The sequence below is a fragment of the Maribacter vaceletii genome (assembly GCF_003634105.1).
Taxonomy (GTDB): domain Bacteria; phylum Bacteroidota; class Bacteroidia; order Flavobacteriales; family Flavobacteriaceae; genus Maribacter_B; species Maribacter_B vaceletii.
The window spans coordinates 115,343-173,013 of record NZ_RBIQ01000009.1 but is presented as its reverse complement, the minus strand read 5'-3'; the positions used below and the strand labels follow the sequence as shown (position 1 = coordinate 173,013).

Here is a 57,671-nt window from a genome sequence, read left to right as displayed (position 1 = left end):
TTCGCCTTTGCCTTTTTTAGGGTTCTTAATTACTTTAGCATCTGCTTATAGGTTGGCAAAATTTAATGTTGATGAAAATCAAGTTACTTCCTTTACAGGGCTCCCAACACCGGCAAATGCTTTATTAATATTGTCTTTGCCTTTAATACTTTTGCACCATAATAATGACTTCTTAAATAGTATAATTTTAAATCAATGGTTTTTAGTTAGCATCACTATACTTAGTACCTATCTTTTAAATGCTAATATTTCTCTATTTGCTCTTAAATTTAAAAATTGGAGTTTTAAGGATAACGCTTTACGCTATATATTCATAATTATAAGTTTGGTTTTAATACTAACATTACAGTTTTTAGCAATACCATTTGTTATTATTTTTTATGTTGCTAGTTCTTTTATTTCAAATTTAAGTTCCAATAAATAAATTTAATTTGTAGGTGATTATGAGAGTATTAATAAATGATTTGTTATTTATGAAAGAAGTAATTAAACGTAAGTTTCAATTTGTAATTACCTTGCTTTTTTGTTTTGTATTTAGCTTTGTTTTTTCTCAAAAAGATTCATTAGCAATAGAGACTTCTATAGATGTTGTAAAAGATATTAGGTATGCAACTTATAAAAATGATACATTGTTATTAGATTTATATAAACCAAAAGTTTTTGATGGGAAATTAAGAACTATTGTAATAATTAGAGGTGGCGGTTTTAAAGTTGGAGACAAAGATGGGTTTGCAAAAATAGCTAAGGAAATAGCAAAAAGAGGATTTGCAGCAGCATGTATAGAGTATAGAACCACAAAAGAAGCGCTTTTTCCAGGAGCTGTTATAGATGCTAAAGCAGCTGTGCAATGGGTAAAAGAAAACGCCAAAGAATATAAATTAAATGCTAATGCAGTTGGTGTTTTAGGAGGATCGGCGGGAGCGCATTTGGCAATGATGCTTGCAACAACAAATGAAATATCCCCGCTAAATCCTGTTGGTAATCCTAATGATTTTAAAGTTAATGCTGCAGTAATTTTGGCGGCAGATGCAGATTTTTCTTTAGTTCCAGAAAGTGGACCTTTAACAGAATGGTTAGGAGTTTCATATACGGAGAATAAAGATATTTGGAAATTAGCTTCCCCATATTTTCATATTAGTAAAACATCTTCACCAATGTTATTTATACATAGTAGTGCAGATAAGATTGTTCCTTTTAAGCAATCTGTAAACAGTGTGGCTAAGTTATCTGAATATGATGTGTATTGTGAGTTGGTTTCTTTACCAAGAGCACCACATGGATTTTGGCACAATAAAGAATTAATGAAGCTAACTTTAGATAAAGCTGTTTTATTTTTCGAGGAACAAATGAAGAGGAATTAATGGGAGGAGTAAAAAGAAAGCACCCCAAAGAAAAAGCTACGCTGCATATTAGAAGTAAGCACAGAAATCGTTATGATTTTGAAGCTCTAATTATAAGTTTTCCAGATTTAAAACCTTTTGTGCAACCTAATGCATATAACGACTTATCTATTAATTTTTTTGACCCACAAGCGGTAAAGATGTTAAATACTGCTTTGTTAATGCATTATTACAAGATTAGTTTTTGGGAGATTCCATCTAACTTTTTATGTCCGCCTATTCCTGGAAGGGCAGATTACATACATAATGTGGCAGATGTATTATACAGAGATATTCCGGAAATGTTAGAGGGAGATGTTAAGAAAAATAGCAAAATTAAATGTTTAGATATAGGAGTAGGAGCTAATTGTATTTACCCTATTATTGGAGAAGCAGAATATGGTTGGAATTTTATTGGTTCTGATATTGATAAAAATGCAATAGAAGTTGCAGAGAATATTATTGCAAAAAATGCGCATTTAAGTGGAAAAGTAGAATTGCGAAAGCAAAGTAGTTCTAGAGATTTTTTTAAAGGAATTATTAAAGAAGGGGAGTTGTTTGATTTAACTGTATGTAACCCTCCTTTTCATGGTTCTATAGAAGAAGCGCAAAAAGGAACAAGAAGAAAATTAAAAAATTTACGAGGAGATAAAAAAGCGAAACCTACTCTTAATTTTGGTGGACAAGCAAACGAGTTATGGTGTGATGGAGGTGAAATGAAATTTGTAAAAGATATGATTTACCAAAGTAGGCAATTTGCAAATTCATGTTTGTGGTTTTCTACCTTAGTATCTAAAGAATCTAACCTGCCAATAGTACATAAGTTGCTAGAAAAAGTAGAAGCAAAAGAAGTTGGTACTTTACCTATGGGACAAGGTAATAAAATAAGTAGGGTAGTAATTTGGACTTTCTTATCTAAAGAAAAACAAAAAGATTGGCGTTTAAAAAGATGGGGGTAGATTTAAATATTGATTTAGGAGCAAATGTTATTTTTTATGAAAATACCACCAGTTCATTTCTCTAGTTAATGTATATCCTAGTTTTTCATAAAGTTTAATTGCCCCATTACCTTTTGTAGTATGTAAAATTGCTTTTTTTCTTGTTTTTAAAATTTCTTTTGTAGTATATGCTACCAGTTGTTTAGCAAGACCACGTCTTGTGTAATCAGGATGCGTAACTACACCACTAACCTCAATAAAGCTATTAGTTTGTATGCGTTGCCCTGTTACAGCAACTAATTTATTGTCTATAAAAATACCAAAATAAGAACCCATATCAAAGCTTCTTTTTTTGTAATACCCAGGCATAACTAGCCATATTAAATCGTAAATTTTGTCTACATGTTTTTCCGTGAGAGGTACAATTTCTTCGGTAATGTTGCAATCTTCTAAAGCACCTTTTAAAACCATTTGTACGCCTTCAATTTTACGTTCTAAAACCACAAAATCTTCATCAAATTTAGGGTCTGTGTTTTCTGAAACCAGAAAAAAATAATTCGTAAGTTTAGCATATTCGTTTAATGCTTTACTAGTTTTTTCTGGGTCCTCAAAAGCCCCAAAAGAACAGATTTTTGGATTGTAAAATCTAACTCCATTTAAAGTTATTACAAATTTTTTATGGGCTTCATTTAATGCATGCCAAACAGGATTTTTTAATGTTTGTTCAAAATTATCCATGAAATTTATTCTTTTCAGCTAGAAAATTTAAGCCTTTAAAAATCTAACTTCTTTTTACGTAATTCAAAGTTTTGTCCAAGGTATACTTTACGTACCATTTCATCTGCAGCTAAATCTTCAGGAATTCCAGACTTTAATATTCCACCTTCAAACATAAGGTAAGACCGTTCTGTAATAGCAAGTGTTTCCTGTACGTTGTGGTCTGTAATTAAAATACCTATATTTTTATCTTTTAAATGTGCTACAATACGTTGTATGTCTTCTACGGCAACAGGGTCCACACCTGCAAAAGGCTCATCTAGTAATATAAATTTAGGGTCGGTTGCTAAAGCTCTTGCAATCTCGGTACGTCTACGTTCTCCACCAGAAAGTAAGTCGCCACGGTTTTTACGAATGTGTCCAAGGCTAAACTCTTCAATAAGCGACTCCATTTTCATGTGCTGCTCTTTTTTGCTTAGTTTGGTAAGTTGCAAAACGCTAAGAATATTTTTTTCAATACTTAGTTTTCTAAAAACAGATGCTTCTTGTGCTAAATAACCAATACCATTTTGCGCTCTTTTGTACATAGGAAAATTGGTAATTTCCATATCGTCCAAGTAGATTTTACCGCTATTTGGCTTAACAAGGCCAACAATCATATAAAAAGAAGTGGTTTTTCCTGCGCCATTTGGACCAAGTAGACCAACAATTTCTCCTTGGTTTACTTCTAAAGAAATACCTTTAACAACTTGGCGCCCACGATAGGCTTTCATGATATTATCTGCTCTTAGCTTCATAGTTTCAAATCTAATTCTATTTGGTTAGCATCAAAAGAATTTATGTAATTTTTAACCTATTCCTTAGTATAGGCTTAATTTGTTTTTAAGTTTTTCTTTGCCTTCTTAGCTTCTTTTTTTAATACATAAGAAGAAATATAAATACTTACCTGATATAAAATTAAAACTGGTACCGCAACAATAATTTGGCTAGCAACATCTGGAGGTGTAATAACAGCAGAAAGTATAAGGACAACAACCAAAGCTATTTTTCTATATTTTTTCATAATCTCTGGAGTAACTATACCTATTTTAGTTAAAAAATAAATGATAATTGGTAATTCAAAAAGAATACCACATGCTATAACAGAGGATCGTACTGTAGCAATAAAGGAGCTTAAATCAAACTCATTTAGTACTTCTTCACTTACTTGGTAGGTTCCTAAAAAATTAATAGATAACGGGGCTACAATATAGTATCCAAATAAAACTCCTAGAAAAAATAAAAAGGAGGCTATAAAAATAAATCCTTTAGAGTTTCTACGTTCTTTCTCATATAACCCTGGGCTAATAAATTTCCACATTTCATATAAAATATATGGAAAGCCAACTATAAAACCAGCCCAGATAGAGGTCCAAATATGTGCGGAGAATTGCCCAGACATTAACCTACTTTGTATGGTAAAAGGTAATTTATCGGCACAAAAATCAGAATCAAAGCCTAAATATGTAGCTATTTCACAAAACAGCCTATAGGTAGGGAAGTCCATTTTCTTAGGGCCAAAGATAACCGTATCAAAAACAAATCCTCTAAATAAGAAAGCAAGACTCCCTATAATTACTACTGCTAAAGTACTTCGTATTAGGTGCCATCGTAACTCTTCTAAATGGTCTAAAAAAGACATTTCTGCAGGAGTTTCTTTTTTTTTGTTACTCATTATAATATGCCTTCGTTTATTAAATTATGTAAATGAACAACGCCTTGGTATGTGTTGTCTTTAATAGCTAGTAATTGAGAAATACCACTATTTTGCATAGTCTCTAAAGCTTTAATTGCAAGCACACTTGTTTCTATTGTTTTTGGAGAAGTGGTCATTATGTCTTTTGCAGTGAGCCCTTTAATAGAGTCATGTTTATTAAGCATTCTTCTAATATCTCCATCCGTTACAATGCCAATAATTTTATTTTCCTTTAAAACAGCAGTGGCTCCAAGCATTTTTTTAGATATTTCTACAATAACCTCTTTTATATCGGCATCAATATCAACCTGTGGTTTTTCATTGTTATTTACAATGTCAGCTACACGTAAATATAGTTTTTTTCCTAATGCGCCACCTGGATGGTATTTTGCAAAATCAGTACTACTAAATCCTTTTAATTCTAAAAGGCATATTGCTAAAGCATCACCCATTACTAATTGTGTGGTAGTGCTAGTTGTTGGTGCTAAATTATTTGGACAAGCTTCTTTTTCTACAAAAGTATTTAGAACAAAATTAGCTTGTTGCGCCAAAAAAGATTCTGTATTACCAGTAATTCCTATTAGTTTATTGTTACCTCTTTTTATTAAAGGTACTAACACTTTTATTTCTGGTGTATTACCGCTTTTAGAAATACAAATAACAACGTCATTATCTTGTACTGTTCCTAAATCGCCATGAATAGCATCTGCGGCATGCATAAAAATAGCAGGAGTTCCAGTAGAATTAAAAGTAGCTACAATTTTACTTGCAATAATGGCACTTTTTCCTATTCCTGTAACAATTACTCTGCCTTTGGCTTCCATAATTGCATTTACAGCATCTGCAAAATTTGCATCTAGTAAACTAGTAATGTTGCCTATAGCTTTACTCTGCAGGTCTATTGTTTTTTTTGCTAAATCTAGTATAGCTTTTGTATTGTTCAATGTAATGTGTAATTAAAAGGATTGTATTCCTAAAAGAATGTATTATCTTTAAGAACTGCAAAATTAAGCAAACTTAATTTTATACAATATTTTATAAAATAGAAATTAGCTTTGTTTTATTTAGTAGCTAGGTTTTAAAAGTATAATTTATTAAATTCCTGTGATAATATTCACAGGATTAAGTGAAAAATGACAATAGATAATTATGAGTCGTAATGTTGATGATATACATGCTGCACTAAAAAAGCATTTTGGATTTAATCAGTTTAAAGGCTTACAAGAAGAAGTAATAAGAAAAATTCTGGATGGCAAAAATGCTTTTGTAATTATGCCAACGGGTGGTGGTAAATCTTTATGTTACCAACTACCAGCATTAATGAAAGAAGGTACAGCCATTGTAGTTTCTCCTTTAATTGCTTTGATGAAAAACCAAGTAGATGCTATAAGAGGTGTCTCTTCGGAACATGGTATAGCGCATGTATTAAATTCTTCTTTAAATAAAACAGAAATAAAACAAGTAAAAGAAGATGTAACTAATGGTGTTACAAAACTTTTATATGTTGCCCCAGAGTCTTTAACAAAGGAAGAATATGTGGAGTTCCTTAATTCCGTAACCATTTCTTTTGTTGCTGTAGATGAAGCACATTGTATTTCGGAATGGGGACATGACTTTAGACCAGAATACAGAAATTTACGAAATATTGTTGGGAGATTAGGTGATAATATTCCCATTGTTGGACTTACAGCTACAGCCACCCCAAAAGTACAAGAAGATATTATTAAAAATTTAGGCATTACAGATGCGCAATTATTTAAAGCATCTTTTAATAGGCCAAATTTATTTTATGAAATACGTACAAAAACAGAAAATGTAGATGCCGATATTATTCGTTTTGTAAAACAAAATGAAGGTAAATCTGGAGTTATTTATTGTTTAAGTAGAAAACGAGTAGAAGCATTAGCGCAAGTATTACAAGTAAATGGTGTGAGCGCAGTACCGTATCATGCAGGCTTTGATGCAAAAACAAGGTCTAAATACCAAGATATGTTCCTTATGGAAGATGTGGATGTGGTTGTGGCAACAATAGCCTTTGGTATGGGTATAGATAAACCAGATGTTCGTTTTGTAATACATAATGATATTCCTAAAAGTATAGAGAGTTATTACCAAGAAACAGGACGGGCAGGAAGAGATGGTGGAGAAGGACATTGCCTTGCTTTTTATTCCTATAAAGATGTAGAGAAACTAGAGAAATTTATGTCTGGTAAGCCTGTTGCAGAACAAGAGATAGGAAATGCACTTTTGCAAGAGGTTGTTGCCTATGCAGAAACGTCTATGTCTAGGCGTAAATTTATGTTGCATTATTTTGGAGAATCTTTTGATGAGGTAAATGGCGAAGGAGCAGATATGGATGATAATGCTCGTAATCCTAAAGATAAAAAAGAAGCAAAATCGAATGTAGTAAAACTCCTTAGTGTAGTTCAAGGCACAAGTGAAAAGTTTAAGGCCAAAGAAATTGTTAAAACAATAATAGGAGAGGTTAATGCATTAATATCTTCCCATAAAACAAATGAAAAACCTTTTTTTGGTATAGGGAAAGATAAAGATACAAGTTATTGGATGGCACTTATTCGTCAAGTACTTGTGGCAGGGTATCTTAAAAAAGAAATAGAACAGTATGGGGTTTTAAGAGTAACTCCAAAAGGGAAAGACTATCTAGATACGCCAGAGTCTTTTATGATGACTATGGATCATGTGTATAATGAAGAGAGCGATGCTGCAATTGTTAGTGCATCTAAAGCCGCAGGTGTAGCAGATGAGAAGTTATTAAAGCAATTAAAAGATTTACGTAAAGCACAAGCAGATAAATTAAATGTACCCCCTTTTGTTGTTTTTCAAGACCCTTCTTTGGCCGACATGGCTTTAAAATATCCTATCTCTATGGAAGAGATGTTAAATATTCATGGTGTAGGAGAAGGGAAGGCAAAAAAATACGGAAAACCATTTATAGAGCTAATATCTAGTTATGTAGAAGATAATGATATTATTCGCCCAGATGATTTGGTGGTAAAAAGTACAGGTGCAAATTCTGCTTTAAAGCTATATATAATACAAAATGTGGATCGTAAGTTGTCTTTAGATGATATTGCTTCTGCCAAAGGGTTAGAGCTTCCAGACTTAATAAAAGAAATGGAGCAAATTGTTTTTAGTGGTACTAAATTAAATTTAGGCTATTGGATTGATGAAATTTTAGATGATGACCAGCAAGAAGAAATACACGATTACTTTTTAGAGGCTGAAACCGATGATTTAGAGGAGGCTAGTAAAGAGTTTGATGGGGATTATGAGGACGAGGAATTGCGTTTATATAGATTAAAATTTATTAGCGAAGTAGCGAATTAGTGTAAACATAAAATTAAAAAGGAGAGCCAAAGCATATTATTATGTTTTGGCTCTCCTTTTTTTTAGTTATGGTTTAGATGTTCCTTCATTAGTATTAATACGTTTTAACTGGCGTTTAATTTTTCTAATAGCAGACTCTATAGATTTCTCTGGTTCTATTATGTTGTATTCCCCCCAAAAATCTGGGTCAGAAAAACCTACTGCCGCATCACTTAAAATAATAGAAGATTTAATGCGCTCTTTTGGTTTTGGTAATAGCTCTTTAGTGCTTTTCTCCCAATCAGTAACTGCCATTTCGCAGGTCATGCTATATACAGAGTTAAATAATCTCTTATCCCAATCAATTTTAAATTCTAAAAATACATTACTGTAACCGTAATACCATTTGCCATCTTTTTCTCTGTAATCTACTCTATATGCAACTTCTGTAGGCCATACGTTTGCGTTTTTTGGTTTTCTACGAACAAACATTCTAGATGCAGCCTCTTTATTTGTGACATTTAATTTATAGGTGGCATTGGTAAGTATTTTATTTTCAATATCTATAAAAAGTTTTCCTTTGTATAAGGGAGAGTACACATGGGGCTTTTGTTTAAAATTAATAACATAGATTAATTTATCATTTACTCGTGTAGAACTATCAAAGCTAAAAGTATAATGGTCTAAAGATTCTTCACTAAAAATATATTCAGGATATTTTATAATATCAATATAAAGAGCATTAAAAGGCCCCCCTTGTAGTTTTAAAGCAACAGTATCTAATTTATTATAATCTGTGCTTTTTCTTGCTTTATATAGCTGTACTGCATCATTCCTGTATGAGGTGTATGGGGTTTTGTATATATTAACTACAGCTTCAGACAAGGAAACATTTTTTCTCCTCTTCTTTATGGTTTCCCTATAAAAAGCAGTCATTAAAGTTGGGTCATCAAAATAGTTTTCTCCTTTACTTTTTAATGTTTCCCTTACTAGTGCTTCTGCATTTTTTGGAATACTTAAATTAACTTCGGTTAGTTCTGTTACAGAAACGGTTAAATATATTTTTGTTTTATTTTTTTTGAATTCACTTAAAGGAATAATTTTTGTTTTGTATCCTAAAAAAGAAACGATTACATTTTTACTTTCTGTGGAGTTTGGAATCTTTAAAGAAAATTCTCCTTCTGTATTTGTTACGGTACTAATGTTTGATTTTTCTATAGCTAGAGTTGCAAAAATCAATGGTTTTTTTGAAGATTTATCTAATACTTCTCCTTTATATTCGGCATAATTATTTTCTGGTTCTTGAAAAGCAAAAGCAATTGTACTATTAAAGCTTAATAGAATAAAAGTGGTAAATAAAAATAGGAATACTTTTTTGTTTGCTGCCATGGTAATTTTGGTTTTAGAAAACTAGTTGCCCTCAAGAGAAAAAGAGATTAACTACAAGGTACTAATTTTTAAATAAATAGATGTTAAATTTCACTATTTTTAAAAGAAGTAACTTGTTAAAAATCAGTATCATGAGTTTTTGTAGAGGTAGATACTAGTCTGTTAATTTCAGCAAGTTCTTTTTCGGTAATATACCGCCACTTTCCAACGGGTACATCTAAAGAGATATTCATAATACGTTCTCTTTTTAGCTTTTTTACCTCATAAGTTAAATACTCGCACATACGTCTAATTTGACGATTTAATCCTTGGGTTAAAATAATTTTAAATTGGTATTTACTTATTTCTTCCACTTCACATTTACGAGTTACGGTATCTAGAATTGGAATTCCGTTTCGCATTTGGTGTAAAAAATTGGGGGTTATTGGTTTGTCTACGGTAACAATATATTCTTTTTCATGATGGTTTCTTGCGCGTAATATTTTGTTAACAATATCACCGTCATTGGTTAAAAAAATAAGTCCTTCACTGGGTTTGTCTAATCTGCCAATTGGAAAAATTCTTTTAGGGTAATTTATATAGTCAATTATATTATCTTTTTCTACTCTTGTATCTGTAGTGCATACAATCCCAATAGGTTTGTTAAAAGCAATATATACGGGTTTTTCTTTAGGTTGGGTAACGCGCTCACCATCTACCTTTACAATATCTCCTTCCATAATTTTAGTACCCATTTCAGGAACTTTATCATTAATGGTAACTCTGCCTTGTTCTATAAGTTTATCCGCAGCTCTTCTAGAGCAAAAGCCAACTTCACTTAGGAACTTATTAATTCTTGTTTTTTTAGGCTCTGTCATAAAATAGTATCTGTGAAGAATAGTAGTTTTTAATTTGTATAGTAAGGGTATATAATGGTTCTATGCCTTATTTTCAACATAAATTTCTCCTCTATGTGGTTTTAAAGCATCTCTTAATGGTATCATATTAGATTCCTCTACAACCATATAAGCAATACTATGCATATCATTAAGCATAGAAAAACCAGTAATGTTTATAGAAAGTCCCTCCATACTAATATATTCTTTTAAATGTATTTCATGGTGTTCTGCGGTTTTTAATGCTGCAGGACCACGAAAATCCCAAATAAATTTTATTTTTTTATCCATTTAAAGTTTTTAAATCAAAAATATTAGGCATCTAAATTAGTAATTCTATATAATATGAGTATAAAATGTAATTAGTAAAAACATAAAATATTGCAAAACACCATCTTATTACTATTTTTGCGGAATGTGTTTATTTAAAGGGAATATGAAGTTAAAAATTGCAACCCAATTTATTTTGTGTTTGTTACTTGTTTTTAGTGTCTTTTCTTGTGGCTCTTTTATTAAGAAAGAGCAAGAGAAAAAACCTTTGGCAAGAGTAGGGGAGTCTTATTTATATATGAGTACTGTGGCTCCTTTTTTAAGAAAAGGAATTTCTTCTAATGATAGTGCGGCAATAATTTCTAATTATGTTAATAATTGGGCTTCTAAGCAGTTGTTGTTAAAGAAAGCAAAGATTAATTTACCAGAAGAAAAGCTGGCAGAATTTGACACTCTAGTAGCAAATTATAAAACGGATTTATATACCAGAGCTTATAAAGAGGCTTTAGTGCAACAAGGAAGCGATTCTTTAGTAACTACTGCACAATTAGAAAGTTTTTATGACCGTGAAAAAGAAAATTTTAAACTCAAAGAGAGAATAGTTAAACTGCGTTTTGTAGAGTTGCCTAAACAATTTTTAAATAAAGAGGAGGTAATAAAAAAACTAAAGAGCTTTAAAAGTGACGATTTAAAATTTTTAGACTCTATTGGTGTTCAGTTTAAAAAATTAAATTTTAATGATTCTATTTGGGTGTCTGCCTCTAGAGTTATACAAGAAATACCTCCATTAACTATTGAGAATCAGGATAAGTACTTAAAAAAATCACAATTTTTTGAATTGGAGGATGCATTAGGGGTATATTTGGGAAAAATTGTAGAAGTAAAAGAAGTAAATGACGTAGCTCCTTTGTCTTTTGTAAAACCAAATATTAAACAAGTTCTGCTAAGTAGAAGAAAGTTAGATTTTGTTAGAAAATTGGAAACAGAAATTATAGACGAAGCAGTTAAAGAAAAAGAATTTGAAGTATATGTTGAAAATGAGTAAAACAAAAGCATTATTTATATGTAGTATGTTTTCTGTAGTTGCTTTTGCACAGGAAGCCGAACAAGAAGTTCCAGATACGCAAATAGAACCTAAAGAAATAGTTTTAGAAGAAGCAGCTATAGAACCTGTAAAAGATTCTGTTACTTTTAAGAGAATTAAGTTAGATGGTATTGCTGCAGTAGTTGGGGATTATGTTATTCTAGAGTCAGACATAGAAAAAACATTGATAGATTTAAAAAGTCAGGGAGCCTCTACAGAAGATATTACTCGTTGTAGTTTGTTGGGGAAATTAATGGAGGATCGTTTGTATGCCCACCAAGCAGTACAAGATAGTATCTTAGTTTCTGATGATGAGGTAAATGCTACAGGAGATAGACAATTACAATCTTTAGTGCAGCAAATAGGATCTATGGATAAGGTCTTAAAGTATTATAAAAAAGAAGACGAGGCTAGTTTTAGAGAGGAATTATTTAAGATTAATAAATTACGTATGTTATCAGAAAAAATGCAGGGTAGCATTGTATCTGAAATAGAAATTACGCCAGAAGAGGTAAGACAGTTTTTTAATAAAATTCCAGAAGCCGAGAGACCAGTTTTTGGTGCAGAAATGGAAATAGCACAGATTGTAAAATCTCCAAAACCTTCTGAAAAAGAAATACAAAAAGTATTAGATAGGCTTAATGAAATTAAAGCCGATGTTGAGGATAATGATTCTAGTTTTAGTGTAAAGGCAATTCTTTATTCTCAGGACCCAGGGTCTAAGCCAAAAGGAGGTTTTTATAGTATTACAAAAGAAACTGGGTTTGATAAAACGTTTAAAGACGTAGCATTTAGTTTGCAAGAAGGAGAAATTTCGGAGCCTTTTGAAACACAATTTGGATACCATATTATTTTTATTGAAAAAATTAGGGGCCAAGAATTAGATTTAAGACATATCTTAATTCAACCAGAAATTTCAGATGATGCATTACTTGAAGCTAAAACAGAACTAGATAGTATCCGAGCTAAAATAAACGAAGGGAAGTTTACTTTTGCAGAAGCCGCACTTAATTTCTCGGATGAAAAAGAAACAAAATTTGATGGTGGTTTGTTAAGAAACCCAACAAATTTTGATTCTCGTTTTGAGTTAACAAAAATGGATCCTTCGTTATATAACCAAGTAAGAAACTTAAAAGACAATGAAGTTTCTTACCCTATTAGAGAAGATGACCCAAGAGGAGGGCCTCCAAAATATAAGCTATTAAAAGTTACTAATAGATATGATGAGCATGTAGCAGATTTTGCAAAAGACTATATAAAAATTCAAAAATTAGCCTTAACAGAAAAGCAGTTCAATGCCATTAAAGAGTGGATGGATGATCATATAGAAGATACTTATATTAGTGTTAATGACTCTAAGAAAGACTGCGATTTTACCAATAATTGGGTAAAGGAATAAATACATGTCAGACGTTACTGCAATAGAAAATTTAGTAAAAAAACACAAAGCTTTAAAGCAAGAAATTGCTAAAGTTATAGTTGGGCAGGACCAAGTAATAGATCAAATATTACTTTCAATCTATACAGGTGGGCATTCTTTGTTAATAGGTGTTCCTGGTTTGGCAAAAACCTTAATGGTGAATACAATAGCTCAAACCTTAGGATTAAATTTTAAGCGTATTCAGTTTACGCCAGATTTAATGCCTAGTGATATTTTAGGTAGCGAAGTTTTAGACCAAAGCAGAAATTTTAAATTTATAAAAGGCCCAATATTTTCTAATATTATATTGGCAGATGAGATAAATAGAACGCCTCCTAAAACGCAAGCAGCTTTATTAGAAGCAATGCAAGAAAGAGCCGTTACTATTGCAGGAACACAGCATAAATTAGATTTGCCATACTTTGTACTAGCAACACAAAACCCTATAGAACAAGAAGGTACGTATCCTTTGCCAGAAGCACAATTAGACCGTTTTATGTTTGCTATAGAGTTAAAATACCCATCTATAGAAGAAGAAATACAAGTAGTTAAAAATACTACGTCAGATACTAATGTGGTAATAAACACCTTATTTAGTGCCGAAGAAATTATTGCGGTTCAAAAATTAATTAGAAGAATACCGGTTCCTGATAACGTAGTAGAATATGCTGTTACCTTGGTAAATAAAACAAGACCAAATTTAGATACTGCAGAAGATTTTGTAAAACAATATATAGATTGGGGAGCAGGTCCAAGAGCATCTCAGAACTTAGTTTTAGCAGCAAAAGCACATGCAGCAATCAACGGTAAATTTTCTCCAGACATAGAAAATATTAAGGCAGTTTCTTTAGGAATTTTAAGACATAGAATTATAAAAAACTATAAAGCAGAGGCCGAAAACATCTCCGAAGAGGCTATTATTAAACATTTGTGGTAGTGTCAACACTGCATTTCAAACGTTTTCGTTAAAGGTATTGCTAAAAAAAGTACTTAAAAAATACAAAATTCGTTTTTTCATACGCATTTTTTTTGTTTTTCTATAAAACAATAGTAATCCAGTTAGAATTTTTTCCAAAAACTTGTAGATTTTAGTAATTTTACGAGATTGCATTTCCCTAAAATAATTTTGTTGGGAAGAGCTTTTTATGTTGATAGGGCTATTTAGCGAATAGCTTGATAAAATCACTTATCAAAATACAATACTAAAATAATTTCTTTTATGACGATTTATAAGGATTACATTGCGGAGATTGAAGAACGAAAAGGACAGGGACTTCATCCAAAACCAATTGATGGCGCAGATTTATTAAGCGCAATTATTGAACAAATTAAAGATGTAGATAATGCGAATAGAGAAGATTCTCTTAACTTTTTTATCTATAATGTTTTACCTGGAACCACAAGTGCTGCAGGTGTAAAAGCTACCTTTTTAAAAGAAATTATTTTAGGAGAAGAAGTTGTAAAAGAAATTACACCCGATTTTGCTTTAGAGCAATTATCTCATATGAAGGGTGGGCCTTCTGTAAAGGTGTTGTTAGATTTAGTTCTAGACCAAAAGGATATAGATATTGCTAAGAAATCTGCAGAAGTATTAAAAACCCAGGTTTTCTTATATGAAGCAGACACAGAAAGATTGGCAGATGCTATGAAGAAAGGCTGCCCAATTTCAAAGGATATTATAGAAAGTTATGCGCAAGCAGAATTCTTTACTAAACTTCCAGATGTAGATGAGGAAATAGAAATTGTAACCTATGTAGCAGGAGTAGGTGATATTTCAACAGATTTATTATCTCCAGGTGCAGATGCACATTCAAGATCAGATCGTGAGTTACACGGTCAGTGTATGTTTGAGCATAATAAAGAAATGCAAAATGAAGTATTAGCTTTAAAGGAGCAACATCCAGATAAGCGTGTAATGCTAATTGCGGAGAAAGGAACTATGGGAGTAGGGTCTTCAAGAATGTCAGGGGTAAATAATGTTGCGTTATGGACAGGAGTTCCTTTTAGTAAATATGTGCCATTTATTAATTATGCTCCAGTAATAGCAGGTACAAATGGTATTGCTCCAATCTTCTTAACTACTGTTGGTGTAACTGGTGGTATTGGTATAGATCTTAAGAATTGGGTTACTAAAAAAAATGCAGACGGTAATACTGTTTATGTTGCAGATGGGGAGCCAGTTCTAGAGCAAACCTATTCTGTAGATACAGGTACGGTACTTACTATCAATACCAAAGAGAAAAAATTATATAAAAACGGGGAAGCTGTTAAAGATATTTCTACAGCTTTAACACCTCCAAAAATGGAGTTTATAAAAGCAGGAGGTTCTTACGCTGTTGTTTTTGGTAAAAAATTACAAACTTTTGCTTGTAAAGTCTTAGGAATAGATGTTCCGCAAGTATACGCTGCAGCAAAAGAAGTTTCTGTAGAAGGACAAGGGCTTACTGCTGTAGAGAAAATATTTAATAAGAATGCAGTTGGTACTACACCAGGTAAAACATTACATGCAGGTTCTAATGTTCGTGTAGAGGTAAACATTGTAGGGTCTCAGGATACTACAGGTTTAATGACTTCTCAGGAATTAGAAATGATGGCAGCAACCGTTATTTCTCCAATTGTAGATGCAGGATACCAATCGGGTTGTCATACCGCATCCGTTTGGGATGATAAGTCTAAAGCAAATATTCCAAGGTTAATGTCTTTTATGAATGACTTTGGATTAATTACAGGACGTGATCCTAAAGGGAAATACTTTCCAATGACCGATGTTATTCATAAAGTATTAAATGATATTGCAGTAGATGATTGGGATGTTATTATTGGAGGAGATTCGCATACACGTATGGCAAAAGGAGTTGCTTTTGGAGCCGATTCTGGAACTGTAGCTTTAGCATTAGCAACAGGAGAAGCAACAATGCCAATTCCACAGTCTGTAAAAGTGACGTTTAAAGGAAATATGAAATCGTACATGGACTTCCGTGATGTGGTACATGCTACGCAAGAACAGATGTTAAATCAGTTTGGCGGTGAGAATGTATTCCAAGGAAGAATCATTGAGGTGCATATTGGAACCTTAACTTCAGATGAAGCCTTTACATTTACAGATTGGACGGCAGAGATGAAGGCAAAAGCATCGATCTGTATCTCGGAAGACGATACATTAGCAGAGTCCTTAGCAATTTCAAGAGACCGTATCCAAATCATGCTAGATAAGGGTATGGATAACGATAAGAAAGTATTACAAGGATTGGTAGATAAAGCAAACAAGCGTATAGCGGAGTTAAAATCTGGAGAAAGACCAGCGTTAAAGCCAGATGCAGATGCGGAGTACCATGCCGAAGTAGTGATTGACTTAGATAAGATTGTGGAGCCAATGATTGCGGATCCAGATGTAAATAATGAAGACGTATCTAAGCGTTATACGCACGATAACATTCAGCCATTATCTTTCTACGGAGGTACTAAAAAAGTAGATTTAGGATTTGTTGGGTCTTGTATGATCCACAAAGGAGATATGAAGATTTTAGCACAAATGCTAAAGAATGTAGAAGCACAACAAGGAAAAGTAGAGTTTAAAGCTCCTTTAGTAGTTGCACCGCCAACCTACAATATTGTAGATGAGTTAAAAGAAGAAGGCGACTGGGAAATATTAGAAAAATACTCCGGTTTTGTATTCGATGATAGTGCACCAAAAGGTTTAGCACGTACTAAATATGAAAACTTATTGTATCTAGAGCGCCCAGGATGTAATCTTTGTATGGGGAACCAAGAAAAAGCAGAGCCAGGGGATACGGTAATGGCAACTTCTACCCGTTTATTCCAAGGAAGAGTAGTTAGAGATACCGATGGTAAAAAAGGAGAATCTTTATTATCCTCAACGCCAGTAGTAGTATTATCTACTATTTTAGGAAGAACACCTACTATGGAAGAGTATGAAGCTGCTGTAGAAGGTATTGTACTTACAAAGTTTAAACCTTCTCAAAAGCAATTAGTAAGCTAATTATAGTTTTAAATTATAATATTTTAAAAGTCCGAGTTTTATGCTCGGACTTTTTTGTTTTTATATGTTAGTTTGAATAACTCTGAAGTATGAAGAATTGTATATGAACTGAGTGGAATAGAAGTATGGTTGTTTGAGGATTTCTCAGAAGGCAATACTTGTATGTTTTATATTTTACAACCTATAAGTTTTGTTTTGCATATTCGTTTATTATCCATGTGTTGAATTAAGTTCGTAAAAGAAAACTTATCATAGGAAAATTGCAGTATATTTTGAGTATATGTAAATCTAAAAATAATTTCTTCGTAATTACCTCATATTTAAAATTATATGAGCTAGTTCTCTGGTCTCATTGTTATGAAGATGATATGATATTGCTATTTTAATATTAGCAGATTTAGAAAGGTCAGATTTTTTATCTAATCTTGTAATTGGAAATTCTTTTTTGTCGAAACCAATTTTAGAATTAAGTTTGTCAATGTATCGAAAATAATTTCTGCATAGATTTTGAAAATTTTTAGTTTCCGCAAATACCAGCATAAAGTTTCTTTCTAGACCATGGGTGTCGTATTTGGTAAATAATTTGTTTATATGTGCGGCAATAATTCTATTTTTAGAACCACAACTTTTTAACCTTAAAGATTCAATTATTGTTAATGGAATTCCATTTTTTCTTCTAAGCATTAGATCTAACTCTCCTGATTTCAATCCAGATTCAGAAGCTCCCGATCTAGTTTGATCTGTAACATTATATCCTTTTGTTCTTAATAAATCAACTATATCATCATTTATTTGGTCTTCAATTCTTTTTACAAATTTTCGTTCCAATACACGAGATGATACTTCAATTATATCAAATGTTATTTTTTCAGGAGTTATTTGGTTTGCTTCTTTAAATAAGTTTAGTTCTAGATTATTGTTTTGTTCGCCATTTTCTAGTATACTTAGTATTTTGTTTATTGAAGCGACGTTTCCTGTATTACCGCAAGGAAATTCTTTTCCACCTTTTTCTCTATATTTTTCCAATGCAAGTAAATCAAAAAAATAAGGATTTTCATTGTCTATACATTCTTTACAAGTACATTGTAATTTTGTTTTAACACTTGATTTACTAGTGAAATTATATCGGCTATTAATAGTGTCTATAGCGAATAATACTTTTAATGCAATCAAATTTCTTTTAGGTCCTTTAGATTTTATTAAAATCTCACGTATACCTTGGCTTTCTTCAATTTCAGCTACCGAATTTAAATATTCAATAACTAATCCATCCCTCCAAACAGTTGTTTGATTTTTGGCAATAAAAGGATGAAGTTCTATTATTAGTAGTGTCATTATCCCTTTAGGCATAAAATCATAAATAACTTTGAGCTGAGTGGTTTCGCTATAATCAAACACTTCTCCACTTATTTTGTTTGGCTCAAGTAATTGTGGTATTATGAAATAATCAGTATTTATTACTTTATAACATAATTTAAATTTCACCATTAATTCTAAAATTTCAGCTTCATAGTCTTTGTGTAAGTTATCGTCTGTGTTAAAAATGTTTTGAATATCTTTAAGCATGAATTTACCTTTCTCTTTTTTGATTGACTCAGACTTTAGGATTCTATAGACTGCTTTTGTTGACCATTCATTTCTAAGAATAATGATGTTATTTAATATTGAAATAGAATTAAAGTCTTGAAAATGTAGAAAAACACCAAGATCATGGAATAATTGAGATAAATCTAATTTGTCTTGTTTTTCAGTTATCCCATTTTCGTCACAAATATCAAAAAGTTCTTTTGCAGAAATAACACTTTTCGACTTAGAAATTTTTTGTATTTTTTCCCTGACTTTCAACCAGGATTTCTCAAGCTTAATACCAACAAGAGGAAGAGACTTTATTTGATTAATGGTATTAAAGATGAATCTATGAAATTTTTGGGTTTCAGTTTTATCTTCTGAAATTTTCCTTAAGTCAATTTGATAAACTTGGTCAACTAGAAAGCTTCCAAATCGTTCAATTAAGGCTTTATGATTTAGATGAGCAATTTTTCCTTGTTTTTCATTGTTGAATAGGATAAGTGGACTCCCGCCTCCAAGTATTTCTATAATTTGGAACCAATAGTCAGTATCTGTTTTTTCAGTTCTCGTATCAACAACAAAAAGATATAAAGATCTTTTACTGAGAAAAAATTGATGAGTTTGATAAGCTATACTTTGTCCTTCGAAGTCCCAAATATTTAGCTTTATAGAGTTATTGTTATCTAACTTTAATGATAAAATTTCAACATCAATGCCTTGAGTACTTTCATCAGATTTGGGGAGTTTTGACTTTTCATTTCTTAGTTTATATCGTAATGACGTTTTACCTGCTCCTGTTCTACCAACAATTAATACTTTTGCTTCATTAAGGACGGCTTTTTGCGTAGTATTATTCAATCTTTTAAAATACCTCAGGATAGCTGAATTCCCTTGTTTAATAATTTCAATTGGTGGATATTCTAATTTGTTGTTCTTGAGATATATTGAACTAATAAATGGATTTACGAAAGTCGGTGATTCGTTAATCTGAGTACCTTTTTCGAGAATGTGCAATATAGGTTCTAATGAAATAACATTACATGAAGAGAAGTTTAAATTCTTTAAATTTTTAAGATTATTTAAAGGCTTAAGAGTTGAAATACTATTATTGCTAATATTTAATACTTCTATTGTCTTTAGATCTTTAATGAATTCAGGTATTACTTTTAGGTTGTTGTTCTCTAGTTCTAGTCTTCTAAGTTTTCTTAATTTGTTTAATTTTTGCGGATATTCTTTTATTTTATTGGAGCTAAGTCCTAATTGCTCTAAGTTTTGACGCCTTGTTAGGTCATCGGTGATGTTTACAATTTTATTTTTTTTTAAATTAAGACATTCAAGGTTGTTCAGATTCTTAATATTGGGTATATTTCTTAAGTAGTTATTTTCGCAATTTAAAGTTTTGATGTTTGTTAGTTCATTAATCCAATCGGGGACTTTTCTTAAGAAATTGTTATTGATTGAAAGGTTAACTAGTTTTTTTAAGCCTTTTATAAATCGTGGAAATTTTATCAAACGACAGTTGTCTAATACTAAAATTTCCAAATTGGAGTTATCAGACTCCCAAAATTTTAATTTTCCAAGATTGTTAAAACTAAAATCTATTTTTATTATAGATTTCATATTTAGAAGCCTTACTGGAAATTGGGAAAAGTTGTTTCCTCTTAGGTTTAGAAAAAGGATATTGTCTAAATCGTAAAACCAGTCAGGTAGATCTGATAATGAGTTGCTACTTAAATCAAGGCAAAATTTATCTTCAACTTCTCGCAAAATTTCAGGAACCTCTATTAGTTCAAGTGATGATAAATTGATAAATCCTGATTTATCGGAACGAATAGAATTAATCTTCTGGTCAACGTATTCATGGTGTTTTCTTCTGTTTTCAAAGAATATTGGATTATTTACTTTCACTAATTTGAATTGCTTTGTTTTTTAATTCCTTCTAATTCTAGGGGAAGTTTTGTTTCAAAATATTTATTGCCAAACAAACTTCGCAATTTTTTCTTACAAAATCAAACGGTTAGTATATGATATGAAAAAAAGCATGTAATAGCTTCCTAGAAAAACTATTACATGCTACTTCTCTTTTTTCTTACCTAAAGACACCTTGTAGTCGTCTACGTTCCCTTTAATTTTTAAATTAAGGTATTTTATTTTTTGGTTGGGATCTATTGCTGCAATGGTATCTTCTTGTTGGGGGCTACTAGTAGTATCTTTTTTGCCACCAAATAATTTTTGCCAAGCTGCTTTTTTTACAGTTTTCCATGGAATACGTATCGCATAATCTATATTTTGATTATTATCATGCGTGCCAGATAATTGCATATGCCCCAAAGTAGAAGCAATAGTCATATTAGGAATGGTAATTTTTCCTTGCTTTATATTTAGACTATTCTGTAAGGTGTCAAACCTAATGTTTTGCAGGTTTTTATCCTCCATATAATCTGAAAGAGCTAGCATGGGATTGTAATTTTTTAATCTTCCGTTTAGTACTTTTACATCCATTTCTAAAGTAGATTGGTCTAAATCTGGCACCAAATCTGGATATATTCTTATTTTGCCTTTGATTCTAGAGGTAAGCTTCCCTTGTAAATTATCGGAAACGAGATGGTCTTGTCCAAAGTTTTCAAACTTGAAGAGTAGTTTATCCAAATCCACATTATTTAATACCAAATTTGGTTGCATATAAATATGTTCTGAATCACTACCATTAAAATATCCGTTTAATTTAATATTTCCTCCAGCAGCATCCATATCCAAAGTGTCTATATAAATATAATGATTTGGGGTTGTTCTTACATCGGCTTTGATATTTTGTAAATCTATTCTATGGTATATAAAGTGCGCAACATTGGCCTTAAATTGCATATCTGTAAATGGTAATTCATATAAATTAAATGCATTAGCATGTTCTTTTACATCTGCATTTTTTAAAGTAGACACTTCTGCTGGTTTTGGCGGACTTACCTTAAAATTAAAAAGGGCATCAAAGTCTATATAATTTGCATTTACACTTAGGTAATTATCTCTTTTCTTTATTTGTGCATCTTTCCCTAAATAATAGTTTAAATCGAAATTAAAATTGGTAGTTCCTATTTCTCCATGAAAGTCTTTTATAACTACGTGTTCATCTTGATAATGTATATTCCCCTTAAAATCATGAAAACGAAGTGGATGTAATTTCATTTTAGTATCTAGTTTATCTAGAGCTAAATCTATAGAATGCATAGAGGAGTCTTTATAATGCATACTAGAAGCAAAATGCAATGCTAAATCATTAAAAGTTTCATGTTGGTATTCTTTGGGAACATAATTTTCTCCTTTATAAGAAAAGAGATCTTCGAGTCTTAATTGGTTAGCAGTAAGATTTATATCTAAATCTATATTCCCATTAAGCTCTGGTTGCATCCAAAAGGCATAGTCATGTATAAGTCCGTTAAAATGAAAATCACTATCATCTATATAGCCTGTAAAATCTACTAACTGCAAGTCTTTATCATCTATTAAAACATCGGCATGAAAATCGTGTAGTTTATGTGGATAATGTTTTAATTCTGCATACAAACTATCTACAAAAAACTCCCCTTTTGGTAAATATTTAGATGCTGTAAAATCTTTGGCAGAAGTTTTAAAAGAAAACCCTAAGCTTAAGTTTTTAATTTCTTCATCGATACCAGTTGGGATAGAATCTTGTTTTGAAAAGCCAGTTAATTGCGCAATATCTAAGGTATTAGAAGTAATATCTAAATGAGCTTTTACGGGAATATTGGTATGGTGTACTATAGCTGGTAAATTGGAAAGAAAACCACGTGCCGATAGGTCTGATTCTCCTATGGATAAATTGAATTGGTTTAGCGTTGCTTCTTTGCCATTCATTACTATATGTACATCTAAATTATGTAAGGGTGCGGGAAGCTCTTTGGCGTTTAAGCTTAAGTTTTTTACCAGTAATTCGGCAAAGTAAGCTTGATTAATTTTTTCTAGTGCCTTTTCGGGCTTGTCAATATCTATAATATCATGAAAATTCATTTTCAGAGAAACTTCTCCAGAGACATCTTGTACTTGTTGCAGTTCAAAAAAGTCTGTAATAAAATCGAGATTAAAATTCGAATTTATTTGCATATCTACTTCAGGAGATTCAAAATTCTTTACAAAAACAGCACCTTTAAATGTTCCTTTTTCTAAAGAGGCGGTCATATTAGTTAAAGAAAATTCCATGGTACTAGCGCTCCTATTTTTTCCATTCGTAAAATGGCCATTGAAACCCATGCTATCTATCTTTTTTCCTTTTTTTGTGTTTTCTAAAAAAGCTTTTCCTGCACCAAAATTAGCATTGATAAAAGGTCTGTTCCCTTTGTTTGATGGTCCTTGGATACTAGCATTAAAATAAATTTCGCCGGCATTTTTGTATTTATCTAATATGGGTATTACATCTGTAGGAGCAAAAGCAATTAGCATATCAAAATTGGGCTTTGTTCCTTGTATTGTAAGGTCTAGATCTACGTCATTCTTAGTATCTATAGAACCTTCTAACTCAAAATCTCCATTTTCCATGACAATACCTGATGGTTGTATGTCTAGAATACCAGTGTATTCATTAAATGCTACATCAGTATGAACTTCAAAATGTTTTTTATGGATAAAAGTAGTATCTCCATTTTTTATCACATTTAATTCAAAATCGGTATCTATATGCCCCGCAATGATACTATCTGTTTGACTAAAACCACCTTTACCTTTATAAATAAATTTTTCAACATCTGTATTCGTAGCTTCATCTAAAGTGTGAAAATCTAGATTTTTTAATTTAATTTTTTTTAAGTGAATATTAGTAGAGGGAGTTTCTGTTTCCTGAGTACTAGCTAAGGAATTTTGAATATTAGTAGTATTATTTTCATGAATTACGATGTTAAAAACACCTTCTTCTAGAACTAAAGACTGAATATCATAATTTCCTTTTACAATATCCCATAGATTAAAACCTACGTATATGTCTTTTACATCCATAATGGTGGGTGCGTTGTCTTTTTTTGTCTCCAGAATTTGCACATCATACACTTTTATAGATACGTATGGAAAATTACTAAAAAGCGATAATTCACTCTCACCAATAGTAATAAGGCCTTTGTGTTCTTTGTTTAGGATTGCAATTTCCTCTTTAATAATTTCAGATTGGTTACTCTGAATATATAGCATTAAAGACCCTACTAATAACACTGGAACTAGTATTAGTGCTATTAAAATTCGTTTCCAGAATTTTTTAATCTTCACAGTAGATATCTTTATGGATTAGGAAAGGACTGTATTATTAAGGCAAACGAATTGGTGTCAAAAAAATTTTATTTCTGAGGTCATTTAGTTTTTTTGATAAATGCAGGTACGTATAGAATATTTACATGATACGCATGTACTAATTTTTGTATCTTAGGGAACACTTAAAAAGAAACTAAAAAAAATATATCTATGGCATTTGATATTGATATGATAAAAGCTGTGTATTCTAACATGGCAGAAAGAGTAAATGTGGCGAGGGGTGTTGTGGGAAAACCTTTGACTTTAGCGGAAAAGATTTTATATGCGCATTTATGGGATGGTAATGCAGAGAAAGCATTTGTAAGAGGAAAAGATTATGTAGATTTTGCGCCAGACCGCATTGCATGCCAAGACGCAACGGCACAAATGGCATTACTACAATTTATGCAAGCGGGTAAACCTAAAGTTGCAGTGCCAACTACAGTGCATTGTGATCATTTAATACAAGCAAAAAATGGCGCTTCCGCAGATTTAAAATCGGCGAATACCACAAGTGCAGAAGTATTTGATTTTTTAGAATCCGTTTCTAACAAATATGGTATTGGTTTTTGGAAACCAGGAGCGGGTATTATTCATCAGGTAGTATTAGAAAATTATGCTTTTCCAGGAGGTATGATGATTGGTACCGATTCTCACACGGTAAACGCTGGCGGTTTAGGTATGGTTGCTATTGGAGTTGGAGGTGCAGATGCTGTAGATGTAATGGCAGGAATGGCTTGGGAGCTTAAATTCCCTAAATTAATAGGTGTTAAGTTAACAGGAACAATTTCTGGCTGGACCGCTCCTAAAGATGTTATTTTAAAGGTTGCAGAAATTTTAACGGCAAAAGGAGGTACAGGCGCAATAGTAGAATATTTTGGTCCTGGTGCATTGTCTTTATCTTGTACAGGTAAAGGGACTATTTGTAATATGGGAGCAGAAATAGGAGCAACAACATCTACATTTGGGTATGATGACGCTATGGAACGTTATTTGCGCGCTACAGACAGAGCAGATATTGCAGATGCTGCAAATAAAGTAAAAGAACATCTAACTGGAGATGCAGAAGTATATGCTAATCCAGAAGACTATTTTGATGAACTTATAGAGATTAATTTATCGGAATTAACCCCATTATTAAACGGTCCTTTTACACCAGATTTATCTACCAAAGTTGGTGTGGATATGAATAAAAAGGCAACCGAAAATGATTGGCCTATAGCAGTAGAATGGGGACTAATAGGTTCTTGTACTAACTCTTCTTATGAAGATTTATCCAGAGCTTCATCCATAGCACAACAGGCTATAGATAAAGGCATAAAAATGAAATCGGAATTAGGGATTAACCCCGGTTCTGAGCAAGTGCGTTATACGGCAGAGCGTGATGGTATTTTAGGAATTTTTGAAAATCTAGATGCTAAGATATTTACCAATGCTTGCGGACCATGTATTGGGCAATGGGCAAGGTACAGTGATCCTAAAAATGCTCCTAAAAATAGTATAGTGCATTCTTTTAATAGGAATTTTGCAAAACGTGCAGATGGTAACCCAAATACACACGCTTTTGTAGCTTCTCCTGAGATTACTGCAGCTATTGCTATTTCTGGTAGATTAGATTTTAATCCAATGACGGATAAGCTAATTAATAAGAATGGAGAAGAAGTAATGTTTGACGAGCCTACAGGATGGGAATTACCACCTAAAGGTTTTGAGGTAAAAGATGCAGGTTTTCTTGCTCCAGATGAAGATGGGTCAGGTGTAGAGGTAAAAGTGTCTCCAGACTCTGAAAGATTGCAATTGTTAGAACCATTTACACCTATAAAAGATGAGAGTTTAATAGGGTCAAAATTATTAATTAAGGCTTTTGGTAAGTGTACAACAGATCATATTTCTATGGCTGGGCCTTGGTTACGTTTTCGTGGACATTTAGATAATATTTCTAATAACTGTTTAATAGGTGCCGTTAATGCTTTCGGTAAAAAAACTAATTTTGTAAAAAACCAATTAACAGGAGAGTTTGGTGGTGTTCCAGATACAGCACGTGCATATAAAGCAGCTGGGGTAAGAAGTATCGTAGTTGGGGATCATAACTATGGAGAAGGGTCTTCTAGAGAACATGCTGCTATGGAGCCTAGACATTTAGGGGTTGCTGCGGTTATAGTAAAGTCTTTTGCTCGTATTCATGAAACAAACCTAAAAAAACAAGGTATGTTAGGCTTAACGTTTGCAAACGAGAGCGACTATGATTTAATCCAAGAAGACGATACGTTTAATTTTATTGATATTTCTGAGTTTACTCCAGATAAGCAATTAACAATTGAAGTGGTTCATGCAGACGGGAGTAAAGATGTTATACTGGTAAACCATACCTATAACGATGCGCAAATAGAGTGGTACAGAGAAGGTTCTGCTTTAAATGTTATAAAAATGGAAAATGCTGGCTAGGTACTAGCTTTAAATATTTAGTAAAAAACTCCTGTTATTCTTCAGGAGTTTTTTAGTTTTGGATTATATATGAGTAAAAAAACAATAGTAAACGTAGTATTAATAGTTATAGTAGCCTCTTTTTTTATTACCCCAGTTGGGTATTATGGTAAAGTGTGGTTAAATAAAATATTTGCTAAAACGCCAACTATTATTGCGGTAGCGGATAGAGAGAAAATTAAAGATTATGAGTGGGAATTAAAAGATGCTAATTGGAATGTTTTTAATTTTAATAAATCTAAAGGGAAAGTTGTTTTTATTAATTTTTGGGCTTCATGGCGTTTGCCTTGTGCAGCAGAGTTACAAGAAATTCAAGAAGTATATACTAAATATAAGGATACGGTAGAATTCTATATTATAACCAATGAAGAAAGAGCTCCAGTAGAAGAGTTTATGGTGAAAAATGAATTTACTTTTCCTGTTACGTATTTATTTATAGGAAAAAAATCGCCACTAGAGATTTTGGAGGCACCTGCATCTTATCTTTTAAATAAAAAAGGAGAGGTTGTTATTAAAGAATTAGATATAGCAGATTGGGATAATACTACAATAGATACTTTATTACAAGATTTGATAAAGGAGTAAGATGAAAATAAACAAGAATCTAATTGGTAATATACTGTTTGTTGCGTTACTAGTTATTTTATTATTTACTCCTTTAGGTTTTTCTATTAAAGTATATGTGAATAGGCTGCTTTCTTTTAGTCCGTCTGTGTTAGATGTAAAAGAGCAGGTTGTAATTAAAGATTATAATTGGGAGCTACGTACTTCTAAATTGGAACATATAAATTTAAGGGATACACAGGGTAAGGTAGTATTAATAAATGTTTGGGCTACTTGGTGTCCCCCTTGCGTAGCAGAAATGCCAAGTTTACAAGAATTATATGCAACTTATACTAAAGAGGTTGTTTTCATATTTATAGCACAAGATGAACCTGAAAAAGTAAGTACTTATCTTCAAAAAAATAATTTTACTTTTCCTGTGTATTATGAGCAATCTAAGGCTCCTATAGCTTTTTTGTCCAATAAAATACCAACAACTTATATAATTAATAAGAAAGGAGAAATTGTAGTAGCTAAAACTGGAGCTGCAGATTGGAATAGTGAAAAAACTAGAAAATTAATAGAAGGTCTTATTGTTGAAGAATAAAAAACGCTTTTATACCTAGTAAAAAAGCGTTTTGTGCCCACGACTGGAGTCGAACCAGCACGTCCATAAGAACACTACCCCCTCAAGGTAGCACGTCTACCAATTCCGCCACGTGGGCAATACAATAAAGCGCAAATATATAAAGCTAGAGGGGAACTAAAAATTAAATTAGAGTTTTGTTTCTAAGAAGTTAATAGGTTTTCTTTTAGGATAATATCTATAGGAATATTGTAATTTGTTTTTAAAGTTTCTTGCTTGGCAATATGGTTAAATAAGTTTTTAATAGCCATATATCCTTGTAATATAGGTTGCTGATTAATTAAGAAATTTATTTCTTCATTTTTTAAGCAGCTAATATTATCTTCATTTAAATCGAACCCAATTATTTGTATGTTGGTAATGCCTTCTTTTTTTAAAGCTTTTACTAGAATATGAGACTTAGAGTTTGTAACAAAAATTCCTTTTGGAGTTTTTGTTTTTAGCCAGGTAATTAGCTCAGAGCTTAATTTAAAATCATTTTTTAAATAATAAGATTTAGAAAGGATTTCTTTTTTGTAGTGAACAGTTTTTAGAAATTCTTTAAACCCTTCTTCTCTTTGCGTATTGTTTACTAAAGTGCCTTTGTCGTTTTGTTTATTTATAATAAGGTATTCTCCATCCGTGCCAACAAGTCCATAAAGCAATCTGCCAGCAACCTTGCCTGCCTGACGGGAGTTTTGTCTAATAAAATGAGCATTATTTTCTAAGTCTATCTCGGTATCTAAAAAAACAACAGAGGTTTGTTTTTTAGCAGCTTTTTGTAATAGAATATTACTTTCTGTTTTAAAAAAGGGTACTGTAATAATAGCATTATATTCTTTTAAAAAAATAGCGTCTATTTCTTTGCTATAGGTTTTAGAGTCCTTAAAATGTAAAAAATCTACCGCAACTCCCATTTCTTTTAATTCACTAACAGCGTTATTAATGCCTTGTATTGGCAACTTCCAATAGTTCCATTCTTTTTTTGTTTCAGGTAATAAAACTGCAAATTTTATCTTTTTTATAGATGCTAGCTTAAGCCTGCTAGCAGTAGTGTTTTTTGTGTATCCCGTTTCTTCTATAATTTTAAGAATCTTTTTTTCTGTTTCTTTAGAAACACCAGGTCTTTTATGAATAACACGGTCTACTGTTCCAATAGATACATTTGCGAGCTTTGCAATTTGTTTTATTCCCATGTTTTAAGCGTATGACTAAATTATTAGTGTAAAAATAGGATTTAAAAAAGGAAGTTGCATTTATTAGCGTAGGTTAAACCTATTAAATTATAGCAATATTAACAGTAATACTATACTTTTTGTTATTTTTAAACAATCTAGAAAAATTAATTTTTAGGAATGAATAGTATAAAGTGTTTAGGTGTTATTTTAGCTTCTACTTTTTTATTTATGCAATGTAAGCAAGATAATAAAGTGAAAAAAGTTGCTAAAGAAAAAAACATATGATTAAAGAGGATAGTTTTAAGGATGTTATAAATGGAGAAGAAATTGGTTTATATAGGCTTAAAAATAAAAATGGTTTGGAAGCTGTTTTTACAAACTATGGACAACGCCTTGTAGCTTTATATGTTCCAGATAAAGATGGTAATTTTTTGGATGTAGTTTTAGGTTTTTCTTCTTTACATGAGTATACTGAGCCAAAAGGAGGTTATTTTGGGGCTGTAATAGGACGATATGGAAATAGAATTGCAAATGGAAAATTTAGTTTAAATGGTAATGAATATACTTTAGTTAAAAATAATGGAGAGAATCATTTACACGGAGGAGTAACTGGTTTTAATGACGTTATATGGAAAACTAATAGTATAGGTTCAAATGCAGTAGAATTTTCAAGAACTTCTCCAGATATGGAGGAGGGGTATCCTGGTAATTTAGATGTTACTGTAACTTATAAGTTAACAGATGCTAATGAATTAAAAATTGAATATAAAGCAACAACAGATAAAGCAACGCCAATAAATCTTACAAACCATTCCTTTTTTAATCTAAAAGGGGAGGGAGTAGGAGATGTGCTAGATCATGTGTTAACCCTTAATTCAAATACATTTACTGCATTAAATGAAAATCAAGTTCCTACGGGAGAATTAGTAAATGTAAAAGGAACTCCTTTTGATTTTACTACCCCTAAAGAAATTGGAAAAGAAATAAATAATTCTCATGAGCAATTAACTTTAGGGAATGGTTATGATCATAATTTTATAGTAGATTCTTCTAAAAAGAATACTGAAGGAATTTCATTTGCTGCAAGAGTTGTAGAACCTGTTTCAGGAAGAGTAATGGAAGTTTATACTAATGAACCTGGAATGCAATTATATACCTCAAACTTTTTAGATGGATCTGTAGTTGGTAAATGTGGTAAACCTTATTTAAAAAGAGGGGCTGTTTGCTTAGAAACACAACATTATCCAGATTCTCCTAACCAACCAAAATTTCCTTCCACTATTTTAAATCCAAATGATACATATTCTTCTGTTTGTATTTATAAGTTTTTAGTAGAATAGTTAAAAAAATACTCTTTCCCCTTGGTAAATGAGTATTTATTGGCTTTTTTACACTAGCACTATTTTATCATGTTTATGTATTTTTTGTTGTTTTTTTGGTAATTTTTGTAGATTTAAAGATGCTTTATGCATTTTTTTTCATGTGTAAAGTACACTAATACAATATTAACTATGAAATTAACATACAAACAGACAGAAAGAAAACCAGAAAATTCTTTTTTGGCAAGGCAAGATACATTACCCTGTATTGAGCAAGATTGGCATTTTCATAAGGAGTTAGAATTAATATACTTTATGAAAAGTACAGGAACTCGTTATGTAGGAAATTCAATTGGTAATTTTGGTCCGGGAGAATTATATCTCATTGGTAGTAATGTGCCACACCTGTTTAAAAATCATAAAGAATATTATGAAGATGAAAATGTAACAGGAGTTGTGGATCTTATTGTTGTAAAGTTTGAAAAAAGTTTTTTAGGAGATGCTTTTTTAAATTTAACAGAGTCAAAAAGATTGCAACAGTTATTCCAAAAAGCAGATAGAGGACTTAAGTTTTCTAAGGCTGTTACTTACTTGGTGCATAGCTATATGGTTGGTTTAGTAGGCAGTAATGGTTTGTCTAGTGTAATTGGATTATTAAATGTTTTAGATATTTTATCTATAAGCGAAAACTATGAGCCGCTATGCTCTGAAGTTATTACAAATACATTTAATAAGAATGAAAAAGAGAGAATGGCTAGAGTTATTTTGTATTTAACAGAAAACTTTGAAAAGAAAATTGAATTAGAGAAAGTAGCATCTATAGCTTATATGACACCAAATGCTTTTTGTCGTTATTTTAAGAAAAGAACACATAAGTCTTTTACCCAATACCTTAATGAAATACGTTTGCGTCATGCTTGCAAATTATTAATAGAAGGGGAGTTGCAAATATCTACAATATGTTACCAATCTGGATTTAATACACTTACCAATTTTAATAGACAATTTAAGGGCTTAATGAATGTAACCCCATCTGAGTATATGGAGAAATATAAGAAAGACCAGGTAGTAGCTTAATTGTGTTTTAATGAATTTCTTTGGTAAAATAGTGCTATCGTGAGGTATCTTATTTATAAGTAACTATTTGTTAAATTAATAGTTTTGATTTCTACTAGGGACTTAAAATTTAAATACTTTGAGGTTTACCCTGTACTAATTTAGTTTATTGTTCCTTTTTTTAAAATATATTTTATGTTAGGTTTAGTTGCTTTAATCTCTTGTATTGTTTTACTTATTGTTGCGGTTACGGTATTTAAAGTGCATCCTATACCTGCACTATTAGTTTCTGGTTTGCTATTAGGGTTAGCAACAGGTAGTACAGTTGGTGTCGTAACTGAAAGTTTGTTAAGTGGTTTTGGGAATACTTTAAAATGGATTGGTTTAGTTATCTTATTTGGTACACTATTAGGTGAAATATTAGCTAAAACAGGTGGGGCAGATATCATAGCAAATAGTATAATTAATTTATTTGGAGTAAAATACTTGCCATTATCTATGGCGGTTATTGGTTTTTTAATAGGGATACCTGTATTTATGGATGTTGCTTATTTAACATTACTTCCTACAATATTAGTCTTATCAAGAAAATCTGGACATTCTGTTTTAGTTTTGGGTCTGTCTTTAACTATGAGTTTAACAGTGGCTCATGCTTTAATACCGCCAACACCTGGTCCATTAGCAGTTGCATCTATTCTTAATTTACAAGTTGGTAAAATAATACCTTTAAATGTTGTAGTTGCTATTGCGGCTATTGTTGGAGGTTTAATATGGGTAAAAATAAATACTCAAAGTTTTAGTACTGTTATTAAAAAACCTAATGAAGATGTAATTGAAAATAAAATAGAAATTAAAGGCTTTAAAAAAGTTTTGCCCTACGCATCATTACTTGTGCCTTTATTATGTATGTCTTTAGGTGCAATTTTTTCTACCTCCAACCCATTCATTGCTTTTGTTAGTAACCCTGTTTGGGCATTAATGATTGGAGTAGTTTTAGCACTACCATTAATGCCTATGAAAAATTTTGCATCCGAATTAAATAACTATTTCAATGAATCTGGGGCAAAATGTGCAATAGTCATTTTAATTACAGGAGTAGGAGGCGCATTTGGGCAGGTGATAAAAGATACAGAAATAGTAAATTCACTATTTACAGAAGTTGGTGGTGGAAACTTAACGGTATTAACGGTTATAATTCCTTTTTTGCTAAGTTTCTTATTTACAACAGTAACCGGTTCCATTACGGTTTCATTAATAACAACATCCTCAATTGTGGCGCCTTTAATAAGTTCTGGAGCTTTTTATCCAGAATTAACAGCTGCAGCAATAGGAGCAGGCTCTTTAGGAGTTGTTCATGTGAATAGCAGTTTTTTTTGGTTATTTAAAGAAGTGCATAATGTAGGAGTATCTAAATTACTTAAATCACTAAGTCTTTTAACGGCAATAGTAGCTTTTTCGGGAGGAATAATGGTTGTTATTATATATTTTATTAAAAGTATATAATGTGTTTTAGTTAGATTTATATAGGTTAAAATAATGTAAGGTCAGGATAAATTAGAACCGTTATTTTTTATCTTCTTTTAGTTAATTTGTGGAAACACAATTTATTATGGAATTTGCATTTATACCTTTAGTTATAGTTTTAATAGCTAGTATTTTTCAAGGTTCTTTTGGACTTGGAATGAAATTTATGGCACCTCTTAAATGGGAAGCTTGGTGGTTAGTTCATGCTACAGTAGCTATGGTTTTGGTCCCATTGGTTTGGGCGTTAATAGTTGTTCCGGATTTGTTTAATGTAATATTTAATACACCTATTAGTGTTTTATTAGTAGGTATGTTTTTTGGTTTACTTTGGGGTATAGGGGGTATAATGTTTGGAAAAAGTATACCATATATAGGAATATCTTTAACGTATGGTATTGTAATGGGAGTTTGTTCTGCTGTGGGCGGATTAATTCCTTTTTTTCAATTAGAAAATGCGTCTTCACTTCCAGCTTTTCCTTATGTGATATTAGGAGTGTTTATAATGTTAATTGGAGTAGCAATCACGGCATATGCAGGAATACAAAGAGATAAGGTAGCTAACACGGAAGAAGGTAAAGGTGTAAAAGTAAACTTGAAAATGGGTTTAATTATTGCTGTGCTTAGTGGGATTTTATCTGCATTTTTAAATTTGGGCTTTGTTGGTGCGCAACCAGTAGGTGTTGCGGCAGAAGCTGCAGGAGCAATTTCTCGAAATAGTAGTTTAGCTATTTGGGTTGTTGTTTTGTTTGGAGGCTTTATTATGAATGCTGGTTATGCAATTTTTTTACTAACTAAAAATAAAACTTGGAACTCTTTTTCGGTTCCTAATTCAGGAAAAGCATATGCGTGGGCAATTGGTGCTAGTTTGTTGTGGTTTGGAGCTTTAGGAGTTTATGGGCAGGGCGCTACATTAATGGGTAAAATGGGGCCGGTAATAGGTTGGCCAATTTTGCTAGGAGTATCTTTAGTGGTAAGTAATATATGGGCTTATTTAAATAAAGAATGGGCTGGAGCATCAAAAGCTTTTAGTTGGTTAATAGCTGGTCTAGCTGTTTTAATAGTAGCAACTGTAGTCTTAGGATATTCAAATAGTGTAGTTTAAACAAGGTAATAAGAATCATTTTATATAAATATAAACATGAAAATAAAATCTATAGAGAGTTTTATTCTTGCAGATAAGTTAAAAGAGAGTTTTTACTTTTCGCAATGGGAATATTCGGAAAGAAGAATATGTATTGTTAAGGTAACAAGTACTACGGGGCATGTTGGTTATGGAGAGGGCTATGGTCCTGCAGGTTTAATAAAAGCGGGAATTGAGCACTTAACACCATATGTAGTTGGGCAAAATGCTTTGGAAACAGAAACTATATGGAGTACTATGTATAGGAGAACGTTAGATTTTGCAAGAAGAGGTGTGCTTGTGTCTGCAATAAGTGCTATAGATGTAGCATTGTGGGATTTAAAAGGTAAAATTCTAGAACAGCCAGTTCATTTACTTTTAGGAGGAAAAAAAAGAGATACTATAGTGCCATACGCAACAGGAATGTATTTTACTCATGGAGGGAACATGCCCCATAAATTAGCTAAAGAGGCTAAAGGTTATGCAGATATGGGTTATAAAGCCATGAAGATGAAGGTTGGTTTAACTATAGAGGAAGATATAGAAAATGTAAAACAAATTAGAGAAGCTATTGGGCCTAAGGTAAAATTAATGATAGATGCTAACCATGCATATAATTTACGCGAGGCAGTGCAATTAGCACAAGCAGTAGAGAAATATGATATTTCTTGGTTTGAGGAACCAATTTCACCAGAATATTATAACCAATATGCAGAACTAAGAGAAAAAACAAACATTCCAATTTCTGGAGGAGAGTGCGAGTATCTTCGTTTTGGATTTCAAACATTATTACAATCTAAAAGTGTAGATATAGCGCAGCCAGATATATGTTCTACAGGAGGTCTTACAGAGGCTAAACGTATAGCAACATTAGCTACTGTTTATGGTGTAGAAGTAGTGCCTCATACATGGGGTACAGGTATTGCTTTTTCTGCAGCACTACATTTCATAAGTAATATAGATTGTATGCCTGGAAGATTAAGGTCTCCAGAGTGTTATATAGAACATGATAGAACGGAAAATGGCTTACGAGATGAGCTTACAACTAGTGATATGGTCTTTGATAAAGGGGTAATAAAGATATCTGATAAACCAGGACTTGGTTTTACTTTAAATGAAGATGCTTTGCATAAGTATGCATGCAGTGAATATGTTTTAAAAAGTTAAAAAATGGAATTCGGAAACAAGAAATTATATATAAATGGGGAGCTTGTAAATGCTTCTAACGGAGAAACGTTTACAGTTATTTCTCCAGCAACAGAAAAAGAAGTAGCCACAATTCCTTCGGCTACTCTGGAAGATACAGAAAGAGCATTAATTACAGCGCAAGAGGGTTTTGAGTCTTGGTCTAAACTACCTATTAAAGTAAGATTAGAGTGGATTGATAAATTGCGAAATAAAATTATTGAAAATAGCGATTTACTTCGTAATAGTATTATGCATGAAATGGGTAAAACTTGGGAGGGTAGCGAGGAAGACCTTACTAGTATTACCAATTCTTTACAGTATTATTCAGAAGAAATTGTAAAACGTACAGATATTGGAATAGAAGATAAAGAAGGTACGCATGAACATAAAATGGTCTCACAGCCTCTTGGTGTTGCGGTAGCTTTTTTAGCATACAATTTTCCGTTATTAAATCTTGGATTTAAGCTTGGGCCTGCATTAGCGGCTGGTTGTAGTATTATTTTAAAGGCATCGGAATTTTCTCCTCTTTCTGCACACATAATTGGAGAGCTGTGTCACGAGATTAATTTTCCAAAAGGTGTAGTTACTGTTATTTCAGGAAAAAGAGAAAATGTTGGTATTCCTCTATGTGAGAGTAAAATTCCAAGGTTAATTACAATGATAGGTTCTACGGAAACTGCTCAAAAGTTAATAGAGCAAAGCAGTAGAACTTCTATTAAAAGATACAGTATGGAGTGTGGTGGTAATGCGCCCTTTATTGTTAATGCAGATGCAGATATGGAGTTGGCTATTAACATTGGAGCTGCATTAAAAATTGGAAATACCGGACAAATATGTGTTGCTCCAAATAGATTTTATGTACACGAATCTGTGATGGAGGAATTTGTAAAAGGTATTAAGAAGAAGTTCGAAAATGCTAAAATCGGATTTGGAAGAGAGAATAAACCAGATATGGGACCTTTGGCAAATGCTGCGTCAGTAACTAAGGTAGATGGGATTGTTAAAAAGGCAATTGAGCAAGGAGGAAAAGTAATTACTGGGGGTAATATAATGGATAGAGTTGGGCATTATTATGAGCCAACTTTAGTTGTACTCGAAGATCAGAATGCTGAAATTTTTCAGCATGAAATTTTCGGACCAGTGGCTATGGTTACAACGTTTAAAACTCAAGAAGAGGCGTTACAGTTGTCAAATAATACTGATGCTGGCTTAGCTTCTTATGTGTTTTCTAAAAATGAAGAAACATTACAGTTTTTTGCCAACGGTTTAGAGTTTGGTGAAGTGCAGTTAAATGGTGTTAAGTATGATATTTACTTACCTCATGGAGGTGTTAAGAATAGTGGTATAGGAGTAGATTGTTCTACGTATGCTTTGGATGATTATTTGGTGAAAAAGAGAGTTACAAAAGCTTTAGTATAGTATAAATTAATGATGAAGGTTTTAGAATGAGAAAGAATAATTTAAAAGAAGCTTTAGCACAAGGTAAAACTGTAGTAGGACCTTTTTGTAAAATGCAAGACCCCGCAATAGTTGAATTAGCTGCATTAGCTGGTTTCGATTTTATAATAATAGATATGGAACACGGTCCTTTTAGTATAGAAGGGGCTCAGCAAATGGTAAGAGCTGCAGAAGCAAGAGGTATAACACCAGTTGTTCGTGTAACAGAAAATAGCGAAACATTAATACTAAGAACTTTAGATATTGGTGTGCAATGCATACAAGTGCCCCAAGTAGGTAAGAAAGAAGATGCAGAAAAAGTGGTAAATGCTACATTGTTTCATCCAAAAGGGGAACGAGGAATGTGTCGTTATGTTCGTGCAGCGGAATATACGAATGTAAAAAAAGAACACCATTTTGGAGGTTCTAATGATGCTATTCTTTCTATAGTTCATATAGAAGGTTTAGAAGGAATAGAAAATCTTTCGGAAATAGTAAAAACAGATATTGATGTTATATTCCTAGGGCCTTATGATTTATCTCAATCTTGTGGTGTTCCAGGTCAGGTACATCATGAAAAAGTCGTAAACCGTATGGAGCAAGCAGTGCTTTTGGCAAAACAAAATGGGAAAGCAATTGGTACGTTTGTAGAAACGCCAGAGGATGCAAAAAAATGGTCAGACATTGGAGTGCAATACCTTTCTTACTCAGTAGATGTAGGTATAGTAATGAATGCTTTTAAAGATATAACAATGGCTTTAGAGACTAACTAAAAGAGAATTATGAGAGTAAGTAAAGTAGTAAATTTTTTATGTATACTACTATGTTTTTTGTTTTGTTGTAGTTGTACAGTTGATAAAAAACAAGTTGGTGTTTCAAAAAAAGAAGTTTCTGTCATTGTTCTGGAAAACAGCTTAATAAAAGTATCCGTTAATGATCATACAGGTTGTTTTAATGTTTTAGAAAAAACTACTGGACAAACTTGGAATTCTGATCCATGGGAAAATGCAGCGGGTTTACTTACGGTTCAAAATTCAAAAGGAAAAAAAGAAGATTTAAATCTGTCTAGTAGTAAAGAGGTAAATGTTGTTAAAAAGAATGATTCTATCATTCTTATCACATTTAAATCTCCTGCTTTTTTAGATGAAACTTTTGCGGAAGGAGTGGTTGTTGGTAGTGAATTACGACTAAATGCTAAAACATCAAGATTAGACATAGAAGTTGTAAACCATGAAAACGGAAACTATAAAGTTTCGGATCTAAGATATCCTGCACGTCAATTTAGCTTAAAAACTGATATAGATAAAGGAGCGGCAGTAATTCCTCAAAAACAAGGAGTTATTTGTCCGTCTTATATTTTTCCAATGAATGGTGGTCGTTTCTGTAAATGGGATGATGCTACTTATAATGGCAAGTCTTTTGGGGCATTAGAATTGTTTAACAATGGTACAGGATTAACCATGCCATGGTGGGGAACTTATAATGAAAAGTCTGCAGTAGTTGGTATTGTAGACGTTTCTGCTCGTCCAAGTATGTTGTACAATATTAATAATAACGGTCAATATCTTTTTAATTCAAAAGGTAAAATGTCTACCTATGAAAGAGTTGTTTTTCTGGACCCAATCTGGAAATTGGATAAGGAAGAAGGTAAAATGCAAATTAGCTACTATTTTATTCCTAATGGTAACTATGTAGATATGGCAAAAATCTATAAAAAAGAAGCTATTAAAAGGGGGTACTTTGTAACCCTAAAAGATAAAGCAAAAAGAGATCCTAACGTTAATAAATTGCCTGGGTCTATTTATATGGGTGTTTATGGTGGTTACCCACATTATGTGAATATGCCTGGAATGGCTTTTAATTTTGATGAGTTAAAAGAAATGATAAGGGTTACACATGATGAATTAAAGGTAGATAATGCTTTTTTCCATGCCTGGGGAACTTTTTCCAATTTTGTACCTAATAACTGGCCAATAAATGAAGATTTAGGTGGTGTTTCTAAATTAAAAGCAGCGGTAGACCTTACTAAAAAGTATGGTTATTTATATTCTTCCTACCACGCTTATTCGCCTATGCTAGAAAATGATCCAGATTTTACTACAGATGTAATGGAGTTAGATAAAGATGGCAAGTTATTGAGAACTGGGAGTAGATGGGCACGTGTGGATCCAAAATTTCAATTAGATTATGCTAAAAAAAGTATAGAAAAAGAAATTGCAGCTCTTGGCCTAGAGGCCGATATTACGGATATAAGTTTTGGTAGGTACCCAGAAACAGGAAATGAAGGTAGGTTGGCTTTAGCTAAATATATAGATTCTTTAAATGTTGTTAATGGTACAGAACATGGGCAGGAACAATGGATTCCTTATTTTGATATGTTTGAAGGGATGACGTATTTAGAGGATCGTCCTCTATCTCAAATATCACACCAAGCACCATTATTTAATTTGGTATATCATGAAGCTATTGCAAATTTTGGTAAAATTCAAGACCCAGATAATGAAGTAACTGCAAATGGTGATTTTAGAATTAAGGCGTTACAAAGCATGCTTTACGGTCGAGGAATTACTATATTTTTTGCTCCTTATGAGTTTGATGGCATGCGTCCATTAATAAAAATGGCAAATGAGTTAGTTAGTCCAGTACACAGAGAAACTTTCTTTTCAGAATTAAAAAGGCATGAATATTTAAGTGCAGATTTTAAGGTGCAAAGAAGTCGTTTTTCTACAGGAACAGAAGTGTTAGTAAATCTAGGTCCTGTTTCACAAAAAATAGAAAACGGAACGGTAATTCCTGGTTATGGTTTTAAAATTACAATGAGTAACGGAGCAGTAAGAAAAGGGAATTTTGAGGTTAGCCTTAAGTTTTAATTAAGTTATTTTGAGTTAACTCTATTTATTCTAAAGATAGATTAACATATTTATAGAATCTTTTATTTATGAAAAATTACGTAGCTACTCTATTGTTTTTAATAGTAGGGTTTAGTGGTATTTATGCCCAAAATGATTGGGAAAACGAGTTAATGTTCGAGCAGAATAAAATGCGTTCTCGTGTTCCAAGTTATTCTTATTCCACCCATGAAGATGCATTAAAAGGAAATAGAGATGTATCTAGAATGAAAACTTTAAATGGAGCTTGGAAATTTAATTTTGTAGAAAAATCTTCGGATAGACCTCAGGATTTTATTGCTAAAGATTTTTCAGGAAATAAAGAGAATTGGAAAGAGATACCTGTCCCTTCTAATTGGGAATTAGAAGGATATGGGCAACCAATTTACTCTAATATAATTTATCCTTTTACTCCAGATATTGCTAATGGTGGTAAGCGTAATTTTAATTACATGGGGCCGCATCCTCCACAGTTTCCATATATAGAAAATTATAGGGATAATCCAGTAGGTAGTTATTATAGAGATTTTACAATTCCTGAGAATTGGAAAGAGCAATCTATTATTTTGCATTTTGGAGGTGTATCTTCTGCTTTTTATGTATGGGTAAATGGTAAAAAAGTAGGGTATAGCCAAGGAAGTAGATTAGCAGCAGAATTTGATGTTACTGATTTTTTAACGGAAGGTACTAATAGAGTAGCTGTTCAAGTATTTAGATGGAGTGATGGTAGTTACCTAGAGGATCAAGATATGTGGCGTTTAAGTGGCATACATAGGGAGGTTATGTTACTAGCACAGCCAAAAATTGCTTTAAACGATTTTTTTGTTAGAACAAAGTTCGATGCCGATTTAAAAGATGCTAAATTAGAAATACGTCCACATTTATGGATGAAAGGAGATGAAGAGGAGCTTAAAGATTGGAAGATAAATGCAGAACTTTACGATGCCAATAATGAAAAAGTTTTATTAGAGACTATGTCTTGTTCTGTGGAAGATGTACATTTTGAAAGATGGCCTCAACGCGATATAACAAAATTTGCATTTTTAGAAGCAAATATTAAAAGTCCTAAAAAATGGTCATCAGAGAAACCTTATTTGTACACTCTAGTTTTGGATGTTACAGATCCAAATGGTAAAATCGTAGAATCAAGAAGTCAAAAAGTAGGATTTAGGCATATTTCCTTTAGTGATAAAAGTGAATTATTAGTTAATGGGAAGTCTGTAAAAATAAAAGGAGTTAATCGCCATGATCACCATCCTGTAACAGGAAAAGCACTAACAAGAAAGGATTTAGAAGATGATGTTAAATTGTTGAAAAAATTCAATTTTAATGCAGTGCGTACTTCTCATTATCCAAACGACCCATATTTCTACGAGTTGTGTAATACATATGGTCTTTATGTTATGGATGAGGCAAATATAGAAACGCATCATTTGGGTAGTTATGCGCCACAGCAACCAAGTTTGGCTATTCCTATTTTAAGTAGAATTATGCGTATGATAGATAGGGATAAAAATAACCCTAGTATTATTTCATGGTCTATGGGTAATGAAGCTGGTTCAGGCCCTGCATTTGCAGCGGCGGCAGGTTGGATTAGAGATTATGACCCTTCACGTTTTATTCATTATGAAGGCGCGCAGGGAGACCCAACCGACCCTAACTATAAAGAAGGTGATGAAGGACAAAAATTATTTAGAGGACCGGCACATGCTAATCCAGATGATCCTGACTATGTAGATGTGTTAAGTAGAATGTATCCAGAAATTTACCAACTAGAAGCAATGGCTAGTAGTAAGCATATTGATAGGCCTATTATTATGTGCGAATATGCACATGCAATGGGTAATTCTATAGGTGGGTTAGGAGAGTATTGGGATCTGATAAATGCGAAACCTAATCTTATAGGAGGTTTTATTTGGGATATGATAGATCAGGGCTTAGAGGCTACTAATGATAAAGGAGAAAAATACTATGCCTACGGAGGAGATTTTGGAGATATACCCAACGATAAGAATTTTTGTATAAATGGAGTTTTTACTCCAGACAGAAAGCCAAATCCGCATGCTTGGGAATGTAAGTATATTTTTCAACCATTTAGTTTCAAAGATTCGGATATAAAAAATGGAAAAGTAACCGCTATAAACCATTTAAATTTCACAGATTTAAGTGCTTATGAAGTTAGATGGACACTTTCTGAAAACGGTAAGCAATTACAATCTGGTATATTAAAAGATATAAATGTAAAAGCAGCCGGTTCTAACACTCTTGTTATCCCTTTTAAAAAAGTTAAGTATAAACAAGAGTCAGAATATTGGGTTAAAATTAGTGTACATGAAAAAGGGAATCGTTTTTGGGCAGAAAAAGGTTTTGAAGTGGCTAAAGACCAAATCCTTTTAAAACCTAGAAAATTTTCTAATACTAATACTTCTTCATCTAAAACAATTGTAGATGTAAAAGAGAGTTTAGAAGAAATTATAGTTTCATCAAAGCACTTTTCTGGAAAAGTATCTAAGAGTACAGGGGAGCTAGTTTCTTTAATTGTAAACAAAAAAGAACAGATAGCTTCACCATTAAAACCTAATTTTTATCGTCCACCAATAGATAATGATTTAAAAGGGGCAAGTAGTAGAATGTTTAAAAAATCTAAAGAGTTTTGGGAATTTTTAGCAGATAAGCTAGAGACTACTTCTGTAACTAGTGTTTCGGAAAACGTTAATGAAGCTAAAATTCTTGTTAGTAAGCAGTATAAAAATGATGTGAAGCTAGATATCATTTATAAATTTTTGAGTGATGGGAAAGTAATTGTTACTATGAATATGGATGCTAAGGAGTCTTTACCAGGTCTTGTAAGGTTTGGTTTAACAATGGGAGTTCCGGATACTTTTAAAAATACTACATTTTATGGGAAGGGACCTTGGGAAAATTATATAGATAGAAAGCGTGGTGCAGAGGTAGATGAGTTTTTTTTTAAAACAGATGCATTGTTCTATAATTATATATACCCTCAAGAAAATGGAAATAGGTCAGATGTTAGGTGGCTAAAATTAACAGAATCTAATAAAAATGGCCTTACTATTGAAGGAGCGCCAGATTTTAGTTTTTCAATTTGGCCATATTCTGCTAAAAATATTACAGAAGCAAATCATCCTTATGATTTAAAAAAGCAGGGTTATTATACTTTAAATCTAGATTTAGTGCAAATGAGTGTTGGTGGAACGTTGTCTGAAACATTGCCACAGTTTATTTTAAAATCTGGGAAATATAATTTTGAAATTGTTCTTAAGGCATCAAATAAATAAAATATAAAATTATGGATTACGAATTTAGTCACATTGGAATACCAACAACAGAAGACAAAGAATGGGATGGTTTTTATGAACCGGGAAAAATACATTATACAGAGTTTGATATAGATGAATATAAAATAGAATGGGTAAAGTTTGATGACGATAGTCCAATGCCAGAAATGATAAAAACTCTACCACATGTTGCTTATTTAGTTGATAATATGGAAAAAGCACTTAAGGGTAAAAAAATGTTAGTTGAAACTTTTTCTCCAGGCGAAGGAGTTAAGGTTGCATTTATAGTACATAACGGATCTCCAGTAGAGTTTATGGAGATTGCGCAATAAATTCCCTCAAGTAGTATTTTAAGTTTATTCAGTAAAAGGCTTTCTACATGGTAGTATGCCTTTTTTTATGTCTTATAGTTAAAGTGTAAATAAGCTTTAAATAGACATGTTTTTTCTAAGTGTCTAGTTTTTGTCTAGTTTATTCTAAAGGCTAATTTTATATCTATTTGATAATGAGTAGACTTTATTTTTTTACTTAAAACTGCCATTTGGTTAAAATAATGTTAATGTAGGTTAAATTTTGCTAAGAGATACACAATTATTTCCTCTTCTTTTGTAAACATGTTATTATGGCTTTGATAAAATAAAGCTTTAAATATTTTCTATTAACAAACTAAAACTAACTTAAAATGAGAAAATGGTAAAAGAAGTAAAAAAAACAGGAAAGTACTGGCATACTTCCCTGTAGTGTTAACAGAGCAAGAACTAACTAAAAAAATGTAATCACTCTAACGTATTAAACTTATGAAAAAAAAATGTAAAACTAACACTTATTCAGCCAGCTCTTTTAGCTTAAAGGGGTCTAAAGGGTATAGGATGAGTGTTTTAAAAATGATTTGTTGTGGTCTTTTATTGGGGCTAACAAGTGTGTCATACGCAAATCTAGAAGCGCCATTAAGTAAAATAACTTTTAATGAGGATCAAGAAATAACAATTAATGGAAACGTTTCTGATGAACTAGGGCCATTAGCAGGTGTAACTGTAATGGTAAAAGGAACAACTAATGGTACTTCAACAGATTTTGATGGTAACTACTCTATAAATGTAGAGGGAAGTAATGCTGTTTTAGTCTTCTCTTATATTGGTTATAAAGATAAAGAGGTAACAATTGGTTCAAATACAACAGTAAATGTTGTTTTAGAACAAGATGTTGCAGGACTAGATGAGGTTGTTGTTGTTGGATATTCTACTAAGAAAAGAGGAGAGCTTACAGGTTCTGTAAGTACTATTAGTAGTGAGGCTATTGCACAAACATCAAGTAAAGATGTTGCAAAATCTTTAGCTGGTAGGGCTTCAGGATTAATTATTAGTGACCGTGGTGGAGTGCCAGGTGCTGGAAATGGAGCTGGAGGAAATACTCAGGATGATGCAACCACTATATTAATTCGTGGTAAATCTACTTTGGGTAACAATAGCCCATTAATACTTATTGATGGTGTTCCTTCGGAGTCGTTTTCTCAATTAGCGCCACAAGATATTGCTTCGCTTACTGTTCTTAAGGATGGTGCAGCTGCAATATATGGGTCAAGAGCAGCAAACGGCGTAATTTTAGTTACAACAAAAAGAGGTAAATCTGGTAAGCCTTCAATAAATTTCTCTACATCTTATAATGTTTCTTCTTTTACAAAAAGACCACACTTAATGGATATGAGACAGTTTGCGACTTATAGGAATGAGGTTCTTAGAAGAGATGACCCTAATGCCGCTCCTGCTTTTACTGAAGAAGATATTGTTAACTCGCCAAATACAGATTGGGCAGATTTAACTTTAGCTAGTAGTTCACCAGAATCTAGGACTTCTCTTTCGGTTTCTGGAGGTACGGATAAGGCTAAGTATTTTGTGAGCGGAGATTTTATTGATCAAAAAGGTTTGTTCCGTTCAGGAGCCTTAGGTTTTAAACAATATCAAATACGTAGTAATGTTGATGTTAATATAACGGACGATTTTAAACTTGGGGTGGATTTATCTGCTAGGTTTGGAAAATCAACAGCTCCTGGAGTAGATAATAATAATATTTATAAATTAATTTTTGGTACACCTCCAGATGAAATAGGTAGATATCCAAATGGTCTTCCTGCGCGTGGAGGTGATGAAGGGAACCCTATTTTAACCTCTAGTAATGCGTCTGGTTTTGATAATAACTATCGTAACAATATAACTGGTCGTTTTACAGTGGATTATAACTTGGATAAAATTTTAAAAGGGTTAAGTATTAAAGGATTTACTGGTTTTAGAAAGTTAAATACAGATAGTAAGTCATGGTATACTCCTTGGACGTTTTATGCACAACAAGATGATGGTACTTTCACATCTGAGATTGGGTCTAACCAAACTGGTCAAGAAAGAATTTTAAGAGAGGATTTTACTAAATTTGATGAACAAATTTACAATGCTCGTATTCATTATTCTAATATTTTTGGTGATCATTCGGTTAACACATTTGTTGGTATGGAGCGTATTGACAATGAGTCTAGTAACTTCTTTGCTCAGAAAATTGGCGGATTTCCAAATCCAACAAGTGGTGAGTTGTTTCAAGGAAATAATGGTGATACACAGTCTTCAAGTGGTACTAGTTCTGAATTTAAAAGACAGGATTTCTTTGGTTCCTTGTCATATGATTATGATAAAAGATACTTTATTGACTTAACATTGCGTCACGATGGTTCTAGTAGATTTGGAGAAGGAAAACGTTATGGTACATTCCCAAGTGCAGCAGTATCTTGGTCTATTGGAAATGAAAAGTTTTTGGAAAATTCTAGCTGGATAAATGCTTTGAAACTAAGAGCTTCTTGGTCAGAAATGGGTAATGATCGTATAGGGCCAAACCAGTTCCTTTCCTTGTTTGATTATGGAACAAATGTAGCAGGTAATAATCCTTTAGGGGCACCTATTCCTAACTATTATATTTTTGGAGAAACTGGAACTAATTTTCTTAATACCTATAACGTTAATAGACTTGCAAATACAGATGTAACTTGGGAGACTGCTCAAATGCAGAACATAGGTTTAAATTTTACATTATTTGAAAATAAATTATCTGGTGATATAAATTATTTCTATCAAAAAAGAGCTGATATTTTAGTCAGCAGAGGTGCTGAAATTCCTCAGTTTATTGGTTTGCAAACATCACAAATTCCTGATGAAAATGTTGGTGAAACCAAGAGCTATGGTTTTGAATTTGAGTTAGCTTGGAATGATGCTTTGAATGATAATTTCTCTTATAACATAGGAATGAATTTTACGCAGGCTAAAAATGAGGTAGTTTCTTTACCTGAGGGTAGTAATATTTCTGATGAATTAAAAAGATCAGGGAAGCCTATTGATTCTTATATAGTTTATCCTACCAACGGTATCTTTAGAGACCAAGCACAGGTAGATGCTACACCAATAAAAAGAGCAGGAACAGTAGAAGGTGAACCTATTTATACGGATACTAATGGAGATAATGTAGTTAATGATGATGATAGGATTAGAACTTCAACTTCAGCTATTCCGGAAATACAATATGGTGTTTATGGTGGTATTAATTATAAAGATTTTAGTTTAAACTTCCTATTTCAAGGACAAGCCGAAGCAGAGACATTAGTATATTTTGATTCAAATGGTACGTCACCTGAATTTGTATTTAATGAAAGATGGACTCCAGAAAACAGGAATTCCATTTACCCAAGAGCTTTTGCAAGAGGGGATGCTTATAGTGCAGTGCAAAATGAAGTGCCAGGGCAACCAAATGGTGGTTTTCAAGGTGCAGATATATACTATTTTGACGCTTCTTTTGTTCGACTTAAAGAGGTGGAATTAGCCTATACCATAAAAAAGGATATAATTAAAGGTGCAGATATTCGTCTTTTTGCTAGAGGGTACAATTTAGCAACCTTCTATTCAGATATCTGGGATTTAGGCTTAGATCCAGAGGCAACAGGTTATTATAACTTTCAAAGTGCACTTTATACGCCTTTAAAAACGTATACACTAGGTGTTAATTTTAGTTTCTAAAAAAAAAATATATGAAAAATTATAAATTATTTAAAAGATTAGGTACACTAGTACTAACGACTGTCTTTTTTGTCCTTGGCAGTTGTGAAGAAAGTTTAGAAATAGATGTTAGGGATTCTTTTGCCAGTGATTTGGTATTGAGTACCCCTGAACAAGTAGAATTGTTGTTATTTTCCACGTATAATAGTACGGACTCTTGGGGCGTAGCCAGAAGAGGGTTTTGGGGAAAACGTTTTGGTATTGAAGGAGCATCTTTTGAGGCTAGAATGAATTTTAATGCTTCTACGCAAGGTTTAGATCGTTTCCGATTATTACCAGGTTGGACTGCGGGTAATCCTGGAGAATTTAGATTTAAATGGCAGGATACTTGGCCTTTTGTTAGACAAGCAAATGTTTTTCTAGAATTGGTTGAAGGTAGTCCAGCTCAGGAGCTAGATCCAGATAGAATAGAGGAGTTAAAAGCGGAAATGCGTTTTTTAAGAGCTAATGTGTATGCAAAACTTATCAAATATTTTGGTGCTGTTCCAATTTTAACAACAGCGGCTACTTTAGATGATAATTTTGATATTCCACGTAATACGTATCAAGAATGTGTAGATTTTATTGTAAGTGAGTTGGATGTTGTTATTCCATTGCTTCCAGAAACAAGACCTGCTGGAGAATTTGGACGTGCAACAAAGCTTTCTGCTATGGCTGTTAAATCAAGAGTATTACTTTATGCGGCAAGCGACTTACATGATCCAGCAATGGCGCCACAATCTTCTAATTTAGAGCTTTATACTTACAATAGCGCAAACAAATGGCAAAACGCTGCTGATGCTGCTAAAGACATTATTGATATGGTGGGGGATAGAGATTTGATTTCTGTTGCAGATGCTAAAGCATATCAAGATTTATTCTTATCTGTTAATCAGGATATTTTATTTGCTAGACCTTTTGGTGGAGCGCTATTTGATTTTGGAACCGATACAAATTCACTTCCGGACAAAACGCAATCACCTAGAGGATTTGACGGATGGTCACTTTCTACACCAACTCATAACTATGTTTTACAATATAACATGGAAGATGGTACTACGACGGACGATGGAACCTACGATCCTAGTAATCCTTACGAAAATAGAGAAATGCGTTTCTATGCAAACATTAATTATCAAGGCGCTTCTTTTAGAGGAAGAGAAATAGATTATTCCATTTCTGTTGATAATACAGTGATAGCTGATGGATTGGATTCCTTTTCAGCAGACCAACAAACTAAAGGTAATTTTAGACACGGTTCTACAACTGGGTATGCTATTCGTAAATTTCAAAACGAAGCTTTAGGAGATAACTTACAACAGACTACTCCTGGAAGACCTTATATTTTATATAGATTGGCAGAAGTATATTTGAACTATGCAGAGGCTATGTACCATATCGGTGATGAAGCTACAGCAAGAACATATGTAAGTAGAGTTTCGCAAAGAGCGTTGCAGCCTGCAATTACAGCTAGTGGTTCAGATTTATTGGAAGCAATAAAAAGAGAAAGAAGAGTAGAGTTAGCTTTTGAAGGACATAACTTTTTTGATGAAAGACGTTGGATGAATGAAGATCACTTAGGATTTGATCTTAGAGGTATTAGCTGGTCCAAAGATTTAACAGGAACTAATTCTTTAACAGAATTCACTATTGAACAAAGACCGTTTGATCAAAAGCAATATTATTTACCAATTCCTTTAACGGAAATTGAAAGAACACCTGCTTTTATTCAAAATGAAGGTTACGAATAATATTTAAAATTCTTGTTTTTAAATTGATTTTTTTAGGTCAATTTAAGAATTGAGTTGAGTTGAGTTAATTTTTAAAACCGAGAGTTGTCATAGCTCTCGGTTTTTTTTGATTAACTCATTATTCTAAAAAAAATGGTTCAATGAAAAAAATAATGAATAGTAAAAAACGCTATAATATTTTAGCATTAATTTTTGGGACTGTAGTTATAAATTATCTAGATAGAACTAATATTTCTGTAGCTGCTGCTGCTATTAGTGAGTCATTAGAGTTAAGTACGGTTCAAATGGGGCTTATTTTTTCGGTATTTGGTATTGCTTATGCTGCTCTACAAATTCCGGGAGGTATAATAGTGGATAAAGTAAGACTTAGGTTTTTGTATGCTTTTATGCTTTTGTTATGGTCTATTGCTACTTTATTTCAGGGTTTTATAAGTTCCTTTAAAGTATTATTAGGATTAAGAGCAAGTATAGGTGTGTTTGAGGCGCCTTCTTATCCTGCAAACAATGCTATTGTTACAAAATGGTTTCCGGAACATGAGCGTGCATCTGCTATAGCTATATATACTTCGGGTCAATTTATTGGTTTGGCATTTTTATTTCCCGTTTTAACTCTAATACAAGATAAAGTAGGGTGGCGAGGATTACTTATTGTATCTGGTATTATTGGAATAGTATGGGCTTTTATTTGGTATGCCTTTTATAGGGATCCTGATCAGCATAAAACGGTAAGTGAGCAGGAATTAAAGCTTATACAAGAAGGAGGTGGACTAGTCAATGTTAGTTCTAAATCTAAAGAAAAAGAAAAGTTTAATTGGGATGATTTTTTTGAAGCTTTTAAACATAAAAAACTTTGGGGAATTTATATAGGACAGTTTTGTATGGGCTCTATGTCTATCTTTTTTTTAACATGGTTTCCAACGTATTTGGTAGAGTATAGAGGGTTAGATTTTATAAAATCTGGCTTCCTAGCTTCCATTCCATTTTTGGCTGCTTTTTGTGGAGTTCTCTTAGCTGGATTTTCTTCAGATTATTTAGTTAAAAAAGGGAGGTCACCAGAGTTTGCAAGAAAGCTACCAGTTCTTGTTGGTTTGGCATTATCATCAACAATTATCGGGGCTAATTTTACAGATAGTACTTTTCTAATCATTATGTTTTTAACAATAGCTTTTTTTGGCAATGGTTTAGCATCTATTACCTGGGTGTTTGTGTCTTTAATAGCGCCTAAAAGAATAATTGGTTTAGTAGGCGGTGTGTTTAATTTAATAGGAGGTTTATCTGCTGTTATAGTGCCTTCAGTAATTGGTTTTTTGGTACAAGACGGCGATTTTAGTCCAGCACTATTTTTTATAGGAGGATTAACCGTTGTAGGTTTTCTTTCCTTTTTATTAGTAGTTGGTAAGGTTAAAAGAATAGAGTTAAAAGAATAATTTTTTAGAATATGAAAATTACAGATATAATAGCGTTTCCAGTAAATATAGCTGGTAGAAGTCAGCTAAATATAAAGATTGAGACGAGTAACGGTATATATGGGTGGGGAGCTTCTGGTATTACGGGAAGAGAACTTGCCGTTATAGGTGCTCTAGAGCATTATAAACCTATATTAATTGGTAAAAACCCAATGCAAATCGGAGCAATATGGCAAGATCTATATAGGGGGCAATATTTTGAAGGAGGAAGAGTGTTAACGGCGGCTATTTCTGCATTAGATATAGCTATGTATGATATTAAAGGAAAAGCTTTGGGAGTTCCTGTATATGAGCTTTTAGGAGGAAAACAAAGGGACTATGTGGAGTGTTTTGCTTCTTTGCGATTTAGTAGTAAAGAAGAGCTGATAGAAAGAGCAAAAATATTAATTAAGGAAGGTTGGCAAATGTTGCGTTTGGCTCCTGCGGAATATGAAGAGGGTAAATATGCTTCTACTTTTGAGCCTAGAGAATCTATTGCAATTATTGCAGATTGGGTAACAGAACTAAGAAAAGAAGTAGGTTCTAAACCTACAATAGGAATTGATTATCACCACAGACTTTCTGTTCCGGAAACCGTTTCTTTTTTACAACGGATGCCTACAGGAACATTAGATTTTATAGAAGAACCAATAAGGGATGAAAGTCCACAAGCATACGAAACATTAAGAGGCATGGTAAATGTTCCTTTTGCCGTTGGCGAGGAATTTGCAAGCAAGTGGCAATTCATGCCTTATTTAGAAAAAGAGCTTACGCAATTTGCTAGGATAGATGTTTGTAATGTAGGAGGAATTACCGAGGCAATGAAAGTAGCGCATATGGCTGAAGCACATTATATAGATTTATTGCCACATAATCCAATTGGTCCTATTTGTACAGCAGCAACGATTCATCTAGCGGCAGCTTGTCCTAATTTTACTTGGTTAGAGGAAATGAATACTCCGGTAGAAAATCCTGGTTTAGATGATATTAATTATTACCCTGTACAGCCAATTTTAGAGGGAAATAGATATAAGGTTAGTAATGCCCCTGGTCTTGGTATTGAGTTTAATGAAGAGTTGGCTCTTAAAGAAGGTTTTAAGCCCGTAGAAACGCCAAGACTAAAACGTAAGGATGGTTCTTTTACTAATTGGTAGATTAAAAAAAATACTAATAAAACAAAACTTTGCAAAATGAAAAAGTCGAATATAAAGAGATGTGGTGTTACTGTAATTCAATTTCTATTTATTTTTTTCTGCTTCTCTTTTAACTCTATTGTTAGTGGGCAAGAAAAAAGGCCAAATATTATCATAATGATGTCTGATGATCAAGGGTATGGAGATATTGGATCACATGGTAACCCTTATTTAAAAACACCGCATATAGAAAGCATAGGTAAGGAGGGGGTAGAAATGTCTGCTTTTATATCGTATCCCAATTGTTCAGCTTCTCGTGCGGCTTTATTAACAGGAAGGTACCCTTATAGAACAGGGGTAACAGCGGTCACACAGGTGGATCATTTTATGAATGGGTCAGAAATAACAATTGCAGAAATATTAAGGGATAATGGGTATAGGACAGGAATTTTTGGAAAATGGCATGTAGGGGATAATAATCCTATGCGACCATCAGATCAAGGATTTCAAGAAGTCTTGGTTCATAAAGGAGGCGGAATAGGGCAGGCAGCCGGTCCTGCAGGGAATACATATTTTGATCCAGTATTAGAGCATAATAATGTGTCCAAGAAGTACGAAGGGTATTGTGATGATATTTTTACAGATGCTTCTTTAGATTTTATTGGTAAAAAAGATGGCAAACCGTTTTTTGCTTATTTGGCAACAAATTTACCGCATTTTCCTCTTCAGGTTCCAGATAAATTAGCTGCGCCATTTAGAAAAATGGGACTACATGAAGACAATGCACTCACTTATGGAATGATTTCTAGTATAGATTACAATGTGGGTAGAGTTCTAGAAAAGCTAAAAGAGTTAGGGATAGAAGAAAATACGTTGATTTTATTTTTATCGGATAATGGCCCGCGAACTAGAAGATCTAAAAACGATGTATATCCTGGGCGTTGGGTGTCCAATTTAAGAGGAACAAAAACAAGTGTTTATGAAGCAGGAATACGAGTTCCATTTTTTGTGAAATGGAAAAGTAAGCTACCAAAAAAGGTGAATACTAATACTATGGGGTCTATGATTGATATATTACCAACGGTTTTAGATGTTGCTAATATTCCTGTTCCAAATAATGTTTCGTTAGATGGCAAATCATTATTGAATTTATGGAAGCATGGAACCGATTCTAATCTGGATGATAGAGCGTTTTATGTGCAAATGCATTATGGTCCAACACCATTTAAGTATATGCATTTTGGAGTACGAACTCAGAAATATAAATTAGTTAGTCCGCATGATTTTCCACATGGTATAGTGCATCAACCTACGGATCATGAGCTAAAGAATGTTTTAAAAAATTTAGAACTTTATAATGTAGAGGAGGATCCTACAGAGCGAATCAATTTAGCTCAAAAACATCCCGATGTTGTGGAAGATTTACTATTACGTTATGAAAATTGGTTTGATGAGGTAACGGAAGAACGTGATGCAAAAGGAATTCAACGAATTCATTTAGGAGAGAAAGAACAGTTACATGTAAACCTATCTCGTTTTGATTGGGGAGGTCCTAGAGTTATCTCTCGTTTTGATTATGGCGGTCCACGTGTTATAGAGGATAATCAATTAGGCTATTGGCGTGTAAAAACAGAAAAAGGAAAATATCAAATTTCTTTAGATTTACCTGAAGTCAAAGAAAATTGTATTGCCCATTTAAAATACAACCAAATACATCTTACTCTACCAATTGACAAAGGGCAAAGAAAAGTAATATTTGATAATGTTCAATTACCCGATGGGGAAGGAAACTTACATGCTTATTTTAAAACAAATCCCTTAGGTTTAGCAACCGGTCCTTTATTTGTTGATGTAAAATTAATTGAATAATGTTTAAACGTTAAAAAAATTAACATTCAAGGCGTAGATTACCGACTTATATTCTTTATTATTTTTTTTGGATAAAATAATGTTGCTTAAGGATAAAATTCGCGAAAACGTTTCCGATGTTATTTATTTAATTTGTAGACAAGCATTTTAATATGTGTTGGTTTAAAAATTGTAAATAAATCTATATGAAGGGTTTAGGGTCTTTTATTGTGCTAGTTTTGTGTAGTTTATCTATAGCTGCCCAAAAACAACCAAATATTGTTTTTCTTTTTTCTGATGATGCAGGTTATGCAGATTTTGGTTTTCAAGGAAGCAAGGAAATGATAACCCCTAATTTAGATAAGTTAGCTAAATCTGGTATAAGATTTACGCAAGGTTATGTTACTGATGCTACTTGTGGTCCTTCTAGAGCCGGTTTAATGACCGGAAAATACCAACAGCGTTTTGGTTATGAAGAGATTAATGTTCCTGGTTATATGAGTGAAAACTCTAAGTTTCTTGCAGACGATATGGGGCTTCCTTTGGATCAGGCGACTATAGCAGATTATTTAAAGAAATTGGGCTATACATCTGCAATGTATGGTAAATGGCATTTAGGAGATGCGGATCGCTATCATCCTTTGAAAAGAGGTTTTGATGAGTTCTATGGTTTTAGAGGAGGGGCTCGTAGTTATTTTGGTTATGAGAATATAGATAAAGCTCATAAGGATAACAGAATGGAAAGAGGTTTTGAGAACTTCGAAGAGCCAAAAGAATATGTTACAGATGCCTTAGCAAATAAAGCAGTTTCTTTTATAGAAAAGAATAAGGAAAATCCATTTTTTATATACTTGGCTTTTAATGCGGTGCACACACCTATGGAAGCTACACAGGAAGACCTAGATAAATTCCCAAACTTACTAGGAAAACGTAAAGAGTTGGCGGCAATGACATTGGCTTTGGATCGCGCTTGTGGTCGTGTTTTAGATAAGTTAAAGGAATTGGGTTTAGAAGAAAATACTATAGTTGTTTTTTCTAATGATAATGGTGGCCCTACGGATAAAAACGCATCTGTTAACCTTCCCTTAAGTGGCACTAAATCTAATCACTTAGAAGGGGGAATTCGCGTGCCTTATCTTTTAAGTTGGCCAAATCAAATAAAAAAGAATCAGAAATATGATTATCCAGTAAGTACCTTAGATTTATTACCTACCTTTTATGCTGCTGGCGGTGGAAATGTAGCAGATTTAAAAGAGGTAGATGGTGTAAATCTTTTGCCATATGTTAACGGTCAAAACCTAGATAGACCGCACCAAACTCTATTTTGGAAAAAGGAAGTGCGACTTGCATATAGAAAAGAAGATTGGAAACTTATTCGTTTTGCAGATAGACCGGCCGAATTGTATAATATAACAGAAGACCTTGCGGAACAAAATGATTTGGCATCAGAATATCCTGAGAAAGTAAAAAAAATGTTTAAAGAAATGTTTGCTTGGGAATCCACTTTAGAGCGCCCTTTATGGATGCTTAAAAGAACTTTTGAGAATTATGATATTGATAGAATGGATCGTTATAGAAGTCCTGAGCTTGTAAAAAAAGAACTTGAATTGCCAATTAGAGATTAAAATTAAATTACTATAGATACTGGATTATGAAAAAAATAATTATTGCCGCATTTGGCATTTTAGCAATGCAAATAACATTTGCCCAAGAAAAAGGGATTCTTAATAATGCGGAGAGTAAGCATGTTAAGCTAAAAAGTGTTAATATGGGTGACTGCCAATGGACAGATGGTTTTTGGGCAGATAAATTTAAGGTTGCCGAAGAAAAAATGATTCCCTATATGCGTTCCTTACTTACAGGAGATACTGGGCATGCTTTAAATAATTTTAAAATTGCTGCAGGCCACAAAGAAGGAGAACATAAGGGTATGCGTTGGCATGATGGAGATTTCTATAAGTTTATGGAAGCTGCAATGTATGTTTATGCGCAAAATAAAGACCCAAAGTTGTTAAGTGAATTAGATGGGTACATTGCAATCATCGGAGAAGCACAATTAGAAGATGGCTACTTGCAAACACAAATACAGTTGAATGATGATGTTGAGCGTTATGATAATCGTAAATATCATGAAATGTATAATTCTGGACACTTATTAACTAGTGCTTGTATTCATAATAGAATTACTGGGCAAACTAACTTTTTAGATATAGCTATAAAACATGCAGACTTATTGGTGTCTCTTTTTATGACAGATGATGAGCGTTATGGTCGTTTTGGGTTTAACCAGACTCAGATAATGGGTTTAGTGGAATTGTACCGTACTACAAAAGAGAAAAAATACTTAAATCTTGCTGAAAAATTTATCAATAATCGTGGGGCATATGAAGTAAAAGAAACTCCAGAAACAAAGGGGTACCCTATAGGAGATATGGTACAGGAGCGAACTCCTATTCGTAAGTCAAGTGAAGCTGTTGGTCATGCTGTATTAGCGTTGTATTATTATGCTGGAGCTGCTGATGTTGCAGCGGAAACAGGAGAGCAAGAACTTATTGATGCTTTAGATAGATTGTGGATGAATGTTGCTTTAGAGAAAATGTATGTTACTGGAGCAGTAGGGCAAACGCATTATGGAGCATCTACAAATAGAGATAAAATAGAAGAAGGTTTTATAGATGGGTATATAATGCCAAATTTAACGGCATACAATGAAACATGTGCTAATGTTTGTAATTCCATGTTTAGTTACCGTATGTTAGGTTTAAAAGGGGAATCTAAATATGCAGATATTATGGAGCTTGTGCTTTATAATAGTGCGCTATCTGGAATTAATTTAGATGGCGATAGATATTATTATGCAAATCCTCTTCGTGTATTACACGGTACTAGAGATTACGATAAAATGAATACTGAATTTCCAACGCGTCAAGAGTATTTAGATTGTTTTTGTTGTCCTCCAAACTTAGTAAGAACAATTGCTAAAGTTTCTGGTTGGGCTTATAGTTTATCTAGTAATGGTGTAGCTGTTAATTTATATGGAGGAAATACACTGTCTACTAAATTATTGGATGGTTCTAAAATAAAATTAAAGCAAGAAACAATGTATCCTTGGGAGGGTGATGTTAAGATAACTATTCAAGAAAGTAAAAGAAAACCTTTTGATATAATGCTAAGAATACCAGAGTGGGCAGAAGGTTCTAAAGTATTAGTTAATGGGGAAGCCGTTGCTGTAAGTGTTACACCTGGTACTTTTACTACGATTAACCGTAAATGGAGAAAAGGAGATATTATCCGTTTGGATATGCCTATGGATGTAAATTTTGTAGAAGGTCATTCTCGTATAGAAGAAGTTCGTAACCAGGTAGCAATTAAAAGAGGTCCTGTGGTTTATTGTGTAGAATCTGTTGATTTGCCTAAAGAATCTAGTGTAATAGATGTATATATTAAAGGGGATGCAGAAAAACTAACAGCAGAATATCGTTCGGATTTTTTAGGAGGTGTATCTGCTATTACTGGTGAAGTTTTATTACGAAAAACAGATAATGGTAAAGGATTATATCATAAAGTAAAAAAGCCAAATATGGAAACATACAAAACTACTTTTGTTCCATATTATGCTTGGTCTAACAGAAATAAAGGTAAAGAAAGCGAAATGACTGTTTTCTTACCGGTTATTTGGGAATAAATATTTATAACCTCCATTTTCTAGTTTGGGTTGCTATTTTAATTAATGGTTAGGGCTAGTATGTTCTTTTGTTAAATTTTAAAAATCACTAAAATGAAAGTTAAATTAAAAATTTTAGCCACGGCCTTTGTAGGTGTGGCAATGATTACTTCGTGCTCAGAAAAACAAGAAAAAATACCAGAGAAAGATTTTGTTGCAACCAACTACGATAGAAGAGGGGGTATTTTAAACCATACAGATAGTCCGCATCTTACATTTAAAAGTATAGAATTAGGGGATTGTGAATGGACAGAAGGATTTTGGGCAGAAAAGCACAAAATGGCGGAGGAAACTATGATTCCACATATGGGAACTATTTTTAAAGGAGATGTAGGCTTTGCTTATGATAATTTTAAAAAAGCAGCCGGAATGATGGAAGGAGAAGCTTTAGGGAAATGGTGGCATGATGGAGATTTTTATAAATGGATGGAATCTACCATGTATTTGTACTTGGAGAACAAAGATGAAAAATTAATGGATGATCTTGATGAGATTATAGAGATAATAGGTAAGGCTCAAGAGGAAGACGGATATTTATCAACACATGTTCAGGTGAATGGAGCCAAAAGATGGGATAATATAATTCAACATGAGTTATACAACATGGGGCATTTATATACAAGTGCTTCAATACATTATCGTGTTACTGGTAAAACTAATTTTTTAAATATAGCTATTAAGAACGCGGATTACGTTTATTCAGTTTTTCAACCTAAGAATCCAGATATGGCTCGTTTCGGCTTTAATCCTTCTCAAATTATGGGGTTAGTTGAGTTATTTAGAACAACAAAAGACAAAAAATATCTAGAACTAGCTGAGATTTTTGTTAATATGAGAGGTTCTGTAGCAATGGATCAACACCCAACAGTAAATCCTAACTTCTTAGGGGATCACAATCAAATGCGAACTCCTTTAAGAGAAGAAAATGAAGCGAAGGGACATGCAGTATTAGGGAATTATTTATGGGCAGGAGCTGCTGATGTTTATGCAGAAACTGGCGATAAAGAATTACTAGATGCTCTTGAAAGAATTTGGGAAAGCTCTGTTAAT

Annotated in this window: 39 protein-coding genes and 1 tRNA gene (2 of these 40 running past the window's edge); 29 read left to right on the top strand and 11 right to left on the bottom strand. The window is 32.7% G+C overall.

Going from position 1 to position 57,671, the window contains the following annotated elements; translation table 11 throughout:
* The 3 genes in view from CLV91_RS11580 to rlmF are tightly spaced (at most 19 nt apart) and all read left to right on the top strand, a layout consistent with a single transcriptional unit that may run on beyond the window.
* Nucleotides 1–424 carry the 3' portion of a CDP-alcohol phosphatidyltransferase family protein gene (locus CLV91_RS11580; RefSeq protein WP_121068114.1) on the top strand. Its footprint begins 332 nt before the window's first position, so only the last 424 of its 756 coding nucleotides appear in the window; the start codon falls outside the window, past its left edge; it ends in the stop codon at nucleotides 422–424.
* Nucleotides 425–443: 19 nt separating this feature from the next.
* Complete coding sequence (locus CLV91_RS11575) at nucleotides 444–1,361, top strand: alpha/beta hydrolase (protein ID WP_121068112.1); 918 nt, start codon at nucleotides 444–446, stop codon at nucleotides 1,359–1,361.
* A complete protein-coding gene (gene rlmF / locus CLV91_RS11570; RefSeq protein ID WP_121068110.1) occupies nucleotides 1,361–2,338 on the top strand; it encodes a 23S rRNA (adenine(1618)-N(6))-methyltransferase RlmF in 978 nt (325 codons plus the stop codon). The genes CLV91_RS11575 and rlmF overlap by 1 nt, the downstream gene beginning before the upstream one ends.
* Nucleotides 2,339–2,365: 27 nt before the next feature.
* Here the strand turns inward: rlmF and CLV91_RS11565 are convergent, their stop codons facing one another.
* The 4 genes from CLV91_RS11565 to CLV91_RS11550 all read right to left on the bottom strand — a co-directional run bounded on the left by CLV91_RS11565 (nucleotide 2,366) and on the right by CLV91_RS11550 (nucleotide 5,713).
* Nucleotides 2,366–3,055: a GNAT family N-acetyltransferase gene (locus CLV91_RS11565; RefSeq protein ID WP_121068108.1), complete on the bottom strand. Its 690-nt coding sequence runs from the start codon at nucleotides 3,053–3,055 to the stop codon at nucleotides 2,366–2,368.
* A gap of 35 nt (nucleotides 3,056–3,090) precedes the next feature.
* A complete protein-coding gene (gene lptB / locus CLV91_RS11560; protein ID WP_121068106.1) occupies nucleotides 3,091–3,831 on the bottom strand; it encodes an LPS export ABC transporter ATP-binding protein in 741 nt (246 codons plus the stop codon).
* Nucleotides 3,832–3,905: 74 nt separating this feature from the next.
* On the bottom strand, nucleotides 3,906–4,748 hold the full coding sequence (tatC, locus tag CLV91_RS11555; protein ID WP_121068104.1) for a twin-arginine translocase subunit TatC: 843 nt from the start codon (nucleotides 4,746–4,748) through the stop codon (nucleotides 3,906–3,908).
* Nucleotides 4,748–5,713 carry a KpsF/GutQ family sugar-phosphate isomerase gene (locus tag CLV91_RS11550; protein ID WP_121068102.1) on the bottom strand — a complete coding sequence of 322 codons (966 nt, stop codon included), beginning with the start codon at nucleotides 5,711–5,713 and terminating at the stop codon, nucleotides 4,748–4,750. Before CLV91_RS11550 ends, tatC begins: the two co-directional genes overlap by 1 nt.
* A 205-nt stretch (nucleotides 5,714–5,918) precedes the next feature.
* Here CLV91_RS11550 and recQ point away from each other — a divergent pair, with 205 nt between their 5' ends.
* Complete coding sequence (recQ, locus tag CLV91_RS11545; RefSeq protein WP_121068100.1) at nucleotides 5,919–8,117, top strand: DNA helicase RecQ; 2,199 nt, start codon at nucleotides 5,919–5,921, stop codon at nucleotides 8,115–8,117.
* A 66-nt stretch (nucleotides 8,118–8,183) separates the two neighbouring features.
* Here the strand turns inward: recQ and CLV91_RS11540 are convergent, their stop codons facing one another.
* The 3 genes from CLV91_RS11540 to CLV91_RS11530 all read right to left on the bottom strand — a co-directional run bounded on the left by CLV91_RS11540 (nucleotide 8,184) and on the right by CLV91_RS11530 (nucleotide 10,651).
* Nucleotides 8,184–9,485: a carboxypeptidase-like regulatory domain-containing protein gene (locus CLV91_RS11540; protein WP_121068098.1), complete on the bottom strand. Its 1,302-nt coding sequence runs from the start codon at nucleotides 9,483–9,485 to the stop codon at nucleotides 8,184–8,186.
* A 116-nt stretch (nucleotides 9,486–9,601) separates the two neighbouring features.
* Entirely contained in the window at nucleotides 9,602–10,342 is a 741-nt protein-coding gene (gene rluF / locus CLV91_RS11535; RefSeq protein ID WP_121068096.1) for a 23S rRNA pseudouridine(2604) synthase RluF, read from the bottom strand.
* Between the two features lie 60 nt (nucleotides 10,343–10,402).
* The gene (locus CLV91_RS11530) at nucleotides 10,403–10,651 is read right to left on the bottom strand and encodes a hypothetical protein (protein WP_121068094.1); all 249 of its coding nucleotides are present in this window, start codon (nucleotides 10,649–10,651) and stop codon (nucleotides 10,403–10,405) included.
* 145 nt (nucleotides 10,652–10,796) lie between these two features.
* Between CLV91_RS11530 and CLV91_RS11525 the strand changes: the two genes are divergently transcribed.
* The 4 genes from CLV91_RS11525 (at nucleotide 10,797) to CLV91_RS11510 (ending at nucleotide 17,134) form a co-directional block, all read left to right on the top strand.
* Nucleotides 10,797–11,675: a peptidyl-prolyl cis-trans isomerase gene (locus tag CLV91_RS11525; RefSeq protein WP_121068092.1), complete on the top strand. Its 879-nt coding sequence runs from the start codon at nucleotides 10,797–10,799 to the stop codon at nucleotides 11,673–11,675.
* Entirely contained in the window at nucleotides 11,659–13,113 is a 1,455-nt protein-coding gene (locus CLV91_RS11520) for a peptidylprolyl isomerase (protein ID WP_394340494.1), read from the top strand. Before CLV91_RS11525 ends, CLV91_RS11520 begins: the two co-directional genes overlap by 17 nt.
* 4 nt (nucleotides 13,114–13,117) lie before the next feature.
* Nucleotides 13,118–14,071 (top strand): AAA family ATPase, encoded by a 954-nt coding sequence (locus CLV91_RS11515; protein ID WP_121068088.1) that lies wholly within the window; start codon nucleotides 13,118–13,120, stop codon nucleotides 14,069–14,071.
* A 282-nt stretch (nucleotides 14,072–14,353) separates the two neighbouring features.
* On the top strand, nucleotides 14,354–17,134 hold the full coding sequence (locus CLV91_RS11510; protein ID WP_121068086.1) for a bifunctional aconitate hydratase 2/2-methylisocitrate dehydratase: 2,781 nt from the start codon (nucleotides 14,354–14,356) through the stop codon (nucleotides 17,132–17,134).
* Nucleotides 17,135–17,443: 309 nt separating this feature from the next.
* Here the strand turns inward: CLV91_RS11510 and CLV91_RS11505 are convergent, their stop codons facing one another.
* Nucleotides 17,444–20,611 carry a COR domain-containing protein gene (locus CLV91_RS11505; protein WP_121068083.1) on the bottom strand — a complete coding sequence of 1,056 codons (3,168 nt, stop codon included), beginning with the start codon at nucleotides 20,609–20,611 and terminating at the stop codon, nucleotides 17,444–17,446.
* A gap of 165 nt (nucleotides 20,612–20,776) precedes the next feature.
* Nucleotides 20,777–23,971: an AsmA-like C-terminal region-containing protein gene (locus tag CLV91_RS11500; protein WP_121068081.1), complete on the bottom strand. Its 3,195-nt coding sequence runs from the start codon at nucleotides 23,969–23,971 to the stop codon at nucleotides 20,777–20,779.
* Nucleotides 23,972–24,163: 192 nt separating this feature from the next.
* Here CLV91_RS11500 and CLV91_RS11495 point away from each other — a divergent pair, with 192 nt between their 5' ends.
* From CLV91_RS11495 to CLV91_RS11485, 3 genes are all read left to right on the top strand, one after another.
* Nucleotides 24,164–26,437: an aconitate hydratase gene (locus CLV91_RS11495; protein WP_121068079.1), complete on the top strand. Its 2,274-nt coding sequence runs from the start codon at nucleotides 24,164–24,166 to the stop codon at nucleotides 26,435–26,437.
* A gap of 69 nt (nucleotides 26,438–26,506) precedes the next feature.
* Entirely contained in the window at nucleotides 26,507–27,061 is a 555-nt protein-coding gene (locus CLV91_RS11490) for a TlpA family protein disulfide reductase (RefSeq protein ID WP_121068077.1), read from the top strand.
* Between the two features lies 1 nt (nucleotide 27,062).
* Nucleotides 27,063–27,626, top strand: a complete 564-nt coding sequence (locus CLV91_RS11485; protein WP_121068075.1) for a TlpA family protein disulfide reductase — start codon at nucleotides 27,063–27,065, stop codon at nucleotides 27,624–27,626.
* Between the two features lie 34 nt (nucleotides 27,627–27,660).
* On the opposite strand, the gene CLV91_RS11480 is transcribed toward CLV91_RS11485, so the two are convergent.
* Nucleotides 27,661–27,744: transfer RNA gene (locus CLV91_RS11480), tRNA-Leu, on the bottom strand.
* A gap of 64 nt (nucleotides 27,745–27,808) precedes the next feature.
* Complete coding sequence (locus tag CLV91_RS11475; protein WP_121068073.1) at nucleotides 27,809–28,840, bottom strand: LacI family DNA-binding transcriptional regulator; 1,032 nt, start codon at nucleotides 28,838–28,840, stop codon at nucleotides 27,809–27,811.
* 263 nt (nucleotides 28,841–29,103) lie between these two features.
* On the opposite strand from CLV91_RS11475, the gene CLV91_RS11470 reads away from it, so the two are divergent.
* The 18 genes from CLV91_RS11470 to CLV91_RS11390 form a co-directional block, all read left to right on the top strand.
* On the top strand, nucleotides 29,104–30,162 hold the full coding sequence (locus tag CLV91_RS11470) for an aldose epimerase family protein (RefSeq protein ID WP_121068071.1): 1,059 nt from the start codon (nucleotides 29,104–29,106) through the stop codon (nucleotides 30,160–30,162).
* 171 nt (nucleotides 30,163–30,333) lie between these two features.
* Entirely contained in the window at nucleotides 30,334–31,218 is an 885-nt protein-coding gene (locus CLV91_RS11465; protein WP_121068069.1) for an AraC family transcriptional regulator, read from the top strand.
* A gap of 174 nt (nucleotides 31,219–31,392) precedes the next feature.
* A complete protein-coding gene (locus CLV91_RS11460) occupies nucleotides 31,393–32,700 on the top strand; it encodes a GntP family permease (protein ID WP_121068067.1) in 1,308 nt (435 codons plus the stop codon).
* A gap of 106 nt (nucleotides 32,701–32,806) precedes the next feature.
* Entirely contained in the window at nucleotides 32,807–33,823 is a 1,017-nt protein-coding gene (locus CLV91_RS11455; RefSeq protein ID WP_121068065.1) for an L-rhamnose/proton symporter RhaT, read from the top strand.
* Between the two features lie 36 nt (nucleotides 33,824–33,859).
* Nucleotides 33,860–35,008, top strand: a complete 1,149-nt coding sequence (locus CLV91_RS16960; protein WP_211333219.1) for a mandelate racemase/muconate lactonizing enzyme family protein — start codon at nucleotides 33,860–33,862, stop codon at nucleotides 35,006–35,008.
* Nucleotides 35,009–35,011: 3 nt separating this feature from the next.
* Nucleotides 35,012–36,448, top strand: coding sequence for an aldehyde dehydrogenase family protein (locus CLV91_RS16955; RefSeq protein ID WP_211333218.1), 1,437 nt, complete (start codon nucleotides 35,012–35,014; stop codon nucleotides 36,446–36,448).
* A 26-nt stretch (nucleotides 36,449–36,474) separates the two neighbouring features.
* On the top strand, nucleotides 36,475–37,239 hold the full coding sequence (locus CLV91_RS11445; protein WP_121068063.1) for an HpcH/HpaI aldolase family protein: 765 nt from the start codon (nucleotides 36,475–36,477) through the stop codon (nucleotides 37,237–37,239).
* Between the two features lie 9 nt (nucleotides 37,240–37,248).
* Complete coding sequence (locus CLV91_RS11440) at nucleotides 37,249–39,336, top strand: hypothetical protein (RefSeq protein ID WP_121068061.1); 2,088 nt, start codon at nucleotides 37,249–37,251, stop codon at nucleotides 39,334–39,336.
* 68 nt (nucleotides 39,337–39,404) lie between these two features.
* A complete protein-coding gene (locus CLV91_RS11435; protein WP_121068059.1) occupies nucleotides 39,405–42,653 on the top strand; it encodes a glycoside hydrolase family 2 TIM barrel-domain containing protein in 3,249 nt (1,082 codons plus the stop codon).
* Between the two features lie 11 nt (nucleotides 42,654–42,664).
* Nucleotides 42,665–42,985 (top strand): VOC family protein, encoded by a 321-nt coding sequence (locus CLV91_RS11430; RefSeq protein WP_121068057.1) that lies wholly within the window; start codon nucleotides 42,665–42,667, stop codon nucleotides 42,983–42,985.
* 465 nt (nucleotides 42,986–43,450) lie between these two features.
* Nucleotides 43,451–46,702 carry a SusC/RagA family TonB-linked outer membrane protein gene (locus tag CLV91_RS11425; RefSeq protein WP_245987183.1) on the top strand — a complete coding sequence of 1,084 codons (3,252 nt, stop codon included), beginning with the start codon at nucleotides 43,451–43,453 and terminating at the stop codon, nucleotides 46,700–46,702.
* Nucleotides 46,703–46,713: 11 nt separating this feature from the next.
* The gene (locus CLV91_RS11420) at nucleotides 46,714–48,471 is read left to right on the top strand and encodes a RagB/SusD family nutrient uptake outer membrane protein (RefSeq protein ID WP_121068053.1); all 1,758 of its coding nucleotides are present in this window, start codon (nucleotides 46,714–46,716) and stop codon (nucleotides 48,469–48,471) included.
* A 140-nt stretch (nucleotides 48,472–48,611) separates the two neighbouring features.
* Nucleotides 48,612–49,898: an MFS transporter gene (locus tag CLV91_RS11415; protein ID WP_121068051.1), complete on the top strand. Its 1,287-nt coding sequence runs from the start codon at nucleotides 48,612–48,614 to the stop codon at nucleotides 49,896–49,898.
* 11 nt (nucleotides 49,899–49,909) lie between these two features.
* A complete protein-coding gene (locus CLV91_RS11410) occupies nucleotides 49,910–51,070 on the top strand; it encodes a mandelate racemase/muconate lactonizing enzyme family protein (protein ID WP_121068049.1) in 1,161 nt (386 codons plus the stop codon).
* A 36-nt stretch (nucleotides 51,071–51,106) separates the two neighbouring features.
* On the top strand, nucleotides 51,107–52,918 hold the full coding sequence (locus tag CLV91_RS11405) for an arylsulfatase (RefSeq protein WP_121068047.1): 1,812 nt from the start codon (nucleotides 51,107–51,109) through the stop codon (nucleotides 52,916–52,918).
* A gap of 185 nt (nucleotides 52,919–53,103) precedes the next feature.
* On the top strand, nucleotides 53,104–54,522 hold the full coding sequence (locus CLV91_RS11400; RefSeq protein ID WP_121068045.1) for a sulfatase: 1,419 nt from the start codon (nucleotides 53,104–53,106) through the stop codon (nucleotides 54,520–54,522).
* A 26-nt stretch (nucleotides 54,523–54,548) separates the two neighbouring features.
* Complete coding sequence (locus CLV91_RS11395; RefSeq protein WP_121068043.1) at nucleotides 54,549–56,582, top strand: glycoside hydrolase family 127 protein; 2,034 nt, start codon at nucleotides 54,549–54,551, stop codon at nucleotides 56,580–56,582.
* Between the two features lie 93 nt (nucleotides 56,583–56,675).
* On the top strand, nucleotides 56,676–57,671 hold the beginning of the coding sequence (locus CLV91_RS11390; protein WP_211333217.1) for a glycoside hydrolase family 127 protein. Its footprint extends 1,092 nt past the window's final position; 996 of the gene's 2,088 nt are visible here — the first part of the coding sequence; it begins with the start codon at nucleotides 56,676–56,678; the stop codon falls past the right edge of the window.

Bases quoted from the DNA above. Each gene is read 5' to 3' on its own strand.
- tatC (WP_121068104.1), bottom strand. From the start codon at position 4,748: ATGAGTAACAAAAAAAAAGAAACTCCTGCAGAAATGTCTTTTTTAGAC.
- lptB (WP_121068106.1), bottom strand. From the start codon at position 3,831: ATGAAGCTAAGAGCAGATAATATCATGAAAGCCTATCGTGGGCGCCAA.
- CLV91_RS11540 (WP_121068098.1), bottom strand. From the start codon at position 9,485: ATGGCAGCAAACAAAAAAGTATTCCTATTTTTATTTACCACTTTTATT.
- CLV91_RS11575 (WP_121068112.1), top strand. From the start codon at position 444: ATGAGAGTATTAATAAATGATTTGTTATTTATGAAAGAAGTAATTAAA.
- CLV91_RS11440 (WP_121068061.1), top strand. From the start codon at position 37,249: ATGAGAGTAAGTAAAGTAGTAAATTTTTTATGTATACTACTATGTTTT.
- CLV91_RS11565 (WP_121068108.1), bottom strand. From the start codon at position 3,055: ATGGATAATTTTGAACAAACATTAAAAAATCCTGTTTGGCATGCATTA.
- rlmF (WP_121068110.1), top strand. From the start codon at position 1,361: ATGGGAGGAGTAAAAAGAAAGCACCCCAAAGAAAAAGCTACGCTGCAT.
- CLV91_RS16955 (WP_211333218.1), top strand. From the start codon at position 35,012: ATGGAATTCGGAAACAAGAAATTATATATAAATGGGGAGCTTGTAAAT.
- CLV91_RS11435 (WP_121068059.1), top strand. From the start codon at position 39,405: ATGAAAAATTACGTAGCTACTCTATTGTTTTTAATAGTAGGGTTTAGT.
- CLV91_RS11395 (WP_121068043.1), top strand. From the start codon at position 54,549: ATGAAAAAAATAATTATTGCCGCATTTGGCATTTTAGCAATGCAAATA.
- CLV91_RS16960 (WP_211333219.1), top strand. From the start codon at position 33,860: ATGAAAATAAAATCTATAGAGAGTTTTATTCTTGCAGATAAGTTAAAA.
- CLV91_RS11515 (WP_121068088.1), top strand. From the start codon at position 13,118: ATGTCAGACGTTACTGCAATAGAAAATTTAGTAAAAAAACACAAAGCT.
- rluF (WP_121068096.1), bottom strand. From the start codon at position 10,342: ATGACAGAGCCTAAAAAAACAAGAATTAATAAGTTCCTAAGTGAAGTT.
- CLV91_RS11460 (WP_121068067.1), top strand. From the start codon at position 31,393: ATGTTAGGTTTAGTTGCTTTAATCTCTTGTATTGTTTTACTTATTGTT.
- CLV91_RS11410 (WP_121068049.1), top strand. From the start codon at position 49,910: ATGAAAATTACAGATATAATAGCGTTTCCAGTAAATATAGCTGGTAGA.
- CLV91_RS11430 (WP_121068057.1), top strand. From the start codon at position 42,665: ATGGATTACGAATTTAGTCACATTGGAATACCAACAACAGAAGACAAA.
- CLV91_RS11485 (WP_121068075.1), top strand. From the start codon at position 27,063: ATGAAAATAAACAAGAATCTAATTGGTAATATACTGTTTGTTGCGTTA.
- recQ (WP_121068100.1), top strand. From the start codon at position 5,919: ATGAGTCGTAATGTTGATGATATACATGCTGCACTAAAAAAGCATTTT.
- CLV91_RS11495 (WP_121068079.1), top strand. From the start codon at position 24,164: ATGGCATTTGATATTGATATGATAAAAGCTGTGTATTCTAACATGGCA.
- CLV91_RS11470 (WP_121068071.1), top strand. From the start codon at position 29,104: ATGATTAAAGAGGATAGTTTTAAGGATGTTATAAATGGAGAAGAAATT.
- CLV91_RS11510 (WP_121068086.1), top strand. From the start codon at position 14,354: ATGACGATTTATAAGGATTACATTGCGGAGATTGAAGAACGAAAAGGA.
- CLV91_RS11405 (WP_121068047.1), top strand. From the start codon at position 51,107: ATGAAAAAGTCGAATATAAAGAGATGTGGTGTTACTGTAATTCAATTT.
- CLV91_RS11525 (WP_121068092.1), top strand. From the start codon at position 10,797: ATGAAGTTAAAAATTGCAACCCAATTTATTTTGTGTTTGTTACTTGTT.
- CLV91_RS11400 (WP_121068045.1), top strand. From the start codon at position 53,104: ATGAAGGGTTTAGGGTCTTTTATTGTGCTAGTTTTGTGTAGTTTATCT.
- CLV91_RS11455 (WP_121068065.1), top strand. From the start codon at position 32,807: ATGGAATTTGCATTTATACCTTTAGTTATAGTTTTAATAGCTAGTATT.
- CLV91_RS11530 (WP_121068094.1), bottom strand. From the start codon at position 10,651: ATGGATAAAAAAATAAAATTTATTTGGGATTTTCGTGGTCCTGCAGCA.
- CLV91_RS11465 (WP_121068069.1), top strand. From the start codon at position 30,334: ATGAAATTAACATACAAACAGACAGAAAGAAAACCAGAAAATTCTTTT.
- CLV91_RS11415 (WP_121068051.1), top strand. From the start codon at position 48,612: ATGAAAAAAATAATGAATAGTAAAAAACGCTATAATATTTTAGCATTA.
- CLV91_RS11490 (WP_121068077.1), top strand. From the start codon at position 26,507: ATGAGTAAAAAAACAATAGTAAACGTAGTATTAATAGTTATAGTAGCC.
- CLV91_RS11475 (WP_121068073.1), bottom strand. From the start codon at position 28,840: ATGGGAATAAAACAAATTGCAAAGCTCGCAAATGTATCTATTGGAACA.
- CLV91_RS11420 (WP_121068053.1), top strand. From the start codon at position 46,714: ATGAAAAATTATAAATTATTTAAAAGATTAGGTACACTAGTACTAACG.
- CLV91_RS11520 (WP_394340494.1), top strand. From the start codon at position 11,659: ATGTTGAAAATGAGTAAAACAAAAGCATTATTTATATGTAGTATGTTT.
- CLV91_RS11425 (WP_245987183.1), top strand. From the start codon at position 43,451: ATGAAAAAAAAATGTAAAACTAACACTTATTCAGCCAGCTCTTTTAGC.
- CLV91_RS11445 (WP_121068063.1), top strand. From the start codon at position 36,475: ATGAGAAAGAATAATTTAAAAGAAGCTTTAGCACAAGGTAAAACTGTA.